This is a genomic window from Maritimimonas rapanae (genome assembly GCF_057837205.1).
Map to the genome: position 1 here is coordinate 1,920,203 of NZ_JBYQFI010000001.1, position 57,671 is coordinate 1,977,873.

The following is a 57,671-nucleotide window of genomic DNA, read 5'->3' on the forward strand; positions in this document are numbered from 1 at the left end:
ATCCGGAATTAAAGATTATGGTATACTCGATGGAGAATCGTTTTCAAAAAATTCGAAATTTAGTACTAGGTCAAAGGATTAACGCATACATCTGTAAAGGAAGGAAAGGTTTGAGAGAATTAGAGAAAGCAATTAAATCTGTATTTGATGATAAACTTTTTTTGTCCCCGAATGTTGAAAATGCTATTAATAATAAAAACAATCTTGAAATAACCGACTACGATATAAATCTAGTAAAACAACTTTCCAAAGGCTTATCTCAAGAAGAAATAAGTCACTATTTTAAAGAAAATAACATTTCACCCAGCAGTCTTAGTTCCATTGAGAAAAACTTAAATAAACTTAAGGCTCAGTTTAAAGCAAACAATACTACGCATCTGGTTACCATTACTAAGGATTTAGGGCTTATTTAACCCTACAATTTTCACTTTTCTTTTGATTTTACGGGTTACCGTAAGGAAGTCATCTAGGACCCTTTTATGTTTGTAGACATAAACTTAAAATTTAAAACTATGAACGATAAGTGGGAATTCTACCTAGATGCTAAAAAAGAATGGAGATGGAGAAGAATTGCGCCAAATGGAAAAATTGTTGGTGCTTCCGCAGAAGGATATAAGAACAAGTCAGATTGTATTGCTAATGCAAGGAGAAATGGTTATAAAGGATAAGCAAAATGAAATTTAAAGTCGTTCCATTTGTAGCTTCGATTGGAAATAAAAATGAAAGTAAAACTCCATCCGAGCAACTCGAAGAACTCATAAATAAAGGAATTAATGATGGATGGAAATATATAAGGGTTGAGAGCATATCGACATATGTTGCTGGTGACAATGGCTGTTTTGGAATAGGTGCAACTCAAGGGTTCACAACTTCTAAGCAAATGGTAGTTTTTTGTAAGGAGTAATGAAGTTAATATTAATTTTTGCCATAAGGATATATTGGTTGTTAATTCCTCCAGCCAAACGAAGAAATTGTCTTTTCAAAGTTTCATGCTCCAACTACGTCCATGGTAAAGCAAAGGATGAAGGTTTAATTTCGGGTGTCAAAGCCTTAATCTTCAGAATTAAAAACTGTAATCGAAATCACTACATTTTTGAAGTTAATAAACAGAAATTTTTAATAACATCTGATCAAAAATTGTTTAGAGAAATAGAATTAAATAAATCAATTTTTAAATAAAATATTATGGCTAAATACTATGTAAATAAAAATAGACAAGATAATGGTGATCATGAAGTTCATACGACAGGTTGTGCTTGGTTACCATCTTTAGAAAATAGAATTTATTTAGGAGAATTTAGTAATTGCAAGGATGCTGTAAGGGAAGCTAAAGAATATTATTCTCAAGTAAATGGATGTTATTATTGTTCTAGAGAATGTCATACAAGTTAAAGCATTTATGAAAAATATATTCTTATTAACAGTCTGTTTTCTTTCAATTATTAATGTATTTGGGCAAGAAAGTCAAGAAGAGAAGAAACAAAACTCCAAAATGTTAGATTTTGTATCTAAAACTGGTGTTATTATTAAATTTGAAGACTACAGTTTACCAAATCTGAAATCCAAATATGATATAGCTGATGTCAAAATAAGAAAGATTTATAGTGGAAATGAAAAGGAATTTTTTCTGCAAATTTCTAGCAAGGGCAAATATGACACAAAAAAGGCATCAATAGCATACGAGGATATACTTGAAATTCAAAAGGCCATCAATACTTTAAATGACCAATCGGTGGAGGATATGGTTTCGTTATCAAATTATCTTGAAAACAAATTCGTAACAGATGATGGTTTTCAAATAGGCTATCTAGTGAAAGATGGTAAAATTACGTGGTACTTGACACTTGAAAAATATGGAAGTGGAAGCACAATATTTTTTAAGGAGTTAAATCCAATAATTGAAATGTTTAAATCATCAATAATAAAAATTGAAGAATTAAGATAACTTTATCTCATTCTAATTTGTATTTATTATGAGAAATAACCAAAAAAACTTGATTCTGGCTGTCGCTATAATAACCTCTTTTTTGTTGGGCAGAGAATCGGTTAATTACAAATTCGATATTTCAGATCCAAATCTATTTCTCGCAGATTCTTCTATCATAAATGATGACTCTAGTAAAATACAGGAGTATAGCGTTCTCAATGAGTCGGTTAAAGATAAAGTATATAGATGTGGTAACAGCATGATTTATCATCCAACAACCTCACATGCGTCTTTCAAAAGATGCAAATCTAAAATAAGCGAATTAAGTATTTCAAAAGCCAAGGAATTAGGAATGAGACATTGTAAATGTAAAAGATAGATTAATTAAAGAATTTAACTAATCCATTTAAAAATTTTACTTGTCTATCGACCATCTACCAAAATACTCCATAAATATTTTAGTAATATTTCTAGCGTCGTCAATTCCTCTATGGTGTGTCCCATCCAAAATTAACTTTTCCCTCTTTAAAGCTCCACCCATGCCTAATGGTCTTCTTAAATAATTGATGGAAGCATATTGATGTTTCAAGCTAATATGAGAATTTGTCCAATCTGAATTCAGTTGATAAAGTTTGCAATCGTTTTGAAATTGTTTTTTGTCATAAAACCCCCAAGAACACAAAACATAATCGTTTTCAATATTTATCCAATCAAGGAATTCCGAAATAACTTCTGGAAAAGTTTGAGCATTATCAATTTCCGTTTGCGTTATAGAGGTAAGTTCTTTGCAGAACTCTGACAAAATAGGGTTTAATTTTGGCCTAATAAACCTGTTAAATTCACCCACTTTATTTCCAGAAACACCAACCTTTACGGCTCCAATTTCAATAATCTCATTTTGTTTTTTAATTGACCTATCTTTCCAGCATGTTGCTTCTAGGTCAAGTATTATATAATTCATAATAAATCTGGTTAGTTTATCAGGACAAGATGTTAATCAAGGAAAAAGGTTGCTTCGAACTAGTAATTAATTATATCTATTGATTCATGTATGGGCGAGTGCTTTACGAAACATGCAACAAATACCATACTTTGATTAATGTCATCTCCTGCAATCTTGCTTATTTCAAGTTCTTTAATATCTCATCCAATAATTCTTCAAACTCCCCTGATTCTCCCTGAATCATGGTCCTGGTCATTTCTTTGTAATCTGTTTTGAAGTTGTCAATGAATTCTTTCGGAGGAACTATATTAAGTGATTCTAAAGTGAGCGTATCATAGTCCGTCATTTTCATTGGTGTTAATGCTTTTCTATGTGCAATGATGTTTTTGAAAAGCTCCTTGTTTTCCAAAGCTGATTTGCCGAATTGAGTTTTTAAAATTTGACCAATATCATAGAAGTGTCTAGACATTCTAAAGTGTCTAATCTTTTCAGTTGGCTTTTGGAATTCTTCATGTAATAGGATCAGTTTTTCTAAAAAGGTCTTCTGTGCATCCGTGACACTAACTGGAAATGTACCTTCCGTAAAGGATGCATTGGGGTACTGATTATCTATCCAAGATTGGATTCCAATTTCTTGATAGGGCTCTATTAATGATCGTGCGCTTACTTCAATTTTTACTTTCGGCAATAGATATGGAATTTCATCATTCTCGTAAAGTGATTTATAGTTTACTAAAACAGTTTCCGGATCTTGGTCAGAAATCTGTGTGTTTTCTACAACTAACTCGTACAGGCTTTCATCTACTTCGTATTTATTCAGCTGATTCTTTATTAGTTCCGTCAATTCACCTGAAACAAAAGTGTGACAAGCTCGTCTTAGTCTGCGAATTTGTCCTTTACTTAGGTCGCCCTCAAATCCCAGGCGCCTTCTATCAATTCCCAAATCAATATCTTCCGAAAAACGATTTATTATATCAAAGGCTTTACTCAATGATGTCCCTCCTTTAAAAATCAAGTGCGGTGCTAGTTCTGATGAGAAAATCACCCTGAGCATGAGTGTTACCCAAACATCTTTCTCAACCGCCTGAGGTGGTACACCAATCTCGTTGGAAACATCTTGATATATCTTGCGCTTTTCATTATCCGCTATTTGTAAAAACTTGATCATAGTGCTTTTTGCATTATTTTTCTTATCCATACAGGAGCCAAAGGAATATCATGTTTCAGTTCTTTTCTTTTTTCCTTTTTTAGTAACTGAACAATCTTTTCTTCAAATTCTTTTGTCAGTTGTTTCCGTCCAATCTCTTTTAATGCCTGAATAGCGAGACTACTTATCTTGCCCTTTGCTAATAGATTTTTCGGTGTTGTTTTTTTGAGCTTGATTGTTCTCTTACCAATTTGAATCTCACGTGGAGAACCGTCAGTTAAATAAACTAGCTTTAGTGGAATTTGTGTACTTAGTCCGAGCTTGTTTAATGCATGAGATCCAGCAGGTATTATTTTGATTTTGTCTCGCTTGGCAATTCCATGTGCTACTTCTTCAGCTGTAGGCATTACCTCTCCGATATACTCGCTTAACTCAGGTCTTACAAAAATTCCTCTCGCCACTCTTCGAATAACCTCTTTATTTGTTAGACGCTCTAATGCTTTCTGAATTGCCCTTGTGGAACCATAAGCAATAAAATCATCCGGAAAAAGCAAAGTGCCTCTCTGCTTTGTTTTTATCTTCTTTTCTATTTTATCTTCAATACTTTGCATTGAATTTATTTCTATATTTTGTCGCAAAAATAGTAAATTTTTACGACAAAAAGTTGTTCTCATTACAGAAACATTAATTCAGGATAGAGAATTGAAAATTTACATACCTGATATGAAAGCTTTTAATAGTAAGAGAGCAACTCGTTACTCAATATTATGCCATTAATCATTACTAAATAATCACTTCCCTCATCAAAATAACACTTTCACTCATTCATACTTTTATAAACTATACCATTTATCTAGATTTGAGCAAAGATTCAACCAATGCAACCAATCAAAAGAACATACCTACTCCCCTTTCTTATTTTCACCCTTATAGGCTTCTCTTTATTTGCTCAACGAGGCGTTGTAACCGGAGTTTTAGAAGATGAATCTGGGCCGCTTCCTGGGGCCACCGTCATTGTAAAAGGAACAAACGTGGGTACTGAAACTGATTTTGATGGTAATTATAGCATAGAATGCCAAGTGGGAGATATTCTACAATTTACTTTTATTGGTATGGCTACCAAAGAAATTGTGGTCACAAGAGAGTTATTTGGAGAGCAAATCTTAAAATCTACTATGAGGGAGGAACCAGTGCAGAAAATTATAAGTAGTGACTATTATGATGCTCTTAAAACAGTTACAGACTCCTTAAAATTAAACCAAGAACTATCAGAAAACGGACTAACATATAATAAAAGAAAAGGTTTCCTTGAGACCGAAAGAATTAAGAATATAAAAGAATATAATGACAGAATTAAGGTTACATATTTCAGGCCTGATCTTCTTTATCAAGTTAATTTTAACAGTAATATCAGTCTTCAATTTGTAGACAAAAACAAATTACCAAAATTGCAAAATACTTTTGCCCAAGGGAGGCCTTTCAATGGGGTAAATCAATGGGCTGGCCCTGAAACAAATGAGATATTTTCGTTTGGTCCCAATGTCAACTCAATAACATTTGATGGTTCTAATTATTCATACGACAGCAATGGAAGGCTAATAAATGGGGTTGCACAAAATCAAATACTACCTTATGATAATGAATTGTTCAAAACTGGTATAGTATTATCCAATAATTTAAATTTTAAGGTTTCCAATAATACACATTCAATTGATGTAAATGCTAGAAGAAAAACCCAAGATGATTTATTTGACGTCGAGAGAAGTAAATTGACACAATTCGACCTTAACTATGATTACAAGAATACTATTTCAGTATTTTTCAAATCAAATACCGAAATTAATAATCAACCAAATATCAATGGTTTTCTTAATAATTTATTGCTTTCAACATTTCTAACTCCTAATTCTTTTGAAAACAGTCAGGGATTCCTTTTTAACAATATTACGCAACGCAGTTTTAGTCCAAACGAATTTAACAACCCTCTGTGGTTATTAAGTTTAAATCAAAACCGTAGCAAGACGTCTTCAACTGTTATCGGAGCGAAAGCTGATTTCCGTATTGATGACAACGTAAAACTGAATTCAATTATAAGTTACAATAATGAAAAAGATCAACAGGATTTTGCACTGCCAATAAATACTGTTGGCTTTGAAGATGGCTACAGAAGTAAGAAAAACTTCTCCGAAAATTCTCTCCATGCCTACTTGGGATTAGATTACAATTTTGAGATCGAAGATTTTTCTCGTATTCAAATTAAGTCATCACTTAAATATAAAAATAGTTCCCTTGACTATAGTTTGATCGAACAAGATGACTTTACAGATTTAAACTTTGGCAACCCGACGAACGAATCTTTAATAAGTAATACATTAGAGAATAATGCGTTCAGAATGTCTAATGAGATTAAGTTCGATCTGAATACTGAGTTCGACGCGGATATATCTCTAATAAACAACTCTGTTACTTCAGCTTTGCAGGGAAGTGAACTTTTTTTACCATCTGCAAAAGTTTATGTTGAGTTACGGGAATTAATAGGCTATCCGGATTGGCTGAATACCTTCTCAATTGCCGGAGGAATCGCAAAAGAGGCAAAAGAAATGCCTTTATATTACAGTAATTTAAGTCATAATAGCCTTAATATTACTCCTCAAGAATCACAATCATTAATGGCTAATAATGATTTGTTCAATTCTAAAGCGTTAAGATTAGAAACAGCAACAAATTTTGACATTGAAACCAATCTAAGATTATTTTACAATACCGTTACCATTGGTGTAAATTATTACCTGTCTAAAACCAATGATGGTATTTTTCCTGTACTGAATAATGGAAGTTTTGAACTTCTAAACATTGCATCCATCAAAAATCAAGGTTCAGAAGCAAGTTTGGGATTAAGTATAGGTGGAGATTGGGAATCATTCCGCTATCAACCAACTTTTCTTTTTTCCAGAAACAGAGGGAAAGTTTTAGACCTCACGGGCAATATTAGCTCCATTCCAATTGCTGGTTTTAGAACTATTTCAAATGACCTAATAGTTGGTGAACAAACCGGAACTATAGTTGGTTCTGCATATTTAAGAGATGCTAACGGTTCTATAATTATTGATAACAACGGCTATCCTATTGTAGATTCTGAGAAAAGAATTATTGGCAATACCACTCCTGAGTTTAACTTAAGCATGGACAACAAGTTTAACATTGGAAAATTCAGATTTGATTTTTTGATTGATTTTCAAAAAGGTGGTGATGTCTGGAACGGAACTAATAATGTATTGAATTATACAGGTAGATCTCAAGAGTCTGCAAATTTAAGAGGTGTTACTAATTTTATTTTTGACGGGGTAGATCAATCAGGTAATACCAATACCACGCCAGTAGACTTTACCAACCCTAATCAAGATGTTACACTTAACAGATGGGTGCGATATGGTTTCGACGGTGTTGACGAAGAAGCTATTGTTGATGGAACATTTATTAACCTTAAATCAGTAAGTGTTTCTTATGATTTTGTCAGCCGAGACAGTGGTAAGTTTTTCAGGAAGTTGGAGCTAAGCTTATACGCATATAACTTAATCTCTATGACAAAAGAAGATGGTATCTCACCTTATTCTTCACTTTTTGATTATGCCGCAGGAAAGGGGTTAGACTACTTCAACTTTCCGATAGTTAAAGAAGTTGGATTCAAGATTAATATAAAAATTTAAGGCTATGCAAACAAGAAAATTTATAGCATTCATTTTAATCTCATTCTTATTTTCATTCAATAATATTGAATCAAACAAAAAGAATTTTATTGAAAAAATATATACGCAGACAGACAGGCCTTTATACTTTCCCGGAGAAACAATTTGGTTTAAATCGTATATCACCAATGCAGAGAATAAAATCTCCACAATTAGTGAAGTACTTTATGCAGAATTAATTTCCCCTAAAGGAACAGTTGTAAAGGATATTAGGCCTTCAGTGAACCATGGATATGCCTATGGTGATTTTCAAATTTCAGAGAACTGGGTTGGTGGTATATATAAACTAAGAATGTACACCAATTGGATGAAAAACTATGGAAAAGAATCCTATTTCGAAAAAGAAATTGTAGTTCAAAAAGTGATAAGCCCAAATTTATTGATGACTCTAGAATTTGATAAAAAAGCATATGGTAAAAGCTCAGAAGTTATTGCTCATTTTGAAGCCAAAAGCCTTAAAAATATTCCTGTAGCTGACCAGAGTATTAAGTTTGAAGTCAAGGTCAATGGGGTTGAATATTCTTCAGAAATAACTAAAACGAATAGTGAAGGAAAAAAAGACATAGTTTTTAAACTACCAGATAGCCTAAATTCGTCAGATGTTTTATTAAACGTTTTGGTTCCTTATAAGAGCTCCAGAGAATCAATATCGAGGAGCGTTCCAGTAACCTTAAATAATATTGATTTACAATTTTTCCCCGAAAGTGGTAGTGCAATGATCGATGTGGAAAATCAAATCGCCTTTAAGGCTATGAATGAATTTGGCAAACCAGCAGATGTAAGTGGACAAATTGTAGATGCAAATGGGCAAATAATTACAAAATTTCAAAGTTATCACGAAGGCATGGGTAGCTTTTTATTAACCCCAAAAACAAGAAACTATTATGCCAGAATTACTGAACCTTTTACATCAGATTCTTTAATTAAATTACCCGAAATACGAGTTTTTGGCACAAGGTTTAGAGTAACCGAAGAGAGCAATAATTTGGTACTTAACATTTACTCAACGCTTAATGAGGATTTAAACCTTCGTGTTTCTAATTCCTACAAAGATTTATTAACCAGTAACATTAAAATATCAAATAATAGGGCTGAGTATAAATTAAACAAGACCGATTTACCCCCAGGAATTATTAAAGTTTCATTACACGATTCAAATAATACTATCGTAGCAGAAAGGTTGGTCTTTGCAAATAAATCTGACAATCTTAATATTGATGTTTCCTTAGATAAAGAAATCTACAAGACTCGTGAAAAAGTAAAGGTAAAGATTAGGACAACTGACAAATTTAATGCTCCTGTTCCATCGAACTTATCTGTTAGTATTGCTGACAATAAATTGGTTTCATTTGCTGATGACAAACAAGATAATATAAACTCATATTTGTTGATGTCTTCGGAATTAAGAGGGAAGATTCATAAACCTGCGTTTTATTTTGACGCTAAAGAAGAGAAGGCAAATATCGCTTTGGATTACGTAATGCTAACACATGGTTGGAGAAATTATATCAATAACAATAGCGTTACGCCTACTAATGCCATTTATCAACCAGATTCAAAGGCAACACAATACGGCAAAGTAGTTGACAAAAATTATAAAGCTGTCAAGGCACACTTATTATTATTTGATCAATACTCAGATAAGGCCTTAAAATTTGACACGAATGACAAAGGTGAATTTTCATTTAAAGTAGATCAAAGTAGTAATCTAGTTTTATTAGCTTATACAGATGATGGAAAAGATTTAAAAATACTTAAGGAGAAGTTTGTCCAAAGTTCTGTTAAGAAAAATAAATATAACATCACTGATAAATCAGAAACTACTGATTTCAAGCAGTTAAATATTAAAAAGCCGCTGACTAAAAAAGTCAAAGAGAAAGTATTATCCTCCAATAAACTGGGAATAAAACTCAGTGGTGATAATGCCCTTGATGAAGTTGTAGTAGTTGGATATGGCGTCCAGAAAAAACAATCTCTTTCGGGTGCAGTTGCAACCGTTGTTGAAGATAGTAATATTTCAACCTCGAACATAGATAATGTCGGACAACTATTGCAAGGAAGAGTTGCTGGCGTAAACATTACTAACAACTCAGGCGCACCTGGAAGTGCTTCTAGTATTGTTATAAGAGGTGCAAGCTCTCTAAGCGGTAATTCACAACCATTAATAATAATTGATGGAATACCCTTTGATCAAAATGGCAGAACAAATGGGGCATTGCACAATTTAGAATCGTCAAATGTTGAAAATGTTCATGTTTTAAAAGGTGCTGCAGCTTCTGCACTTTATGGTTCAAATGGTATTAATGGAGTAATAATTATTACTACTAAAAACCGAAATTTCAATCGACTATACGGTAGTAAATCTTTAAATAATAAGAAGTTTAAGAACTATACGGCACAAACATTTTATAATTACAATACTCTAAAAACTTATACAAGTAAACAATTCTACGCACCAATATATGAAAGTCAAGAATTACCTGAAGACAGAACTGACTTTAGACAAACTATCTATTGGAATCCTGTAGTTCAAACTGATAAAAATGGTGAAGCTTATTTTGAATATTATAATTCTGACGCTATTACCTCATTTGTAATAACTGCCGAAGGTATCGGGTATAATGGGTTGGTAGGTAGAAATGAAAAAAAATATGCCACAAAGAAACTATTGAATATAGATTTTAAAACGCCAAATTATATGGCACTCAGCGATACTATTCAATTACCAATAATAGTTACAAATGAATCTGAAGAGGCTATAAAAGCAGAAATAAGAATTGAGCTTCCAGAAGAATTAAAATTGTTGAGTGATGTCAACAGTAATGCTTTAAACCTTGATCCGAATTCTACGGAAACCAAAACAATCACAGTAATTCCAATTTCAAAGGTTGAAGATGCAATAATAAAAGTTAGTGTAAATAGTGATAGTTACACTGATAAAATTGACAGGGACATTACAGTTATTAGTCCATATTTTCCTACTCAAGCCTCAATATCAGGTTATAAAAATGACTCGTATCAATTTAATGTAGACAATGTAGTAGATGGAAGTTTGAAAGCTGAGTTTTCAATCTATACAGATATTGTTGGCAATGTTATGGATGGAATTGAATCACTAATAAGACAGCCATACGGTTGCTTTGAGCAGGTGTCTTCGAGCACATATCCAAATATTTTAATCCTGAAGTATCTTAAAGAATCTGGGAAAAGCAACCCAGAAATTGAGAAAAAAGCAATGAGTTTTATCAAAAAGGGCTATAAAAAATTAGCAGCTTACGAAACCTCAAAGAATGGATTTGAATGGTATGGCCATACTCCTCCACATGAAGCATTATCTGCTTATGGTCTGATGCAATTCACAGAAATGAAAGAAATTTATGATGGAGTTAGTGAACCAATGATTCAAAGAACTATTAACTATTTAATGAGTAGAAAAAATGGAAAAGGTGGATTCAAGCAAAATAGAGGTAAATATGGTTTTTCAGCCGCCCCTGAAAATGTAAATAATGCCTACATCATTTATGCTATAAGTGAATCCGGTGTGAGTGCAAACATTGAAAATGAATATAAATCTACTTATGAAGAAGCTCTTGTCAGTAACGACTCCTATAGAATGGCATTAATGGCATTAGCAAGCATGAACTTAGGCAAAAATGACAATGCAACCATTTTAATAAATAAAATAAAAGAGAATATTGAAACTTATGGTTTTCAAAAATTACCTGTTGAAAATACGATTACACGCTCTTATGGTGATGCTAAAGAAATAGAAACTGCTGCATTTAATATTCTAGCTTTATTGAAAGAAGGTAATTCTGAATACAAGGTAAGCCAGGGCATTGAATTTCTAATATCGAAGAGAAAGAATGGAAGATTTGGGTCCACGCAATCAACGTCAATGGCTTTGAAGGCTCTAATAGAATATACTAAAACTCAAAAACAAAAAATCATTGCGCAAGATAACGGTGTTGAAATTCAAATCAATGGTAAGAAAATCAAAACTGAACTTAAATTAAATAATAAAGGTAAAATTGTTATTGAAAATTTAGAGAAGCATATTAAAAAAGGACAGCAAAAGATCCAAGTAAGCTTTTCAAATCCTGAGATAACATTTCCATATTTATTAAATGTTGAATGGGACAGTACAATTCCTAACTCTTCATCTGAATGCAAACTAGAGTTGAAAACTGAAATTTTGAATTCTGTTCAAAGTGTTGGTCAAAATATGAGAATGAATATCATCGTAAAAAATAAAACAAAGAAGCCTTTACCAATGACTACAGCTATTATTGGCATTCCCTCTGGGACGTCCGCTCAACCATGGCAGTTAAAAGAAATATTGGAAAAAAACAAAGCTGACTACTTTGAAATTTTTGATAACTACTTAGTATTTTATTGGAAAGAATTTAATGCTGCGGAAGTGAAAGAAATACAATTAGATTTAAAAGCCGAAACTTTAGGCAGCTATAAGGCTCCAGCTAGTACTGTTTATCTCTATTATGCTGATGACTTCAAACATTGGGTGGATGGTTCAAAAGTAATTATACATTAAGTTATAATTCTCATAAACTCAATCTTGTTATTCTTTAACAATAATGCTTTTATACTCAAATAATTTTTTGTGCGTAACAGTTAAGAATACGCGCTCTAAATTCTTGTTTTAATTAAAATCATATTTTTTGCTTAAAATTCATCTGTTTTGCATCCATTTTAAACTTTGAATAATCCTTTAGAAGTGCTAACTTTTATAATGCAAATAGTGTTATTATTTGTATGAAAATAAGGTTCGCTTTGCGAACGAGATTTGAATAGCAAGAGGGCAACGCGCTAACGCGACGTTGCAATAATTAATGTATTGATTTTTAGTGATATACAAAATATTTTGAAATACTTGTTTGACGCAAATAGCTCTGTACTTCAACGTTTCCGAAGTTTTTTTGAGTCAAAAAAAATAAAATGATTGATTATGAGCTCATTTGGTACTGTAAAATTCAAGGTTAGAACCGCTAATAGATTTAGGTCTTTCTCTAAAGCTATTGCACCATCTCATTCTGAATCGATGGAAGTTATCCTTGATTTTTTTGAAGAGCATGATATATCTCCAACCGAACCAATTTCTTCTAACTATCACACTCTAGAAATATTAATCAAAAAGAGAATAAATGGACTGGTAGCCATCATTAAGGATATTGAGAAAAATCAGACAAAGCCCACACATGCAATGATGCAATTATTATTTGAAGGAGTTGCCAAAGAGAAAAAACCTAAACTAATAGAAAAGAAAGCACTAGAAAAAAAAAGCAAGGATGAAATAGACCCTAGAGACTCATTGTTGGAATTTTACAAAACTCATTATGAAAAAAACCAAGAAAGAGTCAATATTTTGAAAAGAGAGTCTTTTACATTATTAGAACAACTTGTTTATACCAAAAGTACTTTTGGAAAGAGTTATTATCGACTAGATATTTCAAAAGAACAGTTTGAAGAAATAACATCAAAATTTTTGTAGTTTGCATACCTACCGCATCCACAAAGCGGATTTGGTTCATTTTTAAACCTGTGGATTCTCATGATCAAGTGCATCCTCTGAATCAACAGGTTTAAAAACGTTTGTTTTGTTTATACTAAAAAAACTGTGCTTTAAATAATTGGTTGTATTTTCTATATTTGCCAGATGATTAAAAAATTGCTAATCCCCCTACTGTTTTTCTGCTACCTAGGTTTTGCGCAAGAAAAACTGCCATATATTGACTTTGATGAAATTTCTAAAAAAGTAGCTGAAAGTTCTCAAAATGGCGATTTCGATAACACCCTTGATCTTCTTAATAAAATCAACAAGAATGATTCTACCTATTGTTCTGTAATGGTTTCTAAATCTTATTACTTGATGGCCCTTAAGAAATATGAGGAAGCTATAGAAATGACAGATAATGGGTTAAACAAAAACTGTGGGGATTTGCGTAGATCTTTCTACATGAATAAAGGTGTGGCTCTTATAAATCAAAAGAAGTATGATGAGGCGATTAATTTAATTGATGTGGCGCTAAAAACTTATCCTAAAAATAGTTTACTATGGTATAATAAGGGTGTTTCTTTAGAATATTCCGGAAAAATACAGAAAGCTATTAAAGCTTATCAAACCACGATTGAGTTAAATCCCTTTTACAGGAAAGCGTATCTCCAGTTGGGAAATATCTGCTACAAACAAGAACTGATCAGTCAGGCACTCATGTGTTTTAATATGTATTTACTTTTAGAACCTGATGCTAGTGATGCCTTTAATAAGCTCAAAGCATTAAATAATATAGTAAAGAGCAAAAATGAGAATTCAAGAAACCCAGATATTAGTATATCTGAAGATGATGAAGCATTTGAAGATATTGATTTGGTAATAAATAATAGAATTGCTTTAAATGACAATTACAAAACCGGAAATGATATCAACATTGCTATAATTAAGCAAAACCATGCACTTTTAGCACAATTGGATGATTTTTCAGGAAATGGGGGGTTTTGGGATACCAGGTTCGTGCCATTCTATAAATGGATTCAAAATCAAGGGCATTTTAACATTTTTAGTTATACAATTTCCTATTCAATAGAAAACAAAAATTACAAGAAGATTATAGAGAAAAATGTCAAGGATATATCCGAGTTCATAGATTTATATAAATCTAAATGGAAGGAGATTGTTCAAAAGAAGAAAACATCTTGGAATGGAGAGGAAACTGAAATAACTTCTTACTACAAAAATAGTTATTTACAAGCCCTTGGAAAAATTGAAAATAATAATACTGTTGGGTTGTGGGAATTTTATAACGCAGATGGTCGACTCTCGGCAAAAGGAAATTTTAATGAATCAGCAAAAAGACAAGGTGAATGGAATTGGTTTAATCATTTTGGAAAAATAAAAGAGACCGTAAATTATCAAGGTGGAAAATTAAATGGAAAATATGCCAAATATTATGACAATGGTAAACTTGAAATTTCTGCCAACTATATTAATGATAATCTCGAAGGAGAATATAAATACTATAATGACAAAGGTGCCTTACTTCAAAAGAAATATTATAAAGACGGAAAATTAGATGGACTTTATATGTCATATTTTAAAGTAGGAGAAGTCTTACCGGAATTTAAAGTTCAATACTCTAATGGTGAGGTTAAAGAGAGGGCTTTAGAATATTATTCTAATGGCGCACTCTACGCTGATATGAGTTTTAGTGATGGCGGTCAAAATGGTCCCGAAATCAAATATCATTTAAATGGAAAAAAATCATCTGAGATAAATTATTCGAATGATCTATACAATGGTAAATATGCGACCTTTCATTCGAATGGCAATCCTATGGAAGTGGGGCAGACTTTAAATGGAGCTTATGAAGGAAATTGGAAATCGTATTATGACAACGGCACTATTCAAATTGAATATACATATAATGGTGGGGCGCTAGATAGCGATTATAAGTATTATGATTTTGATGGTAAGTTACATTATGAATATGAGTATAGAAAAGGTGAGGTCCTTGCCTTCAAGTTTTTTGATAAACAAGGAAAAGTATTAAAAGAAGGAAGAAAAAAAGGAGGTGAATTTTATTATACGGGTTACTCACCTGAAGGTAATATTACTTCAGAAGGGCTGTATGATATCAAAGGAGGTAAAAAAGGCATTTGGAAGTTTTACTCAAATAATGGCGTACTGACCGAACAAGGAACATACTTAGATAATAGAGCTCAAGGAGAGTATAAGGCATATTATAAAAATGGAAAAGTAAAATCTATTTCAACATATAAAAATGATACCTTAACAGGTTACTATGTCGATTATCATAAAAACGGTAAAATGAGTTCTCAAGGCTGGTACAAGAATAGCAGTCAACATGGAGAATGGAGAAGTTATTATTCAGATGGTACTCTTAGTGTTATTAATTTCCTTCATAAAGGGTCATTACATGGTGAACAACATTATTTTTCTGGAGATGGAAAACTAACTCAAATAAGTAACTATAACTTTGGTCAAAACACTTCCGACAAATTCTTTGACCATAATGGAAATATTTTCGAGCAGGTAAACTTTGACGATCAAAAAGCTAAAAGCGAAATTATATTTAGTCATTTCAACAAAAAACCAAGAATAAAAATAGATTATATAAATGGAGTGAAACATGGCTTCTATACTCATTATGATTTCTATGGCAGAAAAAAGACTACTGGTGAATACCTAAATGGAGAGCAGCATGGAAAATGGACGTGGTATTATGATAATGGAAATATAGAAAGTATTTCAACTTATGTTTTGGGAAATATACATGGCGAATACATTAGCTATTATGAAAACGGGCAAGTTGAAAACAAATATTATTATGATTTTGGTTCATCTGAAAAAACCGATTTATCGTACTATGAGAATGGTAACATTAATACTTCAACTCAGAACAAAAGTGATAAAAATCATGGCAGGAAGGAATTCTATAGTCAATCTGGCAAATTACAACTTATAAGATTCTATAGTCATGGTCGGTTAATAGGATATAGCCATTTGGATAAAGATTCTAAAGAACTACCCATGATTCCTTTAAAAAATGAATCGGGCAAAGTTATTGCACGCTATGATAACGGTAAAATCTCCAGAGAAATGGAATACAAAAATGGGGATTTAATTAATAATTATAAAGAATACTATTATTCTGGAAAAATTGCTAGTGAAATTCCTTACGAACAAGGGGAATATCATGGAACTGTTACAGATTATTTTGAAAATGGAGAAATTAAAAAACAAAGAGAGTACATGCTAGGTTCTCTTCATGAGGTTTTAAAAGAATATTATGATACTGGTACTTTAAAAAAAGAAGTGCATTATTTAAATGGACTTAAGTCAGGAGTATCGAAAACTTACAATGAGAAAGGGAAATTAACAATAGAAGAAAACTACTTTAATGATTATATTATCGATTCCAAAACTTTCTGAGATAAAATGGTTGTTAGTTGCTTTTTTTGCAATCATAAACTCCTATGGCCAGATATCTTCAGAATTAAAAAAATATGAGGAAGAGTATCCAAATTCTCATTCTGTTAGACTTAATCAAGAGACAATAATAAAAATAGCGTTAGATAAAGGAAATTTTATCATAACTGAAGAAACAACAGAAGAAGATTTATTCCTGGATGAAAGTGCTACTTATAAATCTGAGCAATCATTAAGCTTCTCTTCATTTTATGAAATTGAAAAAATAGAAGCCTCTTCATTTATTTTGAGAAATGGACAATATGAAGAAATAAAAGTCAAGGATTTTAAGGAAAAAGATGAGCTTGACGATTTCTTTTATGATGATACTAAATCGTTAAATTTTATCTACCCTAACCTTAGCAAGGGTGCAAAAGCGAAGTTAAAATACGTTCAAAAAATAAAAAACCCTCGTTTTCTTAACCCATTCTATTTTGGCAACTTCTACCCAGTTAGAAAAAATAGGTTTACTATTATCGCGGATAAAAATGTTGAACTTAACTTCAAAGAAGTAAATACCGATAATGTTGAGATAAAATTTTCAAAAGAAGAAGGTAGAAAAAGAAATACCTACACGTGGACAACTGAAAGCATTGATCAATTTGACCCAGAAGATGATAGTCCGAATTACAAGACCATATTACCGCATATCATACCGATAATTAAAAGCTATGAATTAAATGGCAAACAAATTAAAGTGTTGGGTGAGGTTTCGGATTTATATGGTTGGTATTATTCTTTGGTTGAAAATATTAATAAAGAAAAGAACGATGCCACATTAGAAGAATTAGTTCAAAAATTAACCAAGGGAAAAACAAATGATTTAGAAAAAGCGAAATCAATTTATTACTGGACACAAGAGAATATTAAATATATAGCCTTCGAATATGCACTCGGCGGCTTTATCCCAAGAGAGGCAAATGATGTATTTAAGAAGAAATATGGGGATTGTAAAGATAATTCAAGCATTCTAATGAAAATGCTCGAAATAGCCGGAATTAAAGGAAATCTTACATGGATTGGAACTCGAAGCATCCCATATAAATATGACGAAGTCCCAACCCCAGTTGTAGACAATCACATGATACTTTCATTTGAACTTGAAGGAAGAACATATTTTTTAGATGCCACGGGCAGATACAACTCCATTGAAATGCCAACCTCGTTCATTCAGGGTAAGGAAGCTTTAGTAGGCTATGACGAAAAGACGTTTAAAATAAAAAATGTACCTGTAATAGATGCTCAACAAAATGCATACTCTGATAAGACCATCGTTGAATTAGAGGGTAACGGTCTTAAGGGTGCATCTGAATCTGAAATTTCGGGATATGTAAAAATAGATTACTTCTATGATTTAGAAAAGAAAAAAACGGATACAAAAATTAAAGAGTATTATAATTCTAAATTCGAAAAAGGGAATAATAGCTTCTTAATCGAGGATCTTATAGAAGAGAATAAATTTGAATACGATAAAAACCTTAAAGTGAAATATAAATTCGAGATTTCGAATTATGCTAATACTATTGGAAATGAAATTTATGTGAATTTGAACTTGAATCAGGAAATTGGGGCGTTAAGAACCAAGAAGAATAGAAAAACTCCGGTAGAACATAAATTCAAAAACTACCAATCATACCAAACCATTTTTAAAATACCAGAGGGGTATTCTTTAGATTATTTACCCGAAAATGTCGAAGTTTCGAATGAATATCTAATAAGTAATATAACCTATAAACAAGAGGGTAATACCATTCAATATATGCATACTATTACCTTAGATTCATTATTGTTTGATCTAGAAGCACAAAAAAAAATAAATAAATTAATTGATGAAATCGAGCAAGGATACAAAGAAGTTGTAGTCCTCCGCAAAAAATAATCTTAAACTCAATATGAAAACATTAATACAACTATTTTTCTTACTAATATTTCTTCAAACCTTTTCCCAAAATGTTCCGTTTTATCAGAATTATGAATGGGATGACAACCCTAGCTATAAGGAGTTAGTAGGAAACTCTACGGAACCGATGATTGCTGTCAAGGATAAATATGTAGTAGAATTTGCTTATGATGGTGAAAGTCAACTGACGGAATATTATTTGGAACATCAAGCCCTATGGCTGAATAGTGATGAAAAAATTGAAGCCTACAATAAGGTTTACCTCCCCTATTCTTCGAATTCTGAATTACTGGTGAGCAAGGCAAGGGTAATCACAAAAAACGGAGAAATGATTGTTTTAGATGATTCTAAAATTTTGACTGCTAAAGACGAAGAAACTGGAAAGCAGTATAAATATTTTGCCTTCGAGGGTATTGGTAAAGAAAGTATTATTGAATATTATTATGTAGAAAAAAAATACCCGAGTTACAAGGGAAAATTATTCCGTCTTCAAGCTACATTTGATAAAAAAAATGTAGAGTTTGACGTATACTCTCCTTCAAATCTCGTCTTTGACTTTAAAAGCTACAACGATTTACCCGCAATTAAAAAAGATACTCTAAGTAAAAATAAATTGCATTGGAAGTTATCCCTTAAGGAACTAGAAGGTCTTGAAAATGAAAATCAATCTCCATGGCAAGCATCGCGCGGATCAATTGTTTATAAACTTGATAAGAACCTCAAAAATAATATGCGCGATATCTCATCATATGGTAGTGTGGCCCAGAACATTCATAACTTTTACTATACGGAACCCTCTAAGAAAGATAAGGAGCTCATTGCCAAATTTAGTTCTGAGGCAATTTCAAAAGGTGATATTGATGAAGAATCTAAAATTAGAAGTCTAGATAGGTTCATTAAGACTAATGTCGCTCAGTATGACAGTAGTAGCGAAGAACTAAAAGATTTGACTCAAATACTGACAAATAGAGTTGCAAATAGCACAGGTTTTATCAAATTATATACGGCTTTATTCAAATCGTTAAATATTAAGCATGAAATGGTCATAACAAGTGATCGTGAAAAACTTAAGTTTGATAAAGAATTCGAAGCGAATAACTTTCTAACAGATTTTCTATTTTACTTCCCAAAGTATAAATCGTATTTATCTCCAGAAGATATTCAAACTAGATATGGATATCCACCTCCAAATTTGACGGATAATTATGGCCTCTTTATTAAAGAAGTCAAGGTTGGAGATTATAAGTCCGCAATAGGAAAAATAAAATATATTAAGTCACTGGGGGCGAATAAAACCATTGATAAAATGGTAATAGACGTCACATTTGACAAAAAAGATATTACAAAGAACATTATAAAATTAGACCGATCTTTTACTGGTTATTATGGGCAGTCTTTTCACCCATATATGCATTTGGTGAAAGATAAGGACAGGGAGGAGTTGATCGAAAACCTCGCACAGAGTATGACTGAAAATATAGAGGTAATTAGTAGTGAAATTATTAATGAAGCTCCAGAATTATTTGGTGTTAAACCTTTACATTTTGTGGTTGACTTAGAAACTGAAGCTTTTACCTCGAAAGCGGGAAAAAAGTATCTTTTTAAATTGGGAGAAGTCATTGGTCGGCAAATACAGATGTATCAGGAAAAAAAACGTGTCCTCCCTTTAGAAGATCAGCACAAAAGAAGCTATTATAGAACAATAAATGTTACGTTACCGCAGGGCTATAAGGTGGCTAATTTGGAAGATATCAATATTGATAATTCATATTCAAAGGATAACAAAGAACTTCTATCGTTTAAGTCTTATTATGAAGTAAAAGGAAATACTATCGTTATAACCGCTGATGAGCATTACCGATTGAGCATTATTGATACTTCAATCTTCGAGGATTATCGAAAAGTCATCAACAGTGCAGCTGATTTCAATAAAATCACTTTGGTACTAGAGCCTGAAGACTAATATTAGAACTATTTCTAAAATGAAGCTATTTGCTCGTTATACTCATCAAGAATATTGTTAGGCAACGACTTTAAATATATTTGGGTTGTATTTAACTTGCTATGTCCTAACATTGCTGATATAGCTATCAATGGAACATTTTGCAACATAGCTTGCGTCGCAAAACTGTGCCGAGAAACATACGATGTAAGATTATGATCAATATCGCATTGCATTGCAATTCTCTTTAAACCTTTATTATATCTATGACGTTCCCAATCAATATCTTTATGTTGCAGCTCAAGGACATCTCTTTTTATAATTGGAAAAATATATTGATCTTTTTCTTTGCCTTTGGTGTAGATAGAAAATATTTCCTTTAAATGATCGGTGATTTTTATGTCATATAGCTTACCAGTTTTTGAACGTTGAAACTTAATGCGATCATTAACAATATTCTCCAATTTTAAGAATGCCATGTCCATAAAAGAGATGCCGTACATGAGATAAGATGCTAAAAAGTAGTTTCGATAATGGAATAATGCCGTATTCTTATCTAGATCAAGCGTTAAGATTTTTTTGATCGATTCTAAGTCTATAGCTCTTTTCTTAGTAGGTATGGTTCTAATCTTATAGTTCGTGAAAGGGTACGCCTCTTTCTTGACCAAGCCCGCTCTTATCGCTTTATTATAGATTGCTTTAATGGTTCTTAGATTTGAAGCCAGGCCATTGATACTATTCCCTTTAGATAAATATTGGCTCTCGTACTTCAATAAGAAGTGATAGTTCAGCTCATTGAACTTTAAGTCTTTGTTATTATTGTAGGTCTTAAAAGTACCTAAAGTCCCACTATAACTCCGCGCAGTACCATAGCGTCGAGCTTTTTTTAATTCTTCTACCAGACCATACCCAAATTCAAAAAAAGATTCGTACTTACTGGTTCTTACTATTTTATCCTTAACCTGTTTGATCGATAAAAACTCCAATTCTTTTTTATCAAATAGATCATTGATAATATCGGTTGCACGGGTTTTCTCTTTTAATAGAATGTTATTTAATTTCCTGACGGATGAAACCCCTTTATACGAATTCTTAACACATCGCTTTCTATCATTCCAATATTCTTTTGCAATAGAATAACCCAAAGAGATTGAAGTTGTCTTTCTTAAATGACTTAATCGTAAAATTATGGGGTAGGTATTATTCGATTTTTTACGTCGTAGATCCAGCGTCAATGTCACGTTCGTTTTCATACATATAAGTTAAAAAATTTGCACTCAATTTGCACGCAACTGTTTGATTTCAAATGAATAGATTTGAAACCAAATAAAATTAAAACACTAATTATCAGTGTCTTAAAACGCTAATTCCTTTAACTTATTCGTGAAAAAATGCGCTGTTAATCAGAGGGTCCTTGGTTCGAGCCCAAGAGGGGGAGCTTTATAAACAAAGGCTTTGAAAATTTTTAACCTTCAAAGCCTTTTTTCATTTGCACGCAGAAGTCCTTTTAATAGATTTTGAATTCATTTACAATAACTTATATTATTCTTATAAAATCATAAAGCTGACTTTTATCATTCTTTTTATGTAAAGTGGTTTATAACTTTATTAATTAAATAGTTAGCCATGAAAAAAATATTAATTCCAACAGATTTTTCAGACAATGCATGGGATGCACTTACATATGCTATACGATTGCATGATGATATTCCTTGTACTTTTTATATTCTAAATACTTATGAAGTTAATACTGGCGGAGTAAGTACAGCTCTTCATGCAGGAGCAACAAGGAGACTATATGATATTTTGAAAGAAGAATCAATAAATGGGCTTGATAAAATAGAGGCTTATCTAAATGAATATTTACTAAATGACAAACATGAGTATAGAACAATATCAATGCATGATAGTATATGTTCAGCAGTTAAAGGTTTAGTAAATAAAGAAAAAGTTGATTTAATTGTAATGGGAACTACTGGGGCATCTGGTATTAAAGAGATCTTTCTTGGTAGCAATACTATGAGGTTAATTAAAACTATTAGTGACTGCCCAATAATTGCCGTACCTAAAGATTATGAATTTAAAGAGCCTGAACGAATTACTTTCGCAACTGATTTGAAGAAATCTTTAGGAAGTTTTGAGTTAAAAACATTAATGGAACTTATGTTAATTCACAACCTTGATTTAGAAATACTACATGTAAAAAAGGAAAAAGAACTAAATAACACACAAAAACAAAATATTGATAATATCAAGAAATATTTAGGCACAAATAATATAAAGTATAAAGAAATCGAATTTAATAAATCAATTTCTAATTCTATTTCTTTGTATAATCACAATAATGATGTTGATATTATTTGTTTAGCAAATTATGAGCATAGCTTAATTGAAAAATTAACTCACGAACCCATTATCAAAAAAATTGGATTTCATACAGAAATACCTCTATTAGTCATTTCTTTGTAAGAAGTAAAGCTATTTAAATTCCCTTTTTTTAATTATTATGCTATAATTTTTGCTAGCAAATTCTACCTCTTTGTTTGATTCTTTTCTTAATCTTAAACCAATGACTTTAGCATAGAACCTAGTCGCAACTTCAATTTCTGAAGATGAAACAGACAAATTATAATTTGAATGATTTAAATCCATTGGTTATAAATTATCAATACTAGAATATATTACTACAAAACAAGTAAAGTTATTGGCAAAGTGTATTTTACACTCACAGATCTTCCTCTTTGTCTTCCAGGAGCCATCTTTGGTAATAACTTAACTACCCTTATAGCTTCTTTTTCTAATCTTTTATGTGGTCCCCTAGCCCTTATATCAGTAACATTTCCATCCTTATCTATTCTAAATTGTACATATACTTTTTTATTCCCTTTATCTAATCCCAAATCTCCTGCTAATTCAGTATTGTATTTTTTATTTACATGCTCCTTAATTTTATCTTTTAGGCATTGTTTCTTTTGCATTTTTGTCCCTTTACAACCAGGGTAGACAGGTGCTTCTTCTATAATTGCAAACGGAACATCTTCTACTACCTCTTCTTCTTCTACTACTTCTTCTATATCAACAATTTCTGCTACTTCAATAACTTGATTTTCATCAGACTCGGTTGATTCTAAAACAGCTTCTTCTAATTCAGATTTATCTTCAACTATTTCTATTTTTTCTGGTGTCATAGGTGGCGGAGGTGGAGGCGTTATTTGCTCAATTCGTTCTGTAATTGGAATATCTTCTATAATTTCATCTTGAGTAGCACTTTGAACTAATGTATCTAAAGTACGCTCGTATGTTCTAAATTCTATTGATAGATAAACGATCAATAGAGAAAGTACCAATCCTAATTGAAAAAAAAGCTTGCTATAATTTTCTAGCCTAGCCTTTTCTGCTTTTTTTGTTTTCATGATATTAACTTTTAGATATAATTTATTTCTATATCACACTAAGTTATTGACTATCAATCTTAAAAAGAATGACTTTTATCATGTCTCTAAATTATTTTTTTGCAAAAAAAAGCAGGAAATAGTTTTACTTCCTGCTAAAAAAATTAAGCTAAAATTGCTCTATTAAATAGTTTATTAAATCGGTTGTAGTTACAATACCTACCAGTTTATTATCATCAACAACTGGTAAAGCATGGAACTCTTTTTTAGATAAAATTTCTGCAACTTCCTTTATTGTAGTATTAGAATTAACGCTTACCAGATTTTTTGCCATTACCTGCTCAATAGTAAACATATTATATACCATTGTATCTACTTCTTGTTCATCTTCATAAACGGCATCAGCAAAACTAATTCTTAAAAGGTCAGTATAACTAAGCATACCTATAATTTCGTTTCCACTTACCACAGGTATATGCCTTATTTTATTTTCTTTAAATAATTTTTCTGCTGTTCTTAAATCATGAGTATGATTAACAGTTATGACATTTTTAGTCATAATATTCGAAATTGGAGTTCTTTTTTTCATAATATTTAATTTAAATTCTCATATAAAGATAGATACTCACATAAAAATTAACTATGACATTTGTCATAGTATTTGGCATCTCACAGCTCTATTTTTGATAAAAAATTTGACATATGAGTGTTAATCTTATTCAGAAGTATAATGTTCCTGGACCTAGATATACAAGTTACCCTACAGTACCTTATTGGGATAAAAATGGAATTTCAATCGAAGACTGGAAACAATCTTTACAATTTTCATTTAAAGAAAGTAGTAAAGAAAAAGGAATAAGCATTTATATTCATTTACCATTTTGTGAGAGTTTATGCACCTTTTGTGCTTGCCATAAGCATATTACAAAGCGCCACGAGGTAGAAGAACCCTATATAAAAACACTATTGAAAGAATGGCAATTATATTTAAACTTATTTGATGAAAAGCCAATTTTAAGAGAATTGCACCTCGGAGGTGGTACTCCTACATTTTTTACTTCAAAAAATCTTAGCACGTTAATAAATGGGATTTTAAATTCAGTAGAATTACACAGAGATTATGAGTTCAGCTTTGAAGGACACCCTAACAACACAACCAAAGAACACCTGCAAACTCTATATAAATTAGGTTTTACTAGGGTAAGTTTTGGAGTTCAAGATTATAGTGAAACAGTTCAAAAAGCAATTAATAGAATTCAGTCTTTTGAAAACGTTAAAAATGTAACCTTATGGGCTAGAGAAATTGGTTACACTTCTATTAGCCATGATTTAGTTTTTGGCTTACCATTTCAAACTGTTGCAAATATTATTGATACTATAAAAAAGACAAATGAATTAAAGCCAGATCGTATTTCATTTTATAGCTATGCACATGTACCTTGGGTAAAAGGTGTTGGTCAACGAGGATTTAGTGATGAAGACATACCAAGAGGTGGTTTTAAAAGAAAATTATACGAAATCGGTAAGCACATGCTTACAAACCTTGGATATATTGAAACTGGTATGGATCATTTTTCATTGCCAACAGATTCATTATACAAAGCTTTTAATACAGCTAGTTTACATCGTAATTTTATGGGTTATACTACCAACCCCACTCAATTAATGATAGGATTAGGGATGTCTGCAATTGGTGATTCTTGGTATAGTTTTGCTCAAAACGAAAAAACGCTAAAAGGATATCAAAAAAGAGTTGACTTAGGAGAATTACCTATAGTTAAAGGACATTTGCTAACAGAAGAAGACTTAATTATAAGACAACATATCTTAAATATTATGTGTCATTTTAAAACTTCATGGCAAAAAGATCATCAAAAGTTTAATCAATTAACAGAAGTGTTAGAACGCCTTAAAGAGTTAGAAAAAGATGAACTGGTATATATTTTAGAAAGTGAATTATTAGTGCCTGAAGATGCCAGAGTATTTGTAAGAAATATCTGTATGGCATTTGATTTAAGACTCACCAGTAATAAACCTGACACACAATTATTTTCTATGACAATTTAATACTATGGGCTCGCAATCTGTCAAAGCAATAACAACCAACAAGCAGCGTAAAGAATTTACGCTACAATTGCTTAATGATATGAAAGCATTAGATATTATGATTGAAACCGATGCTTTTGAAAAAGGTATTCAACGTATTGGAGCCGAACAAGAATTAGTAATAACAAATAAGCATTATAGACCTTCTTTTAATGCGCTAGAAATACTCGATAAAATTAGTGATGATCATTTCACTACTGAACTGGGCTTATTTAATATTGAAGCAAATTTAGATCCGTTAGAACTAAAAAATAATTGTTTTTCTGAATTAGAAAATGACCTGACACATTTAATAGATAAAGCTAGAGTAGCTGCTAATCAAGTAGATGATAATAAGATTATTTTAACAGGAATACTCCCAACATTCAAACGTAAAGATTTAGTATTTGAAAACATGACCCCATATAAGCGTTATAAAACGCTTAATGATGTTATGAAAAACATTAAAGGTGAAGATTTTAAGTTACGTATACGTGGCGTTGATGAATTAATTTTAAATCATGAATCTATCCTATTCGAAGCTTGTAATACAAGTTTTCAGGTACACTTACAGATTGGGCTAGATGAAATAATTGATAAATATAATTGGTCTCAAGCTATTGCTGGTCCCGTACTGGCTCTAATGACCAATGCTCCGCTCTTATTGGGTAGAGAATTATGGAGTGAAACTCGCATAGCCTTATTTCAGCAAAGTATAGACATGCGTAATACATCGCATTTACTTAGAGAACAAAAACCCCGAGTATCATTTGGTAGTGATTGGGTTCGGAACTCAATTTTAGAAGTATTTACAGATGATATTACAAGGTATGCTCCATTGGTAACTTCAGAATTTGGAGCTAGTGCAACAGAAGAATTAGAAAAAGGTATTAAACCAAAGCTTACAGCATTAAACCTACATAATGGCACCTTATATAAATGGAACAGAGTGTGTTATGGTGTACATAAAAATATTGCTCATTTACGCATAGAAAATAGGTATATACCAGCTGGACCAAGCATTAAAGATGAAATTGCAAATGCATTATTTTGGGTAGGTGTTATGCAAGGTATGCCAGATAAGTATAGAAATATTTATAAATTAATGCCTTTTAAAGATGCAAGAGGCAATTTTATAAAAGCTGCAAGAACAGGAATCGATACTTACTTTAATTGGTTTGGCAAAGGTGTTTCTGCAAAAGAACTGGCAAAAGAAGTGCTAATACCTATGGCAAAAAAGGGTTTAAAAAAATCTGGGGTCGGTGAAGTTGATATTAAGCATTATTTGAATATTATAGAAAAAAGAATAGATCATAATACTAATGGTAGTAAATGGATGGTTAGAAGTAGTAGAAAGCTACAGGAAAAAGTTTCAAGAGATGAGTCAAATATTTTGTTAACACATAATTTATATAAAAATCAACTCGAAGGCTTACCAGTGTATCAATGGAGATTGGCAAGAAAAGAAACCAGAGAAAAGATTCAATCGCAAGACAAAGTATATAAGGTAATGACAACTGAGGTTTTTGTAGTAAATGAAAACGATTTGGTTGAGCTTGTATATAAGATTATGGATTGGAAAAACATCCATCATTTACCTGTTGTAAACAAGAAGAATAAGCTTACAGGTATAATTTCAAGGTCTACAATTAACCACTTAAGTCAAAAAGACATTAAAGACAATTTTAGAGTTGCTAAAGATATTATGATAAAATCTGTTAAAGTAGGGCATCCAGAAATGTCTATAGAAGAAGTTAAAGCATTTATGATTAAAAATAAAGTAGGTTGTTTACCAATCTTAGATAATGAAGAATTGGTAGGTATGCTTACAAAAACTGATATTCAAAAAATTGATACTATTTAATTAATAATGGATAGTATTACAATTCAGTTTTATAATAAGGAGATCCGGCTACAACGCATTCTATATAGTTCTCAAATTAAAAATACTGCACCAACAATAGTTTTTTTAGGAGGAATTCATGGTAACGAACCCGCAGGAATTTATGGATTAAACAATGTTGTCGAATACATAAAAAATAATAAGGTTTCTTTAAAAGGAAATTTTTATGCCATTGCAGGTAACTTAAATGCCCTTAAAAAAAATATTCGTTACGAAAAAGTCGATTTAAATAGACTTTGGACTCAAGAGAATATTATTAATTTAAATGAAACTGATTCTTCAAATTCAGAGAAAAGTGAACAATATGAATTGTATACTATAATTAAGGGAATTTTATCAAAAAATAAAGGGACTTTTTATTTTATAGACTTGCACACAACTTCTGCAGAAACAATACCTTTTATAACAATTAGCGACTCACTGAATAATAGAAAATTTGCTTCAAATTTTTCTGTACCTATTGTCTTGGGTATTGAAGAATATTTAGAAGGACCATTGTTAAGTTTCATTAATGAATTTGGGCATATTTCTTTAGGATTTGAAGCTGGTCAGCACAATGACGTTAAATCTATTGAAAATTGTGAAGCATTTATTTGGAAAGCACTTGTTGAAAGTAAATGTCTTGATAAAAATGAAATTATAGAATTTGATAATCGAACAAGTTGTTTAAATAAGTATTATGCTTATAAAGATTTTTTCGAAATAAATTATAGGTATCATTTAGAAGATCGAGAAGATTTTATGATGATAAATGATTTTAAAAATTTTGACCCCATTAAAAATAATGAGATTCTAGCTTTAAGTAATCAAAAGGAAATCAAGTCAAAAAGAGATGGTTATATCTTTATGCCTTTGTACCAAAAACAAGGTAAAGATGGTTTTTTTATCATTAATAAAATTTCAAAAATTTGGATATATCTATCAGTTGTTTTAAGACAACTAAAACTGCATAATTTACTACGATTATTACCAGGCATTAAACAAGATTCAAAACATAAACACACTTTAATTGTTAATCCGAAAACAGCTATGTTTTTAGCAACAGAGGTATTTCATTTATTTGGATATCGTAAAAAGATCGAGAAAAATAATAAACTTTATTTTATAAAAAGAGATAGAAAAATTATAGATTTTATTTAACCTATCTCCCTACTGATAAATATCATAGTTTTTCTCTTTATGAGATTATAACTTTAAGTAATAATTTAAAATTATATGTCATGAAGAAAATTTTAGTTCCAACCGATTTTTCTGAGCAATCAGAATATGCATTACATGTGGCTGCGCAAATAGCTAAACAAAATAATGCAGAAATAATAGTAACCCATATGATGGGGTTACACGATGGTTTAATTAATACTACAGAAAATAAATCTGCAGAAGAAGCATTGTTTCATTTAAAATTATCTCAAAAAAATTTTAAAACCTTTCTAGATAAAGATTATTTAGATGGAATTAAAGTGTCTGATACTGTTGAAAATCACACCGTATTTAGCGGATTAAATAATACTGCTAAAGAACATAAAGTAGATTTAATAGTTATGGGGTCACATGGCACTTCAGGATTGATTCAAGATATTTTTGTTGGTTCTAATACAGAAAAAGTTGTTAGAACTTCAGATATACCAGTATTGGTCATAAAGAAAAGAAGAGGCAACTTTAAAATAAGAGAAGCTGTATTTGCGTGCGATTTTAAATTAGAAAATGTTGATGTTTATCGCAAAGCTATAGATCTATTTATTTCATTTAATGCTAACGTACATTTAGTATATGTAAACCTACCTCAAACTTTTAAAAGCACAGAACAAATGAAAGAAATGGCAGAAGGGTTTTTAACCATAGCCGATGGTGATAAAAAAATGAATATTGATAACGTAATTTATTACAATGATTTTTCTGCCGAAGAAGGCATATTTAACTACAGTAAAAAAATCGATGCAGATATTATAGCTATACCCACACATGGAAGAAGAGGATTGGCACATTTTTTTGCTGGAAGTATAACAGAAGATATTGCCAATCATGCTACCATACCTGTAATGACATTTAAAATTTAAAACATATTAAAATGAAAAGAATTGTTTTACCCACAGACTTTTCAGATAATTCTGAAAATGCAATAGACTACGCACTGAACTTATTTAAAAGTGAATCTTGTACATTCTATCTTTTGCATACGTATACTCCAATAATTTATAGTTATGATTTTCATATGTCTGCAGGTAATTTTGCAGATGATGTTTCAGAAATGGTCAGAAAAAATGCTGAGGAAAGATTAACTGACCTTATTATGAAAATAAAAGGTAAGTATAAAAATGATAAGCATAGTTTTGAATTGGTAACCTCATTTAATACGCTAACAGATGAATTGAAAACCTTTACAAAGAAACACAACATAGATCTGATCATTATGGGTACAAAAGGCGTCTCTGGGGCTCATGAAGTTCTTTTTGGCACAAACACTGTACATGTAATTAATAAGGCTAAATGTCCTGTTTTAGCGATACCAGATGGTTATAAATTTGAATCACCAAATGATATTCTATTTCCCACAGACTATAAAATAGATTACGATGATAAACATCTAGATATTATTAAGGCTATTTCCTTAAAAAATAAATCTAAAATACATGTAGTTCATGTATCTCACGGTGAATTAGATTATGAACAAAACAAAAACAGAATTACCCTAGAACGTTTACTTATAGAATATAATGATGTCTATGAAACAGTTAGAGACGATGGTATACCAGAAGCAATAAATACTTATCAAAATAATCACCAAACACAGCTATTAATGATGATCAATAACAAGCACACTTTTTTTGAAAATCTTTTCTTTAAACCTGTAATCTCTAAGATAGGCTTACATCTAAAAACTCCTTTTCTAGTAGTACCTTCTTAAAGACAGTAATTATAAAAAGATATGTGTTTTACCTTGTTTCACCTCATCAGCAAATTCTTGGAGTGATTTATTATTAAATTCATCTAGTAATTTTTTACGCAATGGTGCTATCACATGATGAATAGAACAAGGGTTATGGTCTCCACATTTTGGCAATCCAATCATACAGGCTGTAAGTCTTTCTAAACCATCAATACATTCAACAATAGAAATAATATGATTCTCTTTATTTTTTTTGGTTAAAAAGAAACCCCCATTTCTACCTTTTGTTGAAGATATAATATCCTTTTTTGCTAATTGTTGTAGCGTTTTAGCCAAAAAGGGAGCAGGTATATCAATAGTGTCAGCTATATTTTTTGGGTTATGCTTTTTCTCATTACTTGAATGTAATGTTAAATAGATGACCGCTCTAATAGCATATTTACTTGATTGTGAAAGCATATTCAAATTAAAAAGATAAAAATATCTTTTTATATGATAATTATCATATTTTTGTGATAATCGAGTAACTAATTTTGTAACGTAAATTAAAACATTATTACAATGAAACCAAACTATTTACTATTATTAATTTTCTCTGTCTTACTTATAACAGGATGCAAAAAAGCAGAGCAAAATAACACCCAAGTTAAAAAAACAACTAACGAAACAACTCAAGTAAGCAAAGGACAATCTGCAGTTGTAGATGAAGACTCTGCGGCTAACGCTCTTCAGGTTGCAAAATCTTTAGATGATTTTACCACTCTAGTAGCTGCTATTGAAGCTGCCGGCGTAGAAGATGCTGTTGTAAATGCAGGTCCTCTTACCGTATTTGCTCCTGTAAATGATGCCTTTGGCAAATTACCTGAAGGTACAGTTGAATCTTTACTAAAGCCAGAGAATAAATCGAAGCTTGCATTTATTCTTACTAATCATGTAGCTCCAGCAAATTTTCCTGACACACAGTTAGAAAAAGAAGCAAAAAAAGGACGAAAACTATACATGGCATCTGGTAAATATTTAGAAGTTGAGAAAAAAGATGACGGATTATATGTAGGCGGTACTAAAGTGTTAAAAACAGTAAAAGTGAGTAATGGTTGGATACACGTCATTGGTGACGTATTAGTACCAGCTGAATAATAAATAACTATATAAACTAAAATAATGACAAAAAAAGTATTTGGCTTTTTAGTATTATCATTAATACTATTAGCAAGTTGTGGTGGTGATAAATCTAAAAAAGATACTCCAGCAAAAGCTACTGAACAAAAAGAAGTAAAAAAAGAAGAACCTACTAAACAAGAGCCTAAAGTGGAAACGGCTTCTACTGAGGTTAAAGCCTCTGAAAAAGTAGATTTAAATAATAAAGGTATTGGCCCAGTTAAATCTCTAACGTTGGATGCTGAAATAAACCAAGAAATGGCTACTAAAGGTGCAGAAGTGTTTAAAAAAATGTGTACCGCTTGCCATAGAGTTAACAAAAGATTTATTGGTCCTTCTCCACAAAATATTTTAGAAAGACGCTCTCCTGAATGGGTAATGAACATGATTTTAAATCCTGAAGAAATGGTTCAAAAAGATCCATTAGCTAAAGAACTACTTATAGAATTTAATGGTTCTCCTATGGCAAATCAGAATTTAACTGAAGAAGATGCAAGAGCTGTTTTAGAATACTTTAGAACTTTAAAATAACCAAACAAAAAACTATAAAATAATGAAAAAAATAGCAAAATTAATGGCCTTCGTTACTATAGTAACTTTAGTTTTTAGCTGTGGTAATAATGGTAATTCAAACGGAAATAGCCAAGGTGCTTTATCTGGTAATGCAGCAGAAAAAGTATATGTAGCTCCAGGTGAGCATGATGAATTCTATGCCTTTATCTCTGGTGGATTTAGTGGGCAACTAGCTGTATATGGTTTGCCATCTGGTAGATTATTTAAAGTGATTCCTGTATTCTCTCAAGATGCAGAAAAAGCATGGGGTTATAATGAAGAAACGAAACCTATGTTAAATACATCTCATGGTTTTATTCCTTGGGATGATGCACATCACCCAGATATTTCTCAGACGAATGGTGAACTAGATGGTAGATATGTTTATATTAATGGTAACAATACGCCTCGTATAGCAAAAATTGATCTTACTACTTTTGAGACTACTGAAATTATTGAAATTCCAAACAGTGCGGGTAATCACAGTTCATCTTATGTAACTGAAAATACAGAATATGTTGTTGCTGGTACTCGTTTTGGTGTGCCTGTTCCTCAAAAAGACATGTCTATTAAAGAATACAAAGGTAACTTTAAAGGAGCATTGACTTTCTTAAAAGTAGATCAAGAAGATGGTGGAATGGAAATAGCATTCCAAATCTTAATGCCTGGTTTTGATTATGATAAAGCGCACCCTGGTAGAGGTGACTCACATGGTTGGTTCTTCTTTACAACATATAATACAGAAGAATCTCATACATTATTAGAAGTAAACGCTTCTCAAAACGATAAAGATTTTATAGCTGCTGTTAACTGGAAAAAGATTGAAGAATATGTTGCTAATGGTGGTGGTACTAAAATGCCAACAAACTATGCACATAATGTATATAGTGATGAAACACATTCTGCAACTTCAACTATGAAAAAAGAGGTATTAACAGTTAATCCTACAGATGTGCCTGGTGCAATTTATTTCTTACCTACACCAAAATCACCGCATGGTTGTGATGTAAGCCCAACTGGTGAATATATTGTTGGTAGTGGTAAGCTATCTGCAGATGTAACTGTACACTCTTATACAAAAATGATGAAAGCTATTGAAGAAAAGAAATTTGATGGCGATGCTTACGGAATTCCTATTTTAAATTACGAAGATATTCTTGCAGGATCTGTTAAAAGTGGTGGTTTAGGCCCTTTACATACAGAATTTGACGCAGATGGTAATGCTTATACTACGTTCTTTATTTCTTCTGAAGTTGTAAAATGGAAATTAGGTACTTGGGAGGTTATAGATAGAAAACCTTGTTACTATTCGGTTGGTCACTTAATGATACCTGGTGGTAACTCAAGAAAGCCATTTGGTAAATATGTATTGGCAATGAATAAAATTACAAAAGACAGATATTTACCAACTGGCCCAGAAGTAACGCAATCTGCTCAGTTATATGACATTACTGGTGAGAAAATGGAGTTATTATTAGACTTCCCAACTGTTGGTGAGCCACACTATGCTGCTGGTATTGCTGCAGATATTGTAAAGAAAAATTCTAAAAAATTCTTTAAGCTAGAAGAAAATAAACACCCTTACGCTGTAAAAAGTGAAAGCGAAACAAAAGTTACTAGAAATGGGAATGAAGTGCATGTATATATGAGTACTATTAGAAGTCACTTTGCTCCTGATAATATCGAAGGGATTAAAGTTGGCGACAAAGTATACTTTCATGTAACTAACTTAGAGCAAGATTATGATGTACCTCATGGTATAAGTATGATTGGTGCTAATACTTCAGAACTATTAATTATGCCAGGTCAAACAGAAACGTTTACCTGGGAACCAAAGCAAGTAGGTGTTTGGCCATTTTATTGTACCGACTTCTGCTCTGCTTTACACCAAGAAATGCAAGGTTATGTTAGAGTATCTCCAAAGAATTCTAACATAGAGTTATCATGGTCGTTAGACGATGAATAACTAAGCCAATGCATGGTTTGATTATTTTAGTTAAAAAAGGCTGTATTGAAATGTTGAGATTTAATTTCTTGCAGCCTTTTTGTTAACCTTTTCTAAAAGATAAACAATGAAAAAATCTAAACTATTAATGTTCTTGGCAGCATTATTACCATTAGGCTTGTTTTTATTTCCTTTATGGAATATTACATTAGAAGCGCCTCAATACCCTACACCATTAGGAATGAATATTCATATTAATGATTTTGCTGATGCAAACCCTCATGATATTAAAAATATCAATCTAATGAATCATTATGTAGGGATGAAGTATATACCTGAGGCAATTCCAGAGTTTAAAATATTTCCTATCGGTATTATAACTACAACAATCATAGGATTAATAATAGCTTTTAAGTTTAATCATAAGTGGTATTTATATTGGTTTATTTTAATGGTATTATTAAGTGCTGCTGGCCTCTACGACTTTTATCTTTGGGAACATGATTATGGTCATAACTTAGACCCCAAAGCTATTATGAAGTTTACAAACCCAGACGGTACACAAATGGGCTTTCAACCACCTTTATTTGGCACAAAAAATATTCTAAATTTTACTGCACACTCCTACCCTAGATTAGGCGCTTACTTTTTAGGACTGGGGATTGCTACCGCATTATTAGCATATATTTTAGGCAAAAAAGAATCAAGCAAAAATTAAATGAGAAGTACAGTTTTTCTTTTACTGATTTTTGCATTGATTTCATGTTCAATTGAACCTGCCAAAATTGAGTATGGTAAAGATGCCTGTCATTTTTGCAAGATGAATATTGTAGATAAAACTCATGCTTCTCAATTAGTTACTAAAAAAGGAAAGGCATTTAAATATGATGCTATTGAGTGTATGCTTAATGACCTAGAAAATAGAGATCAGAAAGAGATTGGGTTATTTTTAATTACAGATTATAAAACACCTGAAAAATTGATAGATGCTACCAAGGCTACTTTTTTAATTAGTGACTCAATACAAAGCCCTATGGGAGCTAATCTTACTGGTTTTGAAATGAAAAGTGATGCTATAAGTATGATCAGAAAAAATAATAATGGTACGGTCTACGATTGGAGTACTATTCAACAACATTTTTATAATAACTAAAATGAATACAAACCTAATTCAGGAAGCTACTGTAAACGGCTTACAAGTTTCCAAAATATTTAAAACAGAGACAACAGAAACATTGTTAATTACTTTAGAAAAAGGTAAAATATTTCCTAAGCATTCGTCACCAAAAAAGGCTTTATTGGTTGTCTTAGAAGGTAATATCGATTTCTATATTGATGGGAAAATGTTCACCTTAGAACAACATAATACATATACTTTTAAAGCACATGTTGAACATTACGTTGTTGCAAATCTAGATTCTAAATTTCTAATAATTAGATAATTAAACGACTCAGCATAAAAGCGTTTTTGTCAAGAGTTTCAAAGCTTATATCCTTATATTTACAATTAATGTTACGGTTATATACTAATATTATACTGTTGTGCATTGCATGTACTGCCCAAGTTGGATTCGCTCAAATTCAAGTTTGTAATACTTGTGAAATTGCCTCATTATCAGAAGCAATCTTAAGAGCAGATAAGCATAGTACAATAATTTTAAATGAAGGTATATATAACGAACATGATATTTTAATTAATAAACCCGTGAAAATTGTTGGAAAGAATAATCCTACTATAGATGGGCAAAATAAAGGATACATTCTTGTTATAAAATCAGATAGTGTTTCTATTTCAGGCTTGACTTTAAAAAATGTAGGGCAGAGTTATACAAAAGATTTTGCTGCTATCTATATTTCCAAAAGCAAACATTTTACTATTGAAAACTCCACTTTAGAAAATGTATTTTTTGGCTTGCTTGTAGAAAAATCTCATCACGGAGTTATAAGAAATAACCATATCTCAAGTGAAGCTATTGATCAAGCAGGTTCAGGCAATGGAGTTCATATGTGGCATTGCTCAAATGTAGTGGTAGAAAATAATGAATTGCATAATCTTCGTGATGGTATTTATTTCGAATTTGTGACCGAAAGTAAAGTTCTTAAGAACAAAAGCTATAATAATTTACGCTATGGTTTACATTTTATGTTTTCTAATAATGATGAGTACCATAACAACACATTTACCAAAAATGGTTCTGGTGTTGCAGTGATGTTTTCTAAGTTTATAAATATGACAAACAATACATTTTCAGAAAACTGGGGCACGGCATCATATGGATTATTATTAAAGGAAATTTATGATGCCGAAATTGAACACAATACTTTTGAACAAAACACCACAGGCGTATATACCGAAGGTTCCACTAGAATAAATTATAAAAACAATAATTTTGTTAGAAACGGCTGGGGAGTAAAGATTTCAGGAGCTTGTTATACCAATGTTTTTAAGCAAAACAATTTTATGAATAATGCTTTTGATATATCTTACAATAGTAAACTGAATGATAATTCTTTTAATGAAAATTATTGGAGCTCGTATACAGGCTATGATCTTGATAAAAATGGCTACGGTGACGTACCTTATAGACCTGTAAAATTATTCTCATATATTGTAAACAAAACACCAGAAACTTTGGTATTGTTGCGAAGTTTATTTGTAGATATTATAAATTTTTCTGAAAAAGTATCACCAGTTTTTACACCAGATAACTTGCTAGATAAAAACCCATTAATGCGACCTGTAAAATGATAGCTATAGAGCATTTATATAAAAAATTTGGTAAAGTAGAGGTTTTAAAAGATCTTAATTTAACTATTAAAAGCGGTGGTATTTTTGCGGTACTAGGTCCTAATGGTTCTGGTAAAACTACCTTGATCAAAAGTGTCTTAGGAATGGTCATTCCTAATAAAGGTTCTATAAAAATTGATGATGATAGTATTTTAGGCAAACATGAGTACAGAAATGAAATTGATTATTTACCGCAAATAGCAAATTTTCCTAGTAATCTTACGGTAAAAGAGTTGATCAAGATGATCAAGAATTTACGATCAAAACCAACTTCAGACAAAGATCTAATAGAAATATTTGGTTTAAATACTTTTCTAGATCAAAAACTAGGGAATCTCTCTGGGGGTACTCGGCAAAAAGTAAATTTGGTATTAACTTTTATGTTCGATAGTCCATTAATTATTTTAGATGAGCCAACCACAGGTTTAGACCCTATTTCATTAATTCACTTAAAAGAAATCATTCAAAAAGAAAAAGAGAATGGTAAAACCATATTAATAACCTCTCATATCATGAGTTTTGTTGAAGAAGTAGCTGATGAAATAGTCTTCTTACTCGACGGAAAGATTTATTTTAAAGGAAGTATTCAAGAACTACAGTCTGTAACAAAACAAGAGAATCTAGAACAGGCTATCGCCACAATATTATCAAAAGAACATGTTTAAAATTTTAAAATATAGTTTTTATGATTTGATGCGTAGCCGTTGGAGTTATGTCTATTTTGCTTTTTACTTACTCTTAGGTTTTGTGCTATTATTTCTTAATAATGACACATCAAAAGCTGTAATTACCCTACTAAATATTATTATAGTATTAACACCACTTATCGGAACTATTTTTGGGGTGATGTATTATTATAATTCAAGAGAATTTACTGAATTGCTATTAGCCCAACCTTTAAAACGGTCTACTATATTTTTAGGGCAATATCTAGGTGTCTCGCTTTCACTTTCATTAAGTTTAGTGATCGGTTTAGGCATTCCTTTTCTTGCTTATGGTGTATTACAATCTTCAGCTATTTTCAACTTTTTGTCTTTGTTACTTGTTGGCGCTTTTCTTACTTTTATTTTCGTTGCGCTGGCTTTTAATATTGCCTTATCTAATGAAAATAAGATAAAAGGTTTTGGTTATGCTATTTTATTATGGTTATTCTTAGCTGTTATTTATGATGGATTGTTTTTAATTTCTCTAGTGCTTTTACAGGAATATCCACTAGATAAATTTTCACTAATAACCACAATGTTTAATCCTATTGATTTGTCAAGAATATTGATACTCCTTAAATTAGATATTTCTGCATTATTAGGATATACCGGTGCTGTATTTCAAAAATTCTTCGGCACTAATCTAGGGATGCTTACCTCCTTCTCTGTTTTAGTTTTATGGATCATACTTCCTGTTTGGAGAATAGCCTATAAGTCTAGAAAGAAAGATTTTTAAGTATATTTATAGGTTTTTTCTTCTTTACACAACAAAGTTTTTAAACCGTTTTATGTTTAGTAGAATTAGCTAAAAGTTAAGATATATGGTTGATCTCATAAAAAAGAAAAGAAACGGATTCGAACTAACTAAAAGCGATATTACAACTATTGTTAGTGGGCTTGTTATGGGTGAGATACCTGATTATCAAATTTCTGCATTTTTAATGGCCGTATATTTCAATGGTTTAAACTATAAAGAAACTGCTTTATTAACTGATGCCATGATGCGCTCAGGTGATCTTATTGATCTATCAGAAATTAAAGGAATTAAAGTAGATAAGCATAGTACCGGAGGTGTAGGTGACAAAACTACATTAGTTTTAGCTCCGCTTGTAGCTGCCGCAGGTATACCAGTCGCAAAAATGTCAGGGAGAGGATTAGGCCATACAGGTGGCACTTTAGATAAAATGGAATCAATCGAAGGTCTATCTGTAGATATGTCTAAAAAAGATTTTATCAAAAAGGTAAAACAACATAATATTGCTGTTTGTGGTCAGAATGCCAATTTAGTTCCAGCGGATAAAAAACTCTATGCTTTAAGAGATGTTACAGGCACTGTAAAAAATATCTCATTAATTGCTTCTAGCGTTATGAGTAAAAAATTGGCTTGTGGAGCCGATGCCATTATAATAGATATTAAAGTTGGGGTTGGTGCTTATATGAAGACTGTTGAAGATGCACGGCAACTTGCCAAAATGGTAATAGAGATTGGCTCTAAAATGAATAGAAAAGTTGTAGCTGTTATTACATCTATGCACGAACCTCTTGGAAATACTGTGGGTAATGCTTTAGAAGTAATAGAAGCTATCGATACCTTAAAGGGAAAAGGCCCTGAAGATCTAACTGAGCTTTGCCTAGAATTAGGTAGTCAAATGTTAGTTTTAGGCAATGCCGCTAAGAATAAGAAAGAAGGCGTTGAAATATTAAAGAATTTAATTAATTCTGGTAAAGCTTATGATAAATTTAAAGAATTTATACATGCTCAAGGTGGGGATGTAAAAGTTGTAGATAACCCAGATTTGTTACCAGTATCTAAATTTTCAAGGAGTTATAAAAGTACTGTTACAGGTTATATTACAGAATTAAATGCTTTAGATATAGGATTGGCTTCAGTAAAATTGGGTGCAGGTAGAGAAACTAAAGATGATGTAATTGACCATGCTGCTGGCATAATTTTAAAAAAGAAAATTGGCGATTATGTAAAGAAAGATGAAGTTTTGGCTGTACTCTATTCTAATAACGAAAAATCTTTTACAAAGGCTACAGAACTAATGGATTTAGCGTATAAATTTTCTAATGAAAAACCACAACAGGAGCCATTAATTATCCAAATAATGAGGTAAACTCTATAGTATTTAGTATTTTTATTAATTAGAATTAAAACGAAAAATGTATGATAGGTGAAAAAATGAAGACGAAAACAATGAGATCAAATAAAGAATTTGAACCACTTTTTGATAGAAATGATGGTATTCCGTTTGACGCAAGTCTATTTGAAGATATTAATATTAATAGAAGTGCCGTAGAAAGGCGCGCAGCCACATTAGGCAAACGTCGTTCCGTTAAAAAACAATGGCAGGCAGCCTGGTTATTAAAAGCAATTAGCTGTATAGATCTTACAACACTAGCGGGTGATGATACGCAAAGTAATGTCTTAAGATTATGTGCCAAGGCGAGATCTCCGGTAAGACAAGATTTATTAAAAGCCTTAGGTATGCAAGATGCTAATATTCAAACTGGTGCCGTTTGCGTCTATCATAATTTTATAAAAGATGCTGCAAAGGGGCTTAAAGGTACTAACATCCCTATTGCTGCAGTTTCTACAGGCTTTCCTGCAGGAAATATCCCTATAAAAGAAAGATTAAAACAAATTGAACTATCTGTAGCCGCCGGTGCAACAGAAATAGATATTGTTGTGAGTAGAGATTTAGTATTACGTTCAGATTGGAAAGCACTGTATGATGAGGTTGCCGCATGCAGAAAATCTTGTGGAGAAGCACATATGAAAACTATTCTTGCAACTGGTGAGATTCCTACTCTTACAAAAGTTGCAAAAGCTAGTTGGGTTAGTATGATGGCAGGCTCAGATTTTATTAAAACTAGTACAGGTAAAGAACCTGTTAATGCAACCATACCAGTAAGTTTGGTTATGATTCGAGCTATACGTGAGTACTATGAATTAACAGGCAACAAAGTTGGATTTAAACCAGCTGGAGGTATTGGTAAAGCAAAACAAGCAATAAACTGGCTAGTATTAATTAAAGAAGAATTAGGTAATGATTGGCTCAACCCTGAATTATTTAGGTTTGGAGCCAGTAGTTTACTTGGCGATATAGAAAGACAGTTAGAACATTTTGTTACGGGTAGGTATTCTGCGTCATATAGACACCCAATGGGTTAATTAAAGAGAAATGGAAGTAAAAGAAATATATGAAACAATGGCTTATGGTCCGGCTCCTGAAAGTGCTGATGAAGCCATTAGGTTTTTAGATAGTCATAAAAGAAAATTCAAGTTATTTATTAACGGAAAATGGGTTGCTCCTTCTTCTGGAGAATATTTTGACAGTATTAATCCAGCAAATAAAGAAAAGTTAGCAAAAATTTCTGAAGCTAATGAAGCCGATGTGAATAAAGCTGTTGCTGCTGCCAAGAAGGCCTTACCAGAATGGATAAAAATTGGGTCACATCAACGTGCAAGATATATGTATGCCCTAGCAAGACAAATTCAAAAGCATTCTCGTCTTTTTGCGGTGTTAGAATCGATGGATAATGGAAAGCCTATAAGAGAAACCAGAGATATAGATGTGCCTTTAGTAGCTCGTCATTTTTATCACCATGCTGGTTGGGCTCAGTTAAGAGATACAGAACTAAAAGACTATAAAGAACTTGGTGTTATTGGTCAAATTATTCCCTGGAATTTTCCTTTATTGATGTTATCATGGAAAATCGCTCCAGCTATAGCTATGGGAAATACTGTAGTTTTAAAACCAGCTGAAGCAACCTCTTTAACAGCGCTATTGTTTGCAGAAATCTGTCAGCAAATTGGTTTACCAAATGGTGTGGTAAATATAATCACTGGACATGGTAAAACAGGAGCAGAAATTGTAAACCACAAAGACATAAACAAAATTGCCTTTACAGGTTCGACTGAAGTCGGAAAGATTATTCGAAGAGCAACAGCAGGAACTGGTAAAAAATTATCATTAGAACTTGGTGGAAAATCACCATTCATAGTTTTTGAAGATGCCGATTTAGATAGCGTAGTAGAAGGTATCGTAGATGCTATTTGGTTTAATCAAGGACAAGTTTGTTGCGCAGGCTCTCGATTATTAGTTCAAGAAAGTGTTGCCAATAAGCTTTACAAGAAGATTAAATCTAGAATGGAAACATTAAGAATTGGTAATCCATTAGATAAAAGTATTGATATTGGAGCCATAGTAGATAAAGATCAATTGAATACCATTACAAAAATGGTAAAACAAGGTGTAGAAGAAGGTAATACACTTAATCAACCATCTTGGTCTTGCCCAAAAGATGGTTATTTCTATCCACCCACATTATTTACAAATGTGTCTCCTTCTGCAACTATTGCTCAAGAAGAAATTTTTGGTCCCGTTTTAGTGGCAATGACTTTTAGATCTCATAAAGAAGCTGTGAGATTGGCTAACAATACTAGATATGGGTTAGCTTGTAGTATCTGGACAGAAAACATCAATTTAGCATTAGACATTGCACCACAAATAAAAGCAGGTGTAGCTTGGATCAATTGTACCAATGTATTTGATGCTGCGGCAGGATTTGGTGGATATCGCGAGTCAGGATTTGGAAGAGAGGGTGGTAAAGAAGGTTTAATGGAATATCTGAAGCCAAAAATTGAAGATAATTTTTCAGACAAACCTATTTCTTTTCCTAAACATAAATCTAATGGCTCGTTAAAATCATCTCAACCTTCTTTTGAGATAGATAGAACAACTAAAATGTATATTGGTGGCAAACAAGCTAGACCAGATGGTGGTTATAGTGCGATCATCAATGGTGTTAATGGCAATTATATTGGTGAAGTTTCTAAAGGAAACAGAAAAGATATAAGAAATGCCGTTGAAGCCGCCCACTCTTGTACTAAATGGTGCAATATGACTGGGCATGCGCGTGCACAAGTATTGTATTATTTAGCTGAAAATCTTGCGATTAGAAAAGAAGAATTTGCCGATAGAATAGTTGAAATGACCAATCAAAGTAAAGTGAGTGCTTTACAAGAAGTTGATCTTTCAATTGAAAGAATTTATTCTTATGCAGCCATGGCAGATAAATATGATGGAAATGTCCATCATACAACTCATAGAAACGTAACATTAGCAATGCCAGAATCGTTTGGTGTTATGGGAATAGTTTGTCCTGATGAATTCCCATTGTTAGGATTTATATCGACAGTAATCCCTGCCATTACTATGGGTAATAATGTTGTGGTAATTCCTTCGGAAAAGTTACCTTTTTCAGCAACAGATTTTTATCAAGTATTAGAGACATCAGATGTTCCAGGTAGTGTAGTAAATGTAATTACAGGTAATAAAGATGAATTAGCCCAAGTATTAGCAAAGCATGATGATGTAGATGCCATTTGGTACTTTGGCAGCAAAGAAGGATCTAAAGACATTGAGTTGTTGTCTGCCGATAATATGAAACGCACCTGGGTGAATTATGGTAAGTATAGAAATTGGCTAGATAATACCCAAGGAGAAGGTAATGAGTTCTTAAGTCACTCTAGCCAGATTAAGAATATTTGGATTCCTTATGGAGCTTAACCTTAAATTTTATTCCTTTAATTAAATAAGTTAAACATATGAGTAGTGTTCATTTAGAAGCTAAAGTTGGAGATATTGCCGAAACTGTTTTATTACCTGGTGATCCTTTAAGGGCAAAGCACGTAGCTGATACCATGTTAGAAAATGCTTTTTGCTATAATAAAGTAAGAGGCATGTATGGCTTTACAGGAAATTATAATGGAAAAAAAGTTTCCATTCAAGGCTCAGGAATGGGCATGGGCAGTACTTCAATCTATGTAAATGAACTTATAAATACCTATAATGTTAAGAATATTATTAGAGTAGGTACTTGCGGCTGTATACAAGAAGATCTTAAATTAGGTCAGGTTATATTGGCAATGAGTGCTTCGGGTGATTCTGATGCTAACAGTAATTATTTCGGAAGAATGCATTATGCAGCAACTGCTGATTTTGATTTATTGCAAAGAGCGTATAACGTTGCTCAAAAAATGAATATAAATACGATTCAAGGATCTGTATTTAGTACCAATACTTTTTACGATGCGCAGCCAAACCGTTGGGAAAAATGGCAGAAACACGGAATTCTTGGTGTAGAAATGGAAACACAAATACTTTTCACTTTAGCTAAAAGATACAATATAAAAGCACTATCTATTCTAACAGTTAGTGACAACATCATTACTGGCTCAGCTTCAAGTCAGCAAGATCGTGAGCAATCATATAGTGATATGATGAAGATTGCATTAGAGTTAGCTTAAAATTTTTATATTCCTTAATTATCTAATATTACCCTTTAGATAATTTTCCAGTAGCACAGCTTATATAAGATTTAGCTTTTTTTATAACGGAATTTGAATTTCCTTCTATCGGGTAACCAAGTGAGCTCAATTTATTCTCAATTACAATTAATGTTTCTTTATTTATATAATTAAAATGAATAGTAGAAGTCAGCTCATCTACAATTACATTACTGATGTCATTAATATCCTCAAGTTTAGTCTTTATAGTATGTGCACAACCGCCACATTTTAAATTCTGTACTAGAAAGCTGGCTTTATTCATTACTGTTATATTTTATTTCAATTCTAAATCTAGCTTAGCCAATAAAATCAACTCTGACTTATTTTTATTAGAAAAAGCAGTTGCAACCGAGGTAGCAGCATTTTTAACCAATTTCTTTATTTCATTTGTAAATAAGTTTTCATTGCTTCTTTTATATACTATAAAATCATTAAAACATTCTATAACATCTGCGTCAATACTATTACAATTATCAAAGCTTGCTTCAGCCTGAAATAAAGCATAAGACATATAATCACTATTAATTTTTTCTAAAAGCTCATTCTTTAAGACTTTTTTAAATGCTTCATATTCTTGTTGATGAATATGCCTATCAGAAGCCGCTATTGCATATAATAGCTTCCCGAAATTTTGATAAAAAGAAACACCTATTTCATGTGAAACTTTCATTAATTCTATTTAATAATTATAGTATGCAAGTTATCAACTACAGTAGCAACAAACTATGACAATTATCATTTCTATTTTGTTATATATCAGTTAATTTTAAGATAGTTAAATAGGTATTATTATGGGAAATATTTCTTTTTTTTAGCAAAATTTTGGGGCTGGTATTTAGTGATTTTTTTCTTGTCATTAAGTTTTAATCCTAAAAGAATTAAGCAGATTGTGAATAGTATAAAAGATGAAAAATTCTTACTACTAATTGCTTTTTTAGCCATTATTATAGGGCTTCTAAATATATTATTTCATAACATCTGGGAACCAAACTGGAAACTAATAATCACAATATTTGGTTGGATAGCTTTATTAAAAGGTGTACTACTATTTACATTTCCAAAACGATTTTTACCATTAGTAGAAATGATAAATGTGAAGTTTGTACAGACATTATATATTCTATTATTACTCTTAGGGCTCATTTTATTAAATATTGCATACCAAATAATACCCTTCTAGTAAGTTAGAAGAATAAGATTAACCATACATAGAAGTCGTGAAAAATTAAAATTAATAGTATGAAAAATATTGGAATTTGGCTTGATAAAGACAAAGCCTACATTATAACATTAGAAGATAAAACAGAAACTTTAAAAACAGTAAAATCTAACATCGAACATTTCCGTATTCATGGTGGTTCAGGCACACGTCTTAAAGGAGGGCCACAAGATGTAGTTCAAGACAGTAAATATTTAGAAAGAGAAAAAAATCAATTAAAGAATTATTTTAAAGAAATTGTTTCTAAAATAAAAGATGCAAATGCAATTGCCATATTTGGGCCTGCTGAAACTCGAATTAAATTCAAAAAAGAATTAGAAACTAGATATCATGATTTAAACAATAAAGTAAAAGTTACTCTAAAAGCTGATAGTATGACTAAAAATCAAGTAAAAGCTTTAATTAGAGATTACTACTATAGTTAAAAAGTAACAGTTTTAACTAAGAAATTTAATATCAGCTGATAAATATCATAGGGTATTTTGTTTACATGAAATACCTTAGAACTGTAATTAAGTTTAACATTTAAAAATTTAGTTATATCACTTATTAAGTTTAAAAACATACAATTATGAAAAATATTATTTTATTATTCGCTACGCTTTTATTTATAAGCTGTTCAACCACAGAGTTAGTAGACAATTGGAAAAATCCAGAAGTTGATGCTTATGAAGGGACTAAAGTTTTAATTGTTGGTATGACTTCAAATACTGAAGCAAGAAAAGCATTTGAAACTAAGTTGAGAAAAGAGTATGAAGCCCGTGAAATAGAGGCTATTGCTAGTTATCAATATTTTGATAATCAGAAAAAAACAGAAGATGATCTTTTAGAGATTGAAAATCGACTTCTGGCTGATGGTTTCGACACCATACTCTTTTCAAAAATTATTGGTTCAGAAAATAAACAACGCCTTTCTAAATCGTATAAAGATATTGACAATACTTACCGAAAATTTAGAGATGAATACTTCATGAATCAAGATATTTACTACAATCCAGAATATTATGAACAATACCCTATATATCATGCAGAAGCATCGTTGTACTGTATCTGTGCTACAAAAGATAGAGAATTGATTTGGAAAGGATTTATTGATATTACTGACCCTACAGATATAAAAGAAACGGTAGATGATTATGTAAAACTTATGGTTTTTATTCTAGAAGAAAATAGTCTTTTGATCAAAAAAGAGGAGGTGAAAAATATTTAGATCCTAGCTTATAATACTTTCTAAAACATCACCAACAAAGTAAGCAACAATTGCGGCTATAGCTCCTAGTATAAGGGTTTCAACAATGCCTTTCAATTTACTCGTTTCTGTAACATAGGTTTTTAAAAAGCCAATTAAAATAAAGGTTGATGATGTAAAAATACTTGTCCATAAAAATAAATTGCCAGGAAAATTTCCTATAAAATCCCAAACATATATAAGTAAAGGTATTAACCCAATTGAAATAAAAGATAAGTAGGTAACGGCTCCAATTTTAACTGGCGACTTAGTTTGCTTTACCATTAACAATTCATCTTTCATCATCACATCTACCCATCTATCTTTGTCGGCCACAATGGTATCTACCACTTGTTGTAGGAGTTCTCCTTCAAAACCCTTTCTTCTATAAATTTCTTCTACCTCTTTACGTTCTGTTTCTGGCATATTTTCTACTTCCCAGTATTCAATTTTCTTATGCTTATCGTAATTGTCTTTTTCAGATTTTGCTGATAAATAAGCACCTACCGACATAGCAAAACCATCTGCAAAAAGATTAGCAAACCCAAGGATAATAATAACTGTACTATTAAGCCCAGCCCCAACAGCTCCTGCAACTACAGCAAATGTAGTCACTGCTCCATCAATTCCTCCATAAACAAATTCACCTAAATAGTCTTGAAATTTTACAAACCTGTTATTAATACCGTGCAATTCATATTCATTATAGCTCATTTTGACATTAATTTTTATAGGTTACCCAATATAAATAAAAGGAATATGAATTAAAATAGATATGACAATTATCATATTATACCGAATACCATAATTGTTTCTTTGAAAAAACTTTGAATTATGAATGATCTGCACAAATTGCAATTGAAAAAGAATGAAATGAAGGAGTTTGGCTATCAAGTTATTGATACTATTGTAGAGCATTTTGATACTGAGAGTGAAAAAAAACCTGTTACCATTGCTTCTAGGGAAGAAATGGATCTAATTTTTAAAACCGAAGCGCCTGAAAATCCCACAGCATATAATGAAGTATTTGATTTTGTAGTTAAAAAAGTATTGCCTAATAGCAGTATTGTTTCACACCCAAAGTCATATTCTTTTGTTCCTGGGCCTAGCAATTATGTTAGTGTTATGGCTGATACATTAGCCACTGGTTTCAATGTATTTTCAGGTGGATGGGCTGCTTCTCCTGCGGCAGCAGAATTAGAGATTGTGACTATGAATTGGTTGCTAAAGCTATTCAAATTTCCAGCTGTAAAAGGTGGTGGCATTTTTACTAGTGGAGGCTCTATGGCTAATTTAACTGCATTAGTTACTGCTAGAAGACAAAAATGTAGTGATGATTTTTCTAAAGCTATAATTTACATGTCAGACCAAGCGCACTCATCAAATGTTAAGGCAATTAGAGTATTAGGGTTTAAGAAAGAACAGGTGAGAATTATCCCCACCGATATAGAATTTAAAATGGCTATTAATAAGCTAAAAAATACAATTGCCAAAGATAGATTAGAAGGTTTGCAACCATTTTGTATTATAGCTACAGCTGGCACAACAAATACTGGTAGTGTAGATCCGTTAAATGATATCGCTAAGATTTGTAAAGAAGAAGAATTATGGTTTCATATAGATGGTGCATATGGCGGGGCAGCTATATTATCTAAAAAAGGAAGTCAGTTATTAAAAGGTATTGAAAAAGCAGATTCTCTTACCATTGATCCACATAAATGGCTATATCAGCCCTATGAAATGGGTTGTTTAATGGTACGTAATCATAAATGGCTAAGCAAAACATTTAGTGAAAAACCAGAGTACTTAAGAGATATTGAAGGAAATACTTCAGAAATTAACTTCTATGATCACGGCATACAACTTACGAGGCGTTTTAGAGCTTTAAAGTTTTATATGTCATTAAAAATATTTGGATTAAAAGCATTTAAAAAAGCAGTAACATATAATATAGATCTAGCAGAAAAAGTTGAAACCGTGCTGCGAAAAAGCCCCAATTGGGAAGTAATTTCTCCAGCTACTTTAGCTGTTATAAATTTTAGGTATAACCCAATTAGATTTAATTACTCCGAAAATGAGCTAGACAACATAAATCAAAAAATATCTAAGCAGATAGTAGAATCTAGAGAAGCTTTATTAGTTACAACAATTTTACAAAATCAAGTAGTATTGCGCATGTGTTTAATAAACCCTAGAACAACTTTAAATGATGTAAAAGAGACCTTAAATCTATGTGGAAACTTTGCAGAAAAAATTATTAAGTAAGCTGATAAAAGTCATATTTATATCAGTAAAGCAACTATACTTTTGCTCAATAAAAGGTTAGAAAACCTTACCACCTATTTTTAATATTATATTATTATGAAATCAAATAGATTATTAGTTTTTATTTTTGTTTTAACTATAGCTTCAAGTTATGCTCAATTAAAAATTGACGCAGAAATAAGACCACGTTTTGAATATAGACATGGCTTTAAAACACTTTTTCCAGACAATGTTGATCCTGCAGCTTTTGTTTCTCAACGAACACGATTGAATGCTGGCTATAAAATGGAAAAACTAGATTTCTATTTAAGTATACAAGATGTTAGGGTTTGGGGTGATGTTCCACAATTAAATACTTCAGATAACAATGGTCTTGTAATTCAACAAGCATGGGCGCAATTATCTTTAAGCGATAACTTTGCTATCAAAGCTGGTCGTCAAGAAATAATTTATGATGACAGTCGATTTTTTGGTAACGTTGGGTGGGCGCAGCAAGCAAGAAGCCATGATGTAGCATTATTAAAATATACAAAAGATAATTTTAAAATGGATTTTGGTTTTGCCTTTAACCAAGACGGTGAGTCATTGGTAGGCACTACATTAACTACAAATACTTATAAAGCATTTCAATATGCTTGGCTTCACAAAAAGTGGGATAATTTTTTAGGCAGTTTCTTGTTTTTAAATAATGGTCTTCAGTATATTGACCAGCTTAATTCAAACAATAATGAAACTAGATATAGTCAAACTATTGGCACACATTTAAAATATGGTGAAGAAAAGTTTGCCTTAACTGGAAATCTATACTACCAATTCGGAAATGATAGAATGAATAATAATCTAAGTGCCTATTTGTTAGGTTTAGAAGCAGTATTTCAAGCATCAGATAATACAAAACTTGGCTTGGGGTTAGAATTACAAAGTGGTAATGATGATGGAGCTCCTACAAATGGAGACAACAATGCCTTTACACCATTTTATGGCACCAACCATAAATTTAATGGATTGATGGATTATTTCTATGTAGGTAATCACATAAACAATGTAGGCTTATTAGATATTCATGCTAATGCTAATTTTAAATTTAATAAAAAGTCAAACTTAAATATTGCGCTTCATAATTTTTCTGCGGCTGCAGATTTTAGTGAAAAGCAATTAGGTAATGAATTAGACTTAGTTTATTCATACAAAGTTCAAAAATTTGTTACAGTAAAAGTCGGATATTCGCACCTTTTTGCATCAGATGGCATGGAAATACTTAAAGGTAATACAGACGATAACACAAATAACTGGGGATGGGTAATGCTAATTATTAAGCCTACCCTTTTTCAGAGCAATAACAACTAGTTGATAATTAATTTGTTATAAAATTTAATTTAGTGAAATAATAGGTTTTATTTGTTAATGAGAAAATGGAGTATTCAAATTAATGAGTACTCCATTTTTTAGCAATATCTTCAAACAATTTATCTGAAAGAAGTACTTTTAAATACATTTTTAGTTGATGAATTTTTTAAAAAGACACAGCCTCATAGCGCTCTCCTATTTTCTTTTTATTGCTTTGTTAGGTGTACTATTACGTTTGTTTCAGTTAGTGGATATTCCTGCAAACTATAAATATTTAGTACATACACACTCACATATAGCATTGTTAGGATGGGCTTATACAGCGCTAACTACACTTATTTACAAATTATATTTACCCAAAAGTTCCATAGAGAAAAAATATCAAACATTATTTTGGGGCACTCAGTTAACCATAATAGGCATGTTAGTTACCTTTCCTTTTACGGGGTACGCTCTATTTTCAATCATTTTCTCTACACTCTTTCTATTTGCTTCTTACATATTTACTTGGCTATTTTTAAAGTATACTTTAAACGATGAAAAGAAGACAAACTCCTATAAATGTATTCGAATGGCGTTGTGGTATATGGTTCTTTCGAGCATTGGCCCGTGGGCATTAGGTTATATTATGAATACCGCAGGAAACGATTCTAACCTCTATAGAAATGCCATTTATTTTTATCTGCATTTTCAATATAATGGTTGGTTTATTATGGCTTTAATGGGGGTATTATTTTACATCTTAGAACAACAGCACATAATAATTTCCAAAAGAGTATTTAATTTGTTTTTTTGGCTTTTTAATGTTGGTGTTATAACAACTTTTGGTATTTCATTATTATGGATGAAACCACATGCTAGCATTTATGCAATTTCTTTTTTAGGTTCTATATTACAATTACTTGCGATTATCTTGCTATTAAAAAAACTTTATGGTTTTAAATTAGATCATACAGATAGAAATTCGAATTTATTTTTGTGGCTACTTAGAATAGTTACACTATTTTTTTTAATAAAATTATTTATCCAATTCTTAGGCTCAATACCATATTTTGCAATCACTACAGCAACAAATATCAATTTTGTAATTGGCTATATTCACTGGATATTTTTGGGTATTGTTAGTGTTGCCTTACTAGCTTTCTTTAACTATTTTAAATTAATAGTGTTGAATAAAAAAGTCACCTTTATTTACCTTGCTGGGTTTATTTTAACAGAAGTGCTTATTTTTTATAAAGGAATAGTAGTTTGGTTAAAATTAGATCTAATAGATAACTATTATATGTATTTAGTTATTGCAAGTTCTATTTTACTAATAGCTATATCTAGCATTCTTGGTTATCAATTAAAAGTAAATAAAAATTAGACTTTTACTGAGTCTTTTATCTCAGTAACTATTTCTAACAAATCATTAATAATAGAGATTCCTTTATCTTTATTGTACCAAACCTGAAGGTTCTTTTTAAACTCTGCATCGATACTGCCAAATTGTTTTTTATAGTCAACAACTAATTGTGTAGCAACTTTAGATCGTGCTCCCCAAGTATTTAATACATTATAATTTTGATCTAGAATAATAATTTTAGGAATAGCTTGTCCTCCATTGGTTAAAAAAGCATTCATCAGTTCTAGATTATTATCACGTAACACAATTTTTAAATCAATAGTAGAGGAAACGTCTGCTACTTTATTTAAAATTGGTAAAGTTTGAGCAGCATCACCACACCAAGCCTCAGTAATCACCAACCAATTTTGTTTAGTAGCATCTTTAAATACCTCTATTGCTTCATTAGATAACTTAATAGTTTTATTTAAGCGGCGCATTCTACTAGCATTAAGTTTGGTAAATTCAATACGTTCTTGTGTTTGCTCGCTACCAGTAGTTTTTTGGTTTTCAACACAACTATTTGTCAAATCAATATAAGCTTGATATGGCATACTAATATCTAAGCTAGATTTTAAAAGTTCCTTCATTTTATATTTCTTAATTGTCTTTTATGCAAAGTTAGTTTTGTAAGTTATTAGCAGGTATGATAAATATCATATATATTATATTAACAGAACAATATTTATCTTACAATAAGTATTAAAGTAATAATTATGACTAAATAGATTATAAGAAGACTTTTCCAAAAAGTATGTGCATTTTTAAGTTCCATAAATTGAAAGCTAACCCCGAAGAATTTTAGTGCTGCAAATAGTAGTATTATTAGCGCAATATATTTTCCTTGCATATTAGATACAATAGCAGAAACAACTGAAATTAAAAGTAATAAAATCCAGACTATAGTTGTTTTTTTATTCATTTTAAATGATCAAATAAATTACAGGAAAAAGTAATAACCATATAAGGTCACACATATGCCAAAAAGCTGCACTTGCTTCTACATCTAATATGTTAGCATCATTCTTTTTTCTTTTTATTCCAAAATAAACTGAAACTAAAATTATTAGACCTACAATAACATGAACTACATGAAATAAAGTAAGCATCCAATAAAAATTAAAAAAAGTATTATACCCCATTGTTAGTCCCGCTTCAATTTTATCAACGTATTCGACTGTTTTTAATATCAAAAAGAAAATACCAAAGAGTATCGTTAATAATAAATATCGTTTAGCTTTTTGATCATTTTTTACTTTCAATTCTTTTACACTTACCACCATAAAAAAGCCACTGGTTAAAAGAAATAATGTATTAAGCATGCCAAAAGTAGTATTTAAGAGCAACTTAGAAGAGTGAAAGCTTTCAGGTTCTTGCTTACTATAAAATGCCATAATCACTAATGCTATTCCAAAAGTTAACAATTCTAAATAAATGATAATCCATAATAAAATTCCTCCTGGTGGGTAGTAAATGTTTTTATGATTTATAATAATTTTATTCATTCTGAACTTTGACTAGTGTACTCCCTTTTATTTTATACTTATCTATTCTATTAATATTCCAAGACTTTTCTTGACTATTGTTTAATCCCTTGATATTATAATCGATAGAAAGGGTATCACTTTTTCTTGTTAAAATAAGCTTGTCAAAACTGTTTTGAATAGCAGAATTCGAAGCTATATTAGGGCATTTGTTTATCTTGTATACTGCTAACATATCGGTAGAAAACCATTGCAATAAAAAATTTAAATGTTCTTGATCACATTCATCCTCTATATTTAATTCTTCTAAAATCTGACATTTTGATTTTGATAAATCTTCACATGCATTGCCATAAGCATACAAGTACCAAAGTAATAATGCTTTTTCTGGTGTTTCTAAAGATTTAATTGTCTCAGAATTGATAATACCATTCTCTAAAATTACAGTTACTCTATTTTCATGTTTAGCACAAGAAGTCATTAGCAACAATATTAAAACAATCAGTTATTTCATGATTGATGCTTAATTCTTTCGTACAACTTCACCAGCGATTGTAATAACTCTACAGGTGTAGTTAAAATCTGATAGTGATTCTGACCAAACATTTGCGGTAAATAGTACTTAGCCTGTGCTTCTATAGCTAATGCATACGAGTTTATTTGGCGCTCATTCAATTCTCGCAAAGCTTGTTTAATATCGTTAATACCATAACGTCCTTCATACCGATCATAATCATTTGGCTTACCATCAGAAATAAGAATCACCCATTTGTTTTTGGTAGAACGTTTATCTAGTAAAGCACCGGCATGTCTTAGTGCTGGGCCTATACGTGTATATCCACTAGGCTCAATGGCACCTATCTTATACTTAGCTTTGCTCCAATCGTCATCAAAACCTTTCATAGTAATATAACTTGAATGATTCCTCGTCTTAGAATAAAAACAATCAATAGAAAAGTCGATATTGAATTCATTCAATATTTCACCAAATAAAATAGAGACTTGCTTTTCTACATCTATCACTCTGTTTCCTGCTGCATACCCATCACTAGACAGGCTGCTGTCTAATAATAATAGAATAGATAAATCTTTTTCCTTTTTACGTTTAGATAAATATATTTTCTCTGAAGGTGTATGTCTTGACTTTACATCAACAAATAAGTCAGTAATTGCATCTAAATCAAATTCTTCTCCTTGTGTTTGCCTCCGCAGTTGCTGGTACCTATTATTTACTGTTGTTAACATTTTTCGCAAGCCTAATAAAGTAGAACGATTCTCTGTAATGGCTCTTTTATAATAATCAACATCTGTTTTAAGAATGGTCTTCGGGTACACTTTACAAAAATCCTCTTTATAAGTACTCTTCGAATAATCCCATTCATCGTAGGCAATAAAATATCCTTTCTCGTCTCTATCTGAACTTTCTGCAATTGTGGTATTTTCAATAAAATCAGCTTGGTAAACAGAATGTGCAGTGTCATCTACTCTAACTGTATATTTCATACTTAGATCTTCCAAAGCATTAGCATGGTCTTCTAAATCATCATCACCATCCATGTTTCTAAAGTTACCACCAAATTCATCGGCCGTTTCTACTTTTTCAAACTGATGTTGCAGTACTGCATCTTCAACTTGTTTTTCATCAACTTGTACGCAAATAATTTCTTCAACAGCCTTAGCATTTAAAATTGTTTTTGGTTGCACCTGTTCTGCAGTTTTTACCTTCTCTGAGAAATTCTCAAGTATATCTTGTAAATCTTCTTCAACTGTGTTTAACATCCATTTTCCATATACAAATGAAAAATCTGGCATACTATTTTTCTTTGATGTCTTTGTATAATGTGAAATGAACTTTTGATAATAGTTTTCTGTTACAGGAAATTCTTTGAATAATTCATTCAAAACTTTAGTTGAAGTTTCATGAGATTTTTCTTGCGATTCTTTAAGTGTATATTCTTTATTTTCATTCCAATTTAAACCTAAATTCTTTTGGACTGCTAAATAGAGTATCCTAAACAAATAAAATGTAGTATTCTCCTCTATCGTTTCGAATTCAGCATATTTTGCTGGTAAAAAGAAGTTGTTATTTTTATACCCTCCTTCTCTTTCAGCATTAAAAATTTCAATCGGACTTCCAGTAATAGCTCTGGCAAAAATGGTTAATCTAGGCTTTATCTCACTTAAGTTAACTGCATAAGTTAAACTAGCCTCTTTACTCTTTTTTCTACGTTTAAAATAGTGAGCAAATTTGGTGAAGATATATTCATCTGGTTCGAATTCGAACATAACTTAAATCATTAAATCACATAGATCATTTAGAGCACTTATGACTTCAAGGTCATCTGTTAGGGGCTCAACAACAGCTACATGAACAGCTAATCTTTTTGATAAGCCTGAATGAATTAATTTAGCCGCATCAACCAATAATCGTGTTGAAACCGTCTCCGTTAAACCTAACTCTGTTAAGTTTCTAATCTTATTGGCAATGTTTACCAGTTTTTTTGCATCAGACTCAGAAATATTAGTCTCTTTTACTATAATATCAGCTTCAGCTTTAGCTTCAGGATAGCTAAATGAAACAGCCACAAAACGTTGTCTGGTTGAGGGTTTTAATTCCTTAAAACCACGTTGATACCCTGGATTAAAAGAGGCTACTAACATAAAATCTTTATGAGCTTTTATAGTATCACCTAATTTATCAATAAATAATTCGCGTCTGTGATCTGTAAGCGAATGTATAGCAACAATTACATCAGGTCTTGCCTCTGCTATCTCATCTAAATATAAAATGGCTCCTGTTTTTACTGCCATTGTTAAAGGGCCATCTAACCAAATAGTTTCTGCTCCTTTAATTATATAGCGCCCAATTAGATCTGTTGATGACGTTTCTTCATGACAGCTTACGGTAATTAAGGTCTTCTTTATATGATAAGCCATATACTCAATAAATCTAGATTTACCAGTACCTGTTGGGCCTTTTAATAAGAAAGGAATCTTACTATTAAAAGCATGTTCAAAAACATCTATTTCTCTTGCTATCGGTCTATAAAAAGGGATCACCGTAGCATTCTTAAGTTTGGCTGTATTTTCTTCTTCTATTTTATTAAGCATCATATTTTATTTAAGATCTAAAAAGCAATCACATAAAGTAATTTGAATTAACAGGTATGAGCAATATTGATACTTTATGAACCAGTAAAACTTACCAATTTTAGATTACTTTTTAGACCTATTATATTGATTTTATCTTTGTTAATTTGTTTTCATTTCTAAAGCCTCATCTGTTGGCTTTCCATGTTTAATAAAATCTATTATGTACAGAACAATACCCAGTGTAAGAATAGAAGCACATATTAAGAGTACTACGAAGTGAATACTAATTTCATTTTGTACTTGCATAAATTCCATCTTGTGTTTTCTTTCTAAATACACTTGTACTACACCAGCTACACCAAAAGCAACGGTCATACCTATCATTCCGATATTAGACAGCCAGAAAGCTGCTCTACCACGTGAACTTGTATATAATTTTCTGCCTGTCATATTTGGTAAGCTATAACTTATAATTGCAAGTACAATCATGGCATACGCTCCCCAAAATGCTAAGTGACCATGCATTGCAGTTACTAGTGTACCGTGCGTATATAAATTTGTTTGTGGTAATGTATGTGCAAAACCTAAAAGACCAGCTCCTAAAAAGGAAATAATAGCCGCACCTAAAGTCCAATACAATGCTAATTTATTTGGATGCCTTTTTTCCCCTTTACGATACATATTAATTGCAAATAATGCCATTGCCAAGAAAGCTAAAGGTTCTAAGGCAGAAAAAATACCACCAACGATTAACCAAATTTTATTTACACCTATATAATAGTAGTGGTGTCCAGTTCCTAAAACTCCTGATAAGAAAGTTAACCCTACAATTACATATAACCATTTTTCAATAACTTCTCTATCTACACCAGTCAACTTAATTAATAGGAATGATAGGATACCACCCATAATCAATTCCCAAACACCTTCAACCCATAAGTGAACTACCCACCAACGGAAAAATGAATCCATAACTTGACTATCAAATGGTAGCATACCAGGTATATACAATAATGCCGCAAATAATAATCCCATAGAGAGTACTAACGCAGTTGTTGTTCTACGTTTTCCTTTAAATAAGGTAATGAGTATTAATCCTAAAAATAAGAGTACATTCACAACCACCAAGTAATCTAATTGTCTGGGTATTTCTAAAAACTTACGTCCTTCCCACCAATTAAAGTGATACCCTATTATTGCAGCAACTCCAACTAATGCCAATGAAATTAATTGTACATAAGCCAACTTAACACTTACTAATTCTCTT

General features: G+C 31.4%; 54 protein-coding genes (2 of these 54 running past the window's edge). 37 read left to right on the forward strand and 17 right to left on the reverse strand.

The window, feature by feature from the left end; genetic code table 11:
- From AC3IF2_RS09260 to AC3IF2_RS09285, 6 genes are all read left to right on the forward strand, one after another.
- Positions 1–413 carry the 3' portion of a response regulator gene (locus AC3IF2_RS09260; RefSeq protein WP_489166754.1) on the forward strand. It extends 253 nt beyond the left edge of the window, so the window shows 413 of its 666 coding nt (coding positions 254–666); its start codon lies beyond the left edge, outside the window; the stop codon is at positions 411–413.
- Positions 414–512: 99 nt separating this feature from the next.
- Positions 513–668 (forward strand): YegP family protein, encoded by a 156-nt coding sequence (locus AC3IF2_RS09265; RefSeq protein ID WP_489166755.1) that lies wholly within the window; start codon positions 513–515, stop codon positions 666–668.
- Between the two features lie 5 nt (positions 669–673).
- Positions 674–904 carry a hypothetical protein gene (locus AC3IF2_RS09270; RefSeq protein ID WP_489166756.1) on the forward strand — a complete coding sequence of 77 codons (231 nt, stop codon included), beginning with the start codon at positions 674–676 and terminating at the stop codon, positions 902–904.
- Positions 904–1,179 (forward strand): membrane protein insertion efficiency factor YidD, encoded by a 276-nt coding sequence (gene yidD, locus AC3IF2_RS09275; protein ID WP_489166757.1) that lies wholly within the window; start codon positions 904–906, stop codon positions 1,177–1,179. The genes AC3IF2_RS09270 and yidD overlap by 1 nt, the downstream gene beginning before the upstream one ends.
- A gap of 6 nt (positions 1,180–1,185) precedes the next feature.
- Positions 1,186–1,392, forward strand: a complete 207-nt coding sequence (locus AC3IF2_RS09280) for a hypothetical protein (protein WP_489166758.1) — start codon at positions 1,186–1,188, stop codon at positions 1,390–1,392.
- 7 nt (positions 1,393–1,399) lie between these two features.
- Positions 1,400–1,945: a hypothetical protein gene (locus tag AC3IF2_RS09285; RefSeq protein WP_489166759.1), complete on the forward strand. Its 546-nt coding sequence runs from the start codon at positions 1,400–1,402 to the stop codon at positions 1,943–1,945.
- Between the two features lie 397 nt (positions 1,946–2,342).
- On the opposite strand, the gene AC3IF2_RS09290 is transcribed toward AC3IF2_RS09285, so the two are convergent.
- From AC3IF2_RS09290 to AC3IF2_RS09300, 3 genes are all read right to left on the reverse strand, one after another.
- Positions 2,343–2,888: a 3'-5' exonuclease gene (locus tag AC3IF2_RS09290; protein ID WP_489166760.1), complete on the reverse strand. Its 546-nt coding sequence runs from the start codon at positions 2,886–2,888 to the stop codon at positions 2,343–2,345.
- A gap of 160 nt (positions 2,889–3,048) precedes the next feature.
- Positions 3,049–4,068: a nucleotidyl transferase AbiEii/AbiGii toxin family protein gene (locus AC3IF2_RS09295; RefSeq protein WP_489166761.1), complete on the reverse strand. Its 1,020-nt coding sequence runs from the start codon at positions 4,066–4,068 to the stop codon at positions 3,049–3,051.
- Positions 4,035–4,691: a DUF6088 family protein gene (locus AC3IF2_RS09300; RefSeq protein ID WP_489166762.1), complete on the reverse strand. Its 657-nt coding sequence runs from the start codon at positions 4,689–4,691 to the stop codon at positions 4,035–4,037. Before AC3IF2_RS09300 ends, AC3IF2_RS09295 begins: the two co-directional genes overlap by 34 nt.
- Before the next feature lie 204 nt (positions 4,692–4,895).
- Between AC3IF2_RS09300 and AC3IF2_RS09305 the strand changes: the two genes are divergently transcribed.
- The 6 genes from AC3IF2_RS09305 to AC3IF2_RS09330 all read left to right on the forward strand — a co-directional run bounded on the left by AC3IF2_RS09305 (position 4,896) and on the right by AC3IF2_RS09330 (position 20,630).
- Positions 4,896–7,724 carry a carboxypeptidase-like regulatory domain-containing protein gene (locus AC3IF2_RS09305; RefSeq protein WP_489166763.1) on the forward strand — a complete coding sequence of 943 codons (2,829 nt, stop codon included), beginning with the start codon at positions 4,896–4,898 and terminating at the stop codon, positions 7,722–7,724.
- Between the two features lie 4 nt (positions 7,725–7,728).
- A complete protein-coding gene (locus AC3IF2_RS09310; RefSeq protein WP_489166764.1) occupies positions 7,729–12,315 on the forward strand; it encodes a TonB-dependent receptor plug domain-containing protein in 4,587 nt (1,528 codons plus the stop codon).
- Between the two features lie 414 nt (positions 12,316–12,729).
- The gene (locus AC3IF2_RS09315; RefSeq protein WP_489166765.1) at positions 12,730–13,272 is read left to right on the forward strand and encodes a BfmA/BtgA family mobilization protein; all 543 of its coding nucleotides are present in this window, start codon (positions 12,730–12,732) and stop codon (positions 13,270–13,272) included.
- Positions 13,273–13,437: 165 nt separating this feature from the next.
- Positions 13,438–16,731 (forward strand): tetratricopeptide repeat protein, encoded by a 3,294-nt coding sequence (locus AC3IF2_RS09320; RefSeq protein WP_489166766.1) that lies wholly within the window; start codon positions 13,438–13,440, stop codon positions 16,729–16,731.
- Positions 16,700–18,646 carry a DUF3857 domain-containing protein gene (locus AC3IF2_RS09325; RefSeq protein ID WP_489166767.1) on the forward strand — a complete coding sequence of 649 codons (1,947 nt, stop codon included), beginning with the start codon at positions 16,700–16,702 and terminating at the stop codon, positions 18,644–18,646. The genes AC3IF2_RS09320 and AC3IF2_RS09325 overlap by 32 nt, the downstream gene beginning before the upstream one ends.
- A 13-nt stretch (positions 18,647–18,659) precedes the next feature.
- Positions 18,660–20,630, forward strand: a complete 1,971-nt coding sequence (locus AC3IF2_RS09330; protein WP_489166768.1) for a DUF3857 domain-containing protein — start codon at positions 18,660–18,662, stop codon at positions 20,628–20,630.
- A 14-nt stretch (positions 20,631–20,644) separates the two neighbouring features.
- On the opposite strand, the gene AC3IF2_RS09335 is transcribed toward AC3IF2_RS09330, so the two are convergent.
- A complete protein-coding gene (locus tag AC3IF2_RS09335; protein WP_489166769.1) occupies positions 20,645–21,862 on the reverse strand; it encodes a phage integrase SAM-like domain-containing protein in 1,218 nt (405 codons plus the stop codon).
- A 373-nt stretch (positions 21,863–22,235) separates the two neighbouring features.
- Between AC3IF2_RS09335 and AC3IF2_RS09340 the strand changes: the two genes are divergently transcribed.
- Positions 22,236–23,078 (forward strand): universal stress protein, encoded by an 843-nt coding sequence (locus AC3IF2_RS09340; protein WP_489166770.1) that lies wholly within the window; start codon positions 22,236–22,238, stop codon positions 23,076–23,078.
- 215 nt (positions 23,079–23,293) lie between these two features.
- Here the strand turns inward: AC3IF2_RS09340 and AC3IF2_RS09345 are convergent, their stop codons facing one another.
- The gene (locus AC3IF2_RS09345; RefSeq protein WP_489166771.1) at positions 23,294–24,022 is read right to left on the reverse strand and encodes an energy transducer TonB; all 729 of its coding nucleotides are present in this window, start codon (positions 24,020–24,022) and stop codon (positions 23,294–23,296) included.
- 148 nt (positions 24,023–24,170) lie between these two features.
- The gene (locus AC3IF2_RS09350) at positions 24,171–24,590 is read right to left on the reverse strand and encodes a CBS domain-containing protein (protein WP_489166772.1); all 420 of its coding nucleotides are present in this window, start codon (positions 24,588–24,590) and stop codon (positions 24,171–24,173) included.
- Positions 24,591–24,703: 113 nt separating this feature from the next.
- On the opposite strand from AC3IF2_RS09350, the gene hemN reads away from it, so the two are divergent.
- The 5 genes from hemN (at position 24,704) to AC3IF2_RS09375 (ending at position 30,894) form a co-directional block, all read left to right on the forward strand.
- Positions 24,704–26,068, forward strand: a complete 1,365-nt coding sequence (gene hemN, locus AC3IF2_RS09355) for an oxygen-independent coproporphyrinogen III oxidase (protein WP_489166773.1) — start codon at positions 24,704–24,706, stop codon at positions 26,066–26,068.
- Between the two features lie 4 nt (positions 26,069–26,072).
- Positions 26,073–27,950, forward strand: a complete 1,878-nt coding sequence (locus tag AC3IF2_RS09360) for a glutamate-cysteine ligase family protein (RefSeq protein ID WP_489166774.1) — start codon at positions 26,073–26,075, stop codon at positions 27,948–27,950.
- 6 nt (positions 27,951–27,956) lie between these two features.
- Positions 27,957–29,129, forward strand: a complete 1,173-nt coding sequence (locus tag AC3IF2_RS09365; RefSeq protein WP_489166775.1) for an aspartoacylase — start codon at positions 27,957–27,959, stop codon at positions 29,127–29,129.
- A gap of 80 nt (positions 29,130–29,209) precedes the next feature.
- Positions 29,210–30,046 (forward strand): universal stress protein, encoded by an 837-nt coding sequence (locus AC3IF2_RS09370; RefSeq protein WP_489166776.1) that lies wholly within the window; start codon positions 29,210–29,212, stop codon positions 30,044–30,046.
- An 11-nt stretch (positions 30,047–30,057) separates the two neighbouring features.
- Positions 30,058–30,894 carry a universal stress protein gene (locus tag AC3IF2_RS09375; RefSeq protein WP_489166777.1) on the forward strand — a complete coding sequence of 279 codons (837 nt, stop codon included), beginning with the start codon at positions 30,058–30,060 and terminating at the stop codon, positions 30,892–30,894.
- 9 nt (positions 30,895–30,903) lie between these two features.
- Here the strand turns inward: AC3IF2_RS09375 and AC3IF2_RS09380 are convergent, their stop codons facing one another.
- Positions 30,904–31,335 carry an RrF2 family transcriptional regulator gene (locus AC3IF2_RS09380; protein ID WP_489166778.1) on the reverse strand — a complete coding sequence of 144 codons (432 nt, stop codon included), beginning with the start codon at positions 31,333–31,335 and terminating at the stop codon, positions 30,904–30,906.
- A 102-nt stretch (positions 31,336–31,437) separates the two neighbouring features.
- Between AC3IF2_RS09380 and AC3IF2_RS09385 the strand changes: the two genes are divergently transcribed.
- The 13 genes from AC3IF2_RS09385 to deoD all read left to right on the forward strand — a co-directional run bounded on the left by AC3IF2_RS09385 (position 31,438) and on the right by deoD (position 44,342).
- Positions 31,438–32,013: a fasciclin domain-containing protein gene (locus AC3IF2_RS09385; protein ID WP_489166779.1), complete on the forward strand. Its 576-nt coding sequence runs from the start codon at positions 31,438–31,440 to the stop codon at positions 32,011–32,013.
- A gap of 24 nt (positions 32,014–32,037) precedes the next feature.
- Positions 32,038–32,565 (forward strand): c-type cytochrome, encoded by a 528-nt coding sequence (locus AC3IF2_RS09390; protein ID WP_489166780.1) that lies wholly within the window; start codon positions 32,038–32,040, stop codon positions 32,563–32,565.
- A gap of 22 nt (positions 32,566–32,587) precedes the next feature.
- Positions 32,588–34,552 carry a Sec-dependent nitrous-oxide reductase gene (gene nosZ / locus AC3IF2_RS09395; protein WP_489166781.1) on the forward strand — a complete coding sequence of 655 codons (1,965 nt, stop codon included), beginning with the start codon at positions 32,588–32,590 and terminating at the stop codon, positions 34,550–34,552.
- A gap of 106 nt (positions 34,553–34,658) precedes the next feature.
- Positions 34,659–35,249, forward strand: coding sequence for a hypothetical protein (locus tag AC3IF2_RS09400; protein ID WP_489166782.1), 591 nt, complete (start codon positions 34,659–34,661; stop codon positions 35,247–35,249).
- Positions 35,250–35,684 (forward strand): nitrous oxide reductase accessory protein NosL, encoded by a 435-nt coding sequence (locus tag AC3IF2_RS09405; RefSeq protein WP_489166783.1) that lies wholly within the window; start codon positions 35,250–35,252, stop codon positions 35,682–35,684.
- 1 nt (position 35,685) lies between these two features.
- Positions 35,686–35,973, forward strand: a complete 288-nt coding sequence (locus tag AC3IF2_RS09410) for a cupin domain-containing protein (protein ID WP_489166784.1) — start codon at positions 35,686–35,688, stop codon at positions 35,971–35,973.
- A 68-nt stretch (positions 35,974–36,041) separates the two neighbouring features.
- Entirely contained in the window at positions 36,042–37,280 is a 1,239-nt protein-coding gene (locus AC3IF2_RS09415; protein ID WP_489166785.1) for a nitrous oxide reductase family maturation protein NosD, read from the forward strand.
- Positions 37,277–37,984 (forward strand): ABC transporter ATP-binding protein, encoded by a 708-nt coding sequence (locus tag AC3IF2_RS09420; RefSeq protein ID WP_489166786.1) that lies wholly within the window; start codon positions 37,277–37,279, stop codon positions 37,982–37,984. Before AC3IF2_RS09415 ends, AC3IF2_RS09420 begins: the two co-directional genes overlap by 4 nt.
- Positions 37,977–38,759 (forward strand): ABC transporter permease, encoded by a 783-nt coding sequence (locus tag AC3IF2_RS09425; RefSeq protein WP_489166787.1) that lies wholly within the window; start codon positions 37,977–37,979, stop codon positions 38,757–38,759. The genes AC3IF2_RS09420 and AC3IF2_RS09425 overlap by 8 nt, the downstream gene beginning before the upstream one ends.
- Before the next feature lie 85 nt (positions 38,760–38,844).
- Positions 38,845–40,143, forward strand: a complete 1,299-nt coding sequence (locus AC3IF2_RS09430; RefSeq protein WP_489166788.1) for a pyrimidine-nucleoside phosphorylase — start codon at positions 38,845–38,847, stop codon at positions 40,141–40,143.
- 65 nt (positions 40,144–40,208) lie between these two features.
- On the forward strand, positions 40,209–41,201 hold the full coding sequence (deoC, locus tag AC3IF2_RS09435) for a deoxyribose-phosphate aldolase (protein WP_489166789.1): 993 nt from the start codon (positions 40,209–40,211) through the stop codon (positions 41,199–41,201).
- A gap of 10 nt (positions 41,202–41,211) precedes the next feature.
- Positions 41,212–43,602 carry an aldehyde dehydrogenase family protein gene (locus AC3IF2_RS09440; protein ID WP_489166790.1) on the forward strand — a complete coding sequence of 797 codons (2,391 nt, stop codon included), beginning with the start codon at positions 41,212–41,214 and terminating at the stop codon, positions 43,600–43,602.
- Between the two features lie 38 nt (positions 43,603–43,640).
- Positions 43,641–44,342: a purine-nucleoside phosphorylase gene (deoD, locus tag AC3IF2_RS09445; protein WP_489166791.1), complete on the forward strand. Its 702-nt coding sequence runs from the start codon at positions 43,641–43,643 to the stop codon at positions 44,340–44,342.
- Between the two features lie 28 nt (positions 44,343–44,370).
- Here deoD and AC3IF2_RS09450 read toward each other — a convergent pair whose 3' ends face one another.
- Both AC3IF2_RS09450 and AC3IF2_RS09455 read right to left on the reverse strand, forming a co-directional pair.
- Positions 44,371–44,646, reverse strand: a complete 276-nt coding sequence (locus tag AC3IF2_RS09450; protein ID WP_489166792.1) for a heavy-metal-associated domain-containing protein — start codon at positions 44,644–44,646, stop codon at positions 44,371–44,373.
- 12 nt (positions 44,647–44,658) lie between these two features.
- Positions 44,659–45,054, reverse strand: a complete 396-nt coding sequence (locus AC3IF2_RS09455) for a hypothetical protein (RefSeq protein ID WP_489166793.1) — start codon at positions 45,052–45,054, stop codon at positions 44,659–44,661.
- Between the two features lie 219 nt (positions 45,055–45,273).
- Between AC3IF2_RS09455 and AC3IF2_RS09460 the strand changes: the two genes are divergently transcribed.
- The 3 genes from AC3IF2_RS09460 (at position 45,274) to AC3IF2_RS09470 (ending at position 46,813) form a co-directional block, all read left to right on the forward strand.
- Positions 45,274–45,564, forward strand: coding sequence for a hypothetical protein (locus AC3IF2_RS09460; RefSeq protein WP_489166794.1), 291 nt, complete (start codon positions 45,274–45,276; stop codon positions 45,562–45,564).
- Between the two features lie 59 nt (positions 45,565–45,623).
- Positions 45,624–46,028 carry a hypothetical protein gene (locus AC3IF2_RS09465; protein ID WP_489166795.1) on the forward strand — a complete coding sequence of 135 codons (405 nt, stop codon included), beginning with the start codon at positions 45,624–45,626 and terminating at the stop codon, positions 46,026–46,028.
- A 146-nt stretch (positions 46,029–46,174) separates the two neighbouring features.
- Entirely contained in the window at positions 46,175–46,813 is a 639-nt protein-coding gene (locus AC3IF2_RS09470) for a hypothetical protein (protein ID WP_489166796.1), read from the forward strand.
- 3 nt (positions 46,814–46,816) lie between these two features.
- Here AC3IF2_RS09470 and AC3IF2_RS09475 read toward each other — a convergent pair whose 3' ends face one another.
- On the reverse strand, positions 46,817–47,545 hold the full coding sequence (locus tag AC3IF2_RS09475; protein ID WP_489166797.1) for a VIT1/CCC1 transporter family protein: 729 nt from the start codon (positions 47,543–47,545) through the stop codon (positions 46,817–46,819).
- A 120-nt stretch (positions 47,546–47,665) separates the two neighbouring features.
- On the opposite strand from AC3IF2_RS09475, the gene AC3IF2_RS09480 reads away from it, so the two are divergent.
- From AC3IF2_RS09480 to AC3IF2_RS09490, 3 genes are all read left to right on the forward strand, one after another.
- Complete coding sequence (locus tag AC3IF2_RS09480) at positions 47,666–49,096, forward strand: pyridoxal phosphate-dependent decarboxylase family protein (protein WP_489166798.1); 1,431 nt, start codon at positions 47,666–47,668, stop codon at positions 49,094–49,096.
- A 96-nt stretch (positions 49,097–49,192) separates the two neighbouring features.
- Positions 49,193–50,443: an alginate export family protein gene (locus tag AC3IF2_RS09485; RefSeq protein WP_489166799.1), complete on the forward strand. Its 1,251-nt coding sequence runs from the start codon at positions 49,193–49,195 to the stop codon at positions 50,441–50,443.
- 157 nt (positions 50,444–50,600) lie between these two features.
- The gene (locus AC3IF2_RS09490; RefSeq protein ID WP_489166800.1) at positions 50,601–51,809 is read left to right on the forward strand and encodes a hypothetical protein; all 1,209 of its coding nucleotides are present in this window, start codon (positions 50,601–50,603) and stop codon (positions 51,807–51,809) included.
- Here AC3IF2_RS09490 and AC3IF2_RS09495 read toward each other — a convergent pair.
- The 7 genes from AC3IF2_RS09495 to AC3IF2_RS09525 all read right to left on the reverse strand — a co-directional run.
- Entirely contained in the window at positions 51,806–52,417 is a 612-nt protein-coding gene (locus AC3IF2_RS09495) for a thioredoxin family protein (protein WP_489166801.1), read from the reverse strand. The genes AC3IF2_RS09490 and AC3IF2_RS09495 overlap by 4 nt on opposite strands.
- A gap of 95 nt (positions 52,418–52,512) precedes the next feature.
- Positions 52,513–52,749: a cytochrome C oxidase subunit IV family protein gene (locus AC3IF2_RS09500; RefSeq protein WP_489166802.1), complete on the reverse strand. Its 237-nt coding sequence runs from the start codon at positions 52,747–52,749 to the stop codon at positions 52,513–52,515.
- Position 52,750: 1 nt separating this feature from the next.
- On the reverse strand, positions 52,751–53,332 hold the full coding sequence (locus AC3IF2_RS09505) for a cytochrome c oxidase subunit 3 (RefSeq protein WP_489166803.1): 582 nt from the start codon (positions 53,330–53,332) through the stop codon (positions 52,751–52,753).
- Positions 53,325–53,792: a hypothetical protein gene (locus AC3IF2_RS09510; RefSeq protein ID WP_489166804.1), complete on the reverse strand. Its 468-nt coding sequence runs from the start codon at positions 53,790–53,792 to the stop codon at positions 53,325–53,327. The genes AC3IF2_RS09505 and AC3IF2_RS09510 overlap by 8 nt, the downstream gene beginning before the upstream one ends.
- Positions 53,793–53,821: 29 nt before the next feature.
- Positions 53,822–55,597: a nitric oxide reductase activation protein NorD gene (locus AC3IF2_RS09515; protein WP_489166805.1), complete on the reverse strand. Its 1,776-nt coding sequence runs from the start codon at positions 55,595–55,597 to the stop codon at positions 53,822–53,824.
- 3 nt (positions 55,598–55,600) lie between these two features.
- Positions 55,601–56,425 (reverse strand): CbbQ/NirQ/NorQ/GpvN family protein, encoded by an 825-nt coding sequence (locus AC3IF2_RS09520; protein WP_489166806.1) that lies wholly within the window; start codon positions 56,423–56,425, stop codon positions 55,601–55,603.
- Positions 56,426–56,563: 138 nt separating this feature from the next.
- A protein-coding gene (locus AC3IF2_RS09525) for a cbb3-type cytochrome c oxidase subunit I (protein WP_489166807.1) crosses the window boundary here: on the reverse strand, positions 56,564–57,671 show its 3' portion. The gene runs 233 nt beyond the window's last position; 1,108 of the gene's 1,341 nt are visible here — the last part of the coding sequence; the start codon falls outside the window, past its right edge — the gene reads right to left on this strand; its stop codon occupies positions 56,564–56,566.

What these genes read in the sequence shown, in the direction of transcription:
- AC3IF2_RS09300 (WP_489166762.1), bottom strand. Translation starts at nt 4,691, where the DNA reads ATGAGAACAACTTTTTGTCGTAAAAATTTACTATTTTTGCGACAAAAT.
- AC3IF2_RS09385 (WP_489166779.1), top strand. Translation starts at nt 31,438, where the DNA reads ATGAAACCAAACTATTTACTATTATTAATTTTCTCTGTCTTACTTATA.
- AC3IF2_RS09305 (WP_489166763.1), top strand. Translation starts at nt 4,896, where the DNA reads ATGCAACCAATCAAAAGAACATACCTACTCCCCTTTCTTATTTTCACC.
- AC3IF2_RS09325 (WP_489166767.1), top strand. Translation starts at nt 16,700, where the DNA reads ATGATTATATTATCGATTCCAAAACTTTCTGAGATAAAATGGTTGTTA.
- AC3IF2_RS09465 (WP_489166795.1), top strand. Translation starts at nt 45,624, where the DNA reads ATGAAAAATATTGGAATTTGGCTTGATAAAGACAAAGCCTACATTATA.
- AC3IF2_RS09450 (WP_489166792.1), bottom strand. Translation starts at nt 44,646, where the DNA reads ATGAATAAAGCCAGCTTTCTAGTACAGAATTTAAAATGTGGCGGTTGT.
- AC3IF2_RS09345 (WP_489166771.1), bottom strand. Translation starts at nt 24,022, where the DNA reads ATGAAAACAAAAAAAGCAGAAAAGGCTAGGCTAGAAAATTATAGCAAG.
- AC3IF2_RS09315 (WP_489166765.1), top strand. Translation starts at nt 12,730, where the DNA reads ATGAGCTCATTTGGTACTGTAAAATTCAAGGTTAGAACCGCTAATAGA.
- AC3IF2_RS09430 (WP_489166788.1), top strand. Translation starts at nt 38,845, where the DNA reads ATGGTTGATCTCATAAAAAAGAAAAGAAACGGATTCGAACTAACTAAA.
- AC3IF2_RS09360 (WP_489166774.1), top strand. Translation starts at nt 26,073, where the DNA reads ATGGGCTCGCAATCTGTCAAAGCAATAACAACCAACAAGCAGCGTAAA.
- AC3IF2_RS09340 (WP_489166770.1), top strand. Translation starts at nt 22,236, where the DNA reads ATGAAAAAAATATTAATTCCAACAGATTTTTCAGACAATGCATGGGAT.
- AC3IF2_RS09410 (WP_489166784.1), top strand. Translation starts at nt 35,686, where the DNA reads ATGAATACAAACCTAATTCAGGAAGCTACTGTAAACGGCTTACAAGTT.
- AC3IF2_RS09320 (WP_489166766.1), top strand. Translation starts at nt 13,438, where the DNA reads ATGATTAAAAAATTGCTAATCCCCCTACTGTTTTTCTGCTACCTAGGT.
- nosZ (WP_489166781.1), top strand. Translation starts at nt 32,588, where the DNA reads ATGAAAAAAATAGCAAAATTAATGGCCTTCGTTACTATAGTAACTTTA.
- yidD (WP_489166757.1), top strand. Translation starts at nt 904, where the DNA reads ATGAAGTTAATATTAATTTTTGCCATAAGGATATATTGGTTGTTAATT.
- AC3IF2_RS09485 (WP_489166799.1), top strand. Translation starts at nt 49,193, where the DNA reads ATGAAATCAAATAGATTATTAGTTTTTATTTTTGTTTTAACTATAGCT.
- AC3IF2_RS09370 (WP_489166776.1), top strand. Translation starts at nt 29,210, where the DNA reads ATGAAGAAAATTTTAGTTCCAACCGATTTTTCTGAGCAATCAGAATAT.
- AC3IF2_RS09375 (WP_489166777.1), top strand. Translation starts at nt 30,058, where the DNA reads ATGAAAAGAATTGTTTTACCCACAGACTTTTCAGATAATTCTGAAAAT.
- AC3IF2_RS09350 (WP_489166772.1), bottom strand. Translation starts at nt 24,590, where the DNA reads ATGAAAAAAAGAACTCCAATTTCGAATATTATGACTAAAAATGTCATA.
- AC3IF2_RS09285 (WP_489166759.1), top strand. Translation starts at nt 1,400, where the DNA reads ATGAAAAATATATTCTTATTAACAGTCTGTTTTCTTTCAATTATTAAT.
- AC3IF2_RS09510 (WP_489166804.1), bottom strand. Translation starts at nt 53,792, where the DNA reads ATGACTTCTTGTGCTAAACATGAAAATAGAGTAACTGTAATTTTAGAG.
- AC3IF2_RS09470 (WP_489166796.1), top strand. Translation starts at nt 46,175, where the DNA reads ATGAAAAATATTATTTTATTATTCGCTACGCTTTTATTTATAAGCTGT.
- AC3IF2_RS09515 (WP_489166805.1), bottom strand. Translation starts at nt 55,597, where the DNA reads ATGTTCGAATTCGAACCAGATGAATATATCTTCACCAAATTTGCTCAC.
- AC3IF2_RS09310 (WP_489166764.1), top strand. Translation starts at nt 7,729, where the DNA reads ATGCAAACAAGAAAATTTATAGCATTCATTTTAATCTCATTCTTATTT.
- AC3IF2_RS09295 (WP_489166761.1), bottom strand. Translation starts at nt 4,068, where the DNA reads ATGGATAAGAAAAATAATGCAAAAAGCACTATGATCAAGTTTTTACAA.
- AC3IF2_RS09475 (WP_489166797.1), bottom strand. Translation starts at nt 47,545, where the DNA reads ATGAGCTATAATGAATATGAATTGCACGGTATTAATAACAGGTTTGTA.
- hemN (WP_489166773.1), top strand. Translation starts at nt 24,704, where the DNA reads ATGAGTGTTAATCTTATTCAGAAGTATAATGTTCCTGGACCTAGATAT.
- AC3IF2_RS09440 (WP_489166790.1), top strand. Translation starts at nt 41,212, where the DNA reads ATGGAAGTAAAAGAAATATATGAAACAATGGCTTATGGTCCGGCTCCT.
- AC3IF2_RS09420 (WP_489166786.1), top strand. Translation starts at nt 37,277, where the DNA reads ATGATAGCTATAGAGCATTTATATAAAAAATTTGGTAAAGTAGAGGTT.
- AC3IF2_RS09270 (WP_489166756.1), top strand. Translation starts at nt 674, where the DNA reads ATGAAATTTAAAGTCGTTCCATTTGTAGCTTCGATTGGAAATAAAAAT.
- AC3IF2_RS09390 (WP_489166780.1), top strand. Translation starts at nt 32,038, where the DNA reads ATGACAAAAAAAGTATTTGGCTTTTTAGTATTATCATTAATACTATTA.
- AC3IF2_RS09520 (WP_489166806.1), bottom strand. Translation starts at nt 56,425, where the DNA reads ATGATGCTTAATAAAATAGAAGAAGAAAATACAGCCAAACTTAAGAAT.
- AC3IF2_RS09330 (WP_489166768.1), top strand. Translation starts at nt 18,660, where the DNA reads ATGAAAACATTAATACAACTATTTTTCTTACTAATATTTCTTCAAACC.
- AC3IF2_RS09290 (WP_489166760.1), bottom strand. Translation starts at nt 2,888, where the DNA reads ATGAATTATATAATACTTGACCTAGAAGCAACATGCTGGAAAGATAGG.
- AC3IF2_RS09365 (WP_489166775.1), top strand. Translation starts at nt 27,957, where the DNA reads ATGGATAGTATTACAATTCAGTTTTATAATAAGGAGATCCGGCTACAA.
- AC3IF2_RS09405 (WP_489166783.1), top strand. Translation starts at nt 35,250, where the DNA reads ATGAGAAGTACAGTTTTTCTTTTACTGATTTTTGCATTGATTTCATGT.
- AC3IF2_RS09415 (WP_489166785.1), top strand. Translation starts at nt 36,042, where the DNA reads ATGTTACGGTTATATACTAATATTATACTGTTGTGCATTGCATGTACT.
- AC3IF2_RS09480 (WP_489166798.1), top strand. Translation starts at nt 47,666, where the DNA reads ATGAATGATCTGCACAAATTGCAATTGAAAAAGAATGAAATGAAGGAG.
- AC3IF2_RS09490 (WP_489166800.1), top strand. Translation starts at nt 50,601, where the DNA reads ATGAATTTTTTAAAAAGACACAGCCTCATAGCGCTCTCCTATTTTCTT.
- AC3IF2_RS09425 (WP_489166787.1), top strand. Translation starts at nt 37,977, where the DNA reads ATGTTTAAAATTTTAAAATATAGTTTTTATGATTTGATGCGTAGCCGT.
- deoD (WP_489166791.1), top strand. Translation starts at nt 43,641, where the DNA reads ATGAGTAGTGTTCATTTAGAAGCTAAAGTTGGAGATATTGCCGAAACT.
- AC3IF2_RS09505 (WP_489166803.1), bottom strand. Translation starts at nt 53,332, where the DNA reads ATGAATAAAATTATTATAAATCATAAAAACATTTACTACCCACCAGGA.
- AC3IF2_RS09500 (WP_489166802.1), bottom strand. Translation starts at nt 52,749, where the DNA reads ATGAATAAAAAAACAACTATAGTCTGGATTTTATTACTTTTAATTTCA.
- AC3IF2_RS09400 (WP_489166782.1), top strand. Translation starts at nt 34,659, where the DNA reads ATGAAAAAATCTAAACTATTAATGTTCTTGGCAGCATTATTACCATTA.
- AC3IF2_RS09380 (WP_489166778.1), bottom strand. Translation starts at nt 31,335, where the DNA reads ATGCTTTCACAATCAAGTAAATATGCTATTAGAGCGGTCATCTATTTA.
- AC3IF2_RS09495 (WP_489166801.1), bottom strand. Translation starts at nt 52,417, where the DNA reads ATGAAGGAACTTTTAAAATCTAGCTTAGATATTAGTATGCCATATCAA.
- deoC (WP_489166789.1), top strand. Translation starts at nt 40,209, where the DNA reads ATGAAGACGAAAACAATGAGATCAAATAAAGAATTTGAACCACTTTTT.
- AC3IF2_RS09265 (WP_489166755.1), top strand. Translation starts at nt 513, where the DNA reads ATGAACGATAAGTGGGAATTCTACCTAGATGCTAAAAAAGAATGGAGA.
- AC3IF2_RS09455 (WP_489166793.1), bottom strand. Translation starts at nt 45,054, where the DNA reads ATGAAAGTTTCACATGAAATAGGTGTTTCTTTTTATCAAAATTTCGGG.
- AC3IF2_RS09280 (WP_489166758.1), top strand. Translation starts at nt 1,186, where the DNA reads ATGGCTAAATACTATGTAAATAAAAATAGACAAGATAATGGTGATCAT.
- AC3IF2_RS09335 (WP_489166769.1), bottom strand. Translation starts at nt 21,862, where the DNA reads ATGAAAACGAACGTGACATTGACGCTGGATCTACGACGTAAAAAATCG.